The 54,486-nt window shown below is 72.6% G+C and carries 58 protein-coding genes and 1 pseudogene (1 of these 59 only partly in view); 23 read left to right on the top strand and 36 right to left on the bottom strand.

The features are described from left to right. Positions 1 to 154 precede the first annotated feature (154 nt). Both L2C96_RS27260 and L2C96_RS27265 read right to left on the bottom strand, forming a co-directional pair. A complete protein-coding gene (locus L2C96_RS27260) occupies positions 155 to 1,264 on the bottom strand; it encodes an NDMA-dependent alcohol dehydrogenase (RefSeq protein ID WP_027931485.1) in 1,110 nt (369 codons plus the stop codon). Positions 1,265 to 1,275: 11 nt separating this feature from the next. Further along, positions 1,276 to 2,775 carry an aldehyde dehydrogenase family protein gene (locus L2C96_RS27265; protein ID WP_237338275.1) on the bottom strand — a complete coding sequence of 500 codons (1,500 nt, stop codon included), beginning with the start codon at positions 2,773 to 2,775 and terminating at the stop codon, positions 1,276 to 1,278. Positions 2,776 to 2,889: 114 nt separating this feature from the next. Between L2C96_RS27265 and L2C96_RS27270 the strand changes: the two genes are divergently transcribed. Further along, entirely contained in the window at positions 2,890 to 3,234 is a 345-nt protein-coding gene (locus L2C96_RS27270; protein ID WP_237338351.1) for a DoxX family protein, read from the top strand. Positions 3,235 to 3,321: 87 nt separating this feature from the next. Here L2C96_RS27270 and L2C96_RS27275 read toward each other — a convergent pair whose 3' ends face one another. From L2C96_RS27275 to L2C96_RS27300, 6 genes are all read right to left on the bottom strand, one after another. Beyond that, the gene (locus L2C96_RS27275) at positions 3,322 to 4,923 is read right to left on the bottom strand and encodes a sigma-54-dependent Fis family transcriptional regulator (RefSeq protein ID WP_237338276.1); all 1,602 of its coding nucleotides are present in this window, start codon (positions 4,921 to 4,923) and stop codon (positions 3,322 to 3,324) included. Between the two features lie 640 nt (positions 4,924 to 5,563). Next, on the bottom strand, positions 5,564 to 8,389 hold the full coding sequence (locus tag L2C96_RS27280) for an FAD-binding and (Fe-S)-binding domain-containing protein (protein ID WP_237338277.1): 2,826 nt from the start codon (positions 8,387 to 8,389) through the stop codon (positions 5,564 to 5,566). Beyond that, a complete protein-coding gene (locus L2C96_RS27285; protein ID WP_020416706.1) occupies positions 8,386 to 8,754 on the bottom strand; it encodes an FmdB family zinc ribbon protein in 369 nt (122 codons plus the stop codon). Before L2C96_RS27285 ends, L2C96_RS27280 begins: the two co-directional genes overlap by 4 nt. Positions 8,755 to 8,758: 4 nt before the next feature. Beyond that, complete coding sequence (locus tag L2C96_RS27290) at positions 8,759 to 10,036, bottom strand: hydroxyacid-oxoacid transhydrogenase (RefSeq protein WP_237338278.1); 1,278 nt, start codon at positions 10,034 to 10,036, stop codon at positions 8,759 to 8,761. Between the two features lie 11 nt (positions 10,037 to 10,047). Further along, positions 10,048 to 10,854, bottom strand: a complete 807-nt coding sequence (locus L2C96_RS27295) for an N-acyl homoserine lactonase family protein (protein WP_237338279.1) — start codon at positions 10,852 to 10,854, stop codon at positions 10,048 to 10,050. A 61-nt stretch (positions 10,855 to 10,915) separates the two neighbouring features. Continuing rightward, positions 10,916 to 11,626, bottom strand: coding sequence for a GntR family transcriptional regulator (locus L2C96_RS27300; RefSeq protein WP_020416703.1), 711 nt, complete (start codon positions 11,624 to 11,626; stop codon positions 10,916 to 10,918). Positions 11,627 to 11,683: 57 nt separating this feature from the next. Here L2C96_RS27300 and L2C96_RS27305 point away from each other — a divergent pair, with 57 nt between their 5' ends. The 6 genes from L2C96_RS27305 (at position 11,684) to L2C96_RS27330 (ending at position 17,612) form a co-directional block, all read left to right on the top strand. Continuing rightward, positions 11,684 to 12,295, top strand: coding sequence for a TetR/AcrR family transcriptional regulator (locus tag L2C96_RS27305; RefSeq protein ID WP_235716063.1), 612 nt, complete (start codon positions 11,684 to 11,686; stop codon positions 12,293 to 12,295). 76 nt (positions 12,296 to 12,371) lie between these two features. Further along, positions 12,372 to 12,863 (top strand): anthrone oxygenase family protein, encoded by a 492-nt coding sequence (locus tag L2C96_RS27310; RefSeq protein WP_237338280.1) that lies wholly within the window; start codon positions 12,372 to 12,374, stop codon positions 12,861 to 12,863. 41 nt (positions 12,864 to 12,904) lie between these two features. Next, positions 12,905 to 13,408, top strand: coding sequence for a 2Fe-2S iron-sulfur cluster-binding protein (locus L2C96_RS27315; protein ID WP_020416700.1), 504 nt, complete (start codon positions 12,905 to 12,907; stop codon positions 13,406 to 13,408). Further along, positions 13,405 to 14,376 carry an FAD binding domain-containing protein gene (locus L2C96_RS27320; protein ID WP_237338281.1) on the top strand — a complete coding sequence of 324 codons (972 nt, stop codon included), beginning with the start codon at positions 13,405 to 13,407 and terminating at the stop codon, positions 14,374 to 14,376. Before L2C96_RS27315 ends, L2C96_RS27320 begins: the two co-directional genes overlap by 4 nt. Continuing rightward, the gene (locus tag L2C96_RS27325) at positions 14,373 to 16,445 is read left to right on the top strand and encodes a xanthine dehydrogenase family protein molybdopterin-binding subunit (RefSeq protein WP_237338282.1); all 2,073 of its coding nucleotides are present in this window, start codon (positions 14,373 to 14,375) and stop codon (positions 16,443 to 16,445) included. Before L2C96_RS27320 ends, L2C96_RS27325 begins: the two co-directional genes overlap by 4 nt. 30 nt (positions 16,446 to 16,475) lie before the next feature. Then, the gene (locus tag L2C96_RS27330; RefSeq protein ID WP_237338283.1) at positions 16,476 to 17,612 is read left to right on the top strand and encodes an epoxide hydrolase family protein; all 1,137 of its coding nucleotides are present in this window, start codon (positions 16,476 to 16,478) and stop codon (positions 17,610 to 17,612) included. 872 nt (positions 17,613 to 18,484) lie between these two features. Here L2C96_RS27330 and hisS read toward each other — a convergent pair. Further along, positions 18,485 to 19,771: a histidine--tRNA ligase gene (hisS, locus tag L2C96_RS27335; protein ID WP_020416696.1), complete on the bottom strand. Its 1,287-nt coding sequence runs from the start codon at positions 19,769 to 19,771 to the stop codon at positions 18,485 to 18,487. A gap of 318 nt (positions 19,772 to 20,089) precedes the next feature. On the opposite strand from hisS, the gene L2C96_RS27340 reads away from it, so the two are divergent. Next, positions 20,090 to 20,692: a hypothetical protein gene (locus L2C96_RS27340; RefSeq protein ID WP_237338284.1), complete on the top strand. Its 603-nt coding sequence runs from the start codon at positions 20,090 to 20,092 to the stop codon at positions 20,690 to 20,692. A gap of 94 nt (positions 20,693 to 20,786) precedes the next feature. Here the strand turns inward: L2C96_RS27340 and L2C96_RS27345 are convergent, their stop codons facing one another. Further along, positions 20,787 to 21,449, bottom strand: coding sequence for an HAD family hydrolase (locus L2C96_RS27345; protein WP_237338285.1), 663 nt, complete (start codon positions 21,447 to 21,449; stop codon positions 20,787 to 20,789). A gap of 38 nt (positions 21,450 to 21,487) precedes the next feature. After that, the gene (locus L2C96_RS27350) at positions 21,488 to 22,165 is read right to left on the bottom strand and encodes a hypothetical protein (protein WP_237338286.1); all 678 of its coding nucleotides are present in this window, start codon (positions 22,163 to 22,165) and stop codon (positions 21,488 to 21,490) included. 132 nt (positions 22,166 to 22,297) lie between these two features. Here L2C96_RS27350 and L2C96_RS27355 point away from each other — a divergent pair, with 132 nt between their 5' ends. After that, positions 22,298 to 23,371, top strand: coding sequence for a sensor histidine kinase (locus tag L2C96_RS27355; protein ID WP_020416691.1), 1,074 nt, complete (start codon positions 22,298 to 22,300; stop codon positions 23,369 to 23,371). Continuing rightward, on the top strand, positions 23,364 to 24,050 hold the full coding sequence (locus L2C96_RS27360; protein ID WP_039791221.1) for a response regulator: 687 nt from the start codon (positions 23,364 to 23,366) through the stop codon (positions 24,048 to 24,050). The genes L2C96_RS27355 and L2C96_RS27360 overlap by 8 nt, the downstream gene beginning before the upstream one ends. Here the strand turns inward: L2C96_RS27360 and L2C96_RS27365 are convergent. Genes L2C96_RS27365 through L2C96_RS27390 form a run of 6 tightly spaced genes read right to left on the bottom strand, consistent with a single transcriptional unit; the run spans position 24,013 to position 27,484 of the window. Next, complete coding sequence (locus L2C96_RS27365; protein ID WP_237338287.1) at positions 24,013 to 24,414, bottom strand: hypothetical protein; 402 nt, start codon at positions 24,412 to 24,414, stop codon at positions 24,013 to 24,015. The genes L2C96_RS27360 and L2C96_RS27365 overlap by 38 nt on opposite strands. Then, positions 24,414 to 25,100 (bottom strand): class I SAM-dependent methyltransferase, encoded by a 687-nt coding sequence (locus tag L2C96_RS27370; RefSeq protein WP_237338352.1) that lies wholly within the window; start codon positions 25,098 to 25,100, stop codon positions 24,414 to 24,416. The genes L2C96_RS27365 and L2C96_RS27370 overlap by 1 nt, the downstream gene beginning before the upstream one ends. Continuing rightward, positions 25,100 to 25,831, bottom strand: a complete 732-nt coding sequence (locus L2C96_RS27375) for a DUF2071 domain-containing protein (protein ID WP_237338288.1) — start codon at positions 25,829 to 25,831, stop codon at positions 25,100 to 25,102. Before L2C96_RS27375 ends, L2C96_RS27370 begins: the two co-directional genes overlap by 1 nt. Continuing rightward, on the bottom strand, positions 25,828 to 26,634 hold the full coding sequence (locus L2C96_RS27380) for a BtaA family protein (protein ID WP_237338289.1): 807 nt from the start codon (positions 26,632 to 26,634) through the stop codon (positions 25,828 to 25,830). The genes L2C96_RS27375 and L2C96_RS27380 overlap by 4 nt, the downstream gene beginning before the upstream one ends. Further along, positions 26,631 to 27,011, bottom strand: coding sequence for a DoxX-like family protein (locus tag L2C96_RS27385; RefSeq protein ID WP_237338290.1), 381 nt, complete (start codon positions 27,009 to 27,011; stop codon positions 26,631 to 26,633). The genes L2C96_RS27380 and L2C96_RS27385 overlap by 4 nt, the downstream gene beginning before the upstream one ends. Positions 27,012 to 27,037: 26 nt before the next feature. Further along, positions 27,038 to 27,484, bottom strand: coding sequence for an anthrone oxygenase family protein (locus tag L2C96_RS27390; protein ID WP_237338291.1), 447 nt, complete (start codon positions 27,482 to 27,484; stop codon positions 27,038 to 27,040). Between the two features lie 91 nt (positions 27,485 to 27,575). Here L2C96_RS27390 and L2C96_RS27395 point away from each other — a divergent pair, with 91 nt between their 5' ends. After that, entirely contained in the window at positions 27,576 to 28,154 is a 579-nt protein-coding gene (locus tag L2C96_RS27395) for a TetR/AcrR family transcriptional regulator (protein ID WP_020416683.1), read from the top strand. Between the two features lie 6 nt (positions 28,155 to 28,160). Here the strand turns inward: L2C96_RS27395 and L2C96_RS27400 are convergent, their stop codons facing one another. After that, positions 28,161 to 28,796 carry a GNAT family N-acetyltransferase gene (locus tag L2C96_RS27400; protein ID WP_237338292.1) on the bottom strand — a complete coding sequence of 212 codons (636 nt, stop codon included), beginning with the start codon at positions 28,794 to 28,796 and terminating at the stop codon, positions 28,161 to 28,163. A 43-nt stretch (positions 28,797 to 28,839) separates the two neighbouring features. On the opposite strand from L2C96_RS27400, the gene L2C96_RS27405 reads away from it, so the two are divergent. Beyond that, positions 28,840 to 29,388: a PH domain-containing protein gene (locus L2C96_RS27405; protein ID WP_237338293.1), complete on the top strand. Its 549-nt coding sequence runs from the start codon at positions 28,840 to 28,842 to the stop codon at positions 29,386 to 29,388. A gap of 1 nt (position 29,389) precedes the next feature. On the opposite strand, the gene L2C96_RS27410 is transcribed toward L2C96_RS27405, so the two are convergent. Then, positions 29,390 to 30,481: an alpha/beta hydrolase family protein gene (locus L2C96_RS27410; RefSeq protein WP_237338294.1), complete on the bottom strand. Its 1,092-nt coding sequence runs from the start codon at positions 30,479 to 30,481 to the stop codon at positions 29,390 to 29,392. A 64-nt stretch (positions 30,482 to 30,545) separates the two neighbouring features. Here L2C96_RS27410 and L2C96_RS45195 point away from each other — a divergent pair, with 64 nt between their 5' ends. Further along, positions 30,546 to 31,157: a pentapeptide repeat-containing protein gene (locus L2C96_RS45195; RefSeq protein WP_020416680.1), complete on the top strand. Its 612-nt coding sequence runs from the start codon at positions 30,546 to 30,548 to the stop codon at positions 31,155 to 31,157. Positions 31,158 to 31,166: 9 nt separating this feature from the next. Here the strand turns inward: L2C96_RS45195 and L2C96_RS27420 are convergent, their stop codons facing one another. Both L2C96_RS27420 and L2C96_RS27425 read right to left on the bottom strand, forming a co-directional pair. Continuing rightward, positions 31,167 to 31,787, bottom strand: coding sequence for an SDR family NAD(P)-dependent oxidoreductase (locus L2C96_RS27420; protein WP_237338295.1), 621 nt, complete (start codon positions 31,785 to 31,787; stop codon positions 31,167 to 31,169). Positions 31,788 to 31,887: 100 nt separating this feature from the next. Beyond that, positions 31,888 to 32,688 (bottom strand): annotated as a pseudogene (locus L2C96_RS27425) (glycoside hydrolase family 16 protein); the annotation flags it as partial. Between the two features lie 190 nt (positions 32,689 to 32,878). Between L2C96_RS27425 and L2C96_RS27430 the strand changes: the two are divergent. Beyond that, the gene (locus L2C96_RS27430) at positions 32,879 to 33,064 is read left to right on the top strand and encodes an antitoxin (RefSeq protein ID WP_237338297.1); all 186 of its coding nucleotides are present in this window, start codon (positions 32,879 to 32,881) and stop codon (positions 33,062 to 33,064) included. A gap of 92 nt (positions 33,065 to 33,156) precedes the next feature. Beyond that, positions 33,157 to 34,077: an MBL fold metallo-hydrolase gene (locus L2C96_RS27435; RefSeq protein ID WP_237338298.1), complete on the top strand. Its 921-nt coding sequence runs from the start codon at positions 33,157 to 33,159 to the stop codon at positions 34,075 to 34,077. 185 nt (positions 34,078 to 34,262) lie between these two features. On the opposite strand, the gene L2C96_RS27440 is transcribed toward L2C96_RS27435, so the two are convergent. After that, positions 34,263 to 34,685 carry a PPOX class F420-dependent oxidoreductase gene (locus L2C96_RS27440; RefSeq protein WP_237338299.1) on the bottom strand — a complete coding sequence of 141 codons (423 nt, stop codon included), beginning with the start codon at positions 34,683 to 34,685 and terminating at the stop codon, positions 34,263 to 34,265. Positions 34,686 to 34,770: 85 nt separating this feature from the next. Between L2C96_RS27440 and L2C96_RS27445 the strand changes: the two genes are divergently transcribed. Continuing rightward, positions 34,771 to 35,331: a hypothetical protein gene (locus tag L2C96_RS27445; RefSeq protein ID WP_237338300.1), complete on the top strand. Its 561-nt coding sequence runs from the start codon at positions 34,771 to 34,773 to the stop codon at positions 35,329 to 35,331. A gap of 74 nt (positions 35,332 to 35,405) precedes the next feature. On the opposite strand, the gene L2C96_RS27450 is transcribed toward L2C96_RS27445, so the two are convergent. From L2C96_RS27450 to L2C96_RS27480, 7 genes are all read right to left on the bottom strand, one after another. Then, positions 35,406 to 35,810, bottom strand: coding sequence for a hypothetical protein (locus tag L2C96_RS27450; protein WP_148085687.1), 405 nt, complete (start codon positions 35,808 to 35,810; stop codon positions 35,406 to 35,408). A 409-nt stretch (positions 35,811 to 36,219) separates the two neighbouring features. Beyond that, positions 36,220 to 36,813 carry a TetR/AcrR family transcriptional regulator gene (locus tag L2C96_RS27455; protein ID WP_017981298.1) on the bottom strand — a complete coding sequence of 198 codons (594 nt, stop codon included), beginning with the start codon at positions 36,811 to 36,813 and terminating at the stop codon, positions 36,220 to 36,222. Between the two features lie 76 nt (positions 36,814 to 36,889). Then, positions 36,890 to 38,194: an ABC transporter substrate-binding protein gene (locus L2C96_RS27460; RefSeq protein WP_237338301.1), complete on the bottom strand. Its 1,305-nt coding sequence runs from the start codon at positions 38,192 to 38,194 to the stop codon at positions 36,890 to 36,892. Between the two features lie 10 nt (positions 38,195 to 38,204). Then, the gene (locus tag L2C96_RS27465) at positions 38,205 to 39,257 is read right to left on the bottom strand and encodes a branched-chain amino acid ABC transporter permease (protein WP_237338302.1); all 1,053 of its coding nucleotides are present in this window, start codon (positions 39,255 to 39,257) and stop codon (positions 38,205 to 38,207) included. A gap of 2 nt (positions 39,258 to 39,259) precedes the next feature. Beyond that, on the bottom strand, positions 39,260 to 40,138 hold the full coding sequence (locus L2C96_RS27470) for a branched-chain amino acid ABC transporter permease (protein WP_237338303.1): 879 nt from the start codon (positions 40,136 to 40,138) through the stop codon (positions 39,260 to 39,262). Then, positions 40,138 to 40,845: an ABC transporter ATP-binding protein gene (locus tag L2C96_RS27475; RefSeq protein WP_237338304.1), complete on the bottom strand. Its 708-nt coding sequence runs from the start codon at positions 40,843 to 40,845 to the stop codon at positions 40,138 to 40,140. The genes L2C96_RS27470 and L2C96_RS27475 overlap by 1 nt, the downstream gene beginning before the upstream one ends. Further along, a complete protein-coding gene (locus tag L2C96_RS27480) occupies positions 40,838 to 41,617 on the bottom strand; it encodes an ABC transporter ATP-binding protein (RefSeq protein ID WP_027935657.1) in 780 nt (259 codons plus the stop codon). The genes L2C96_RS27475 and L2C96_RS27480 overlap by 8 nt, the downstream gene beginning before the upstream one ends. A gap of 220 nt (positions 41,618 to 41,837) precedes the next feature. Between L2C96_RS27480 and L2C96_RS27485 the strand changes: the two genes are divergently transcribed. Together L2C96_RS27485 and L2C96_RS27490 are read left to right on the top strand one after the other, a co-directional pair. Next, a complete protein-coding gene (locus L2C96_RS27485) occupies positions 41,838 to 43,883 on the top strand; it encodes a DUF6351 family protein (RefSeq protein WP_237338305.1) in 2,046 nt (681 codons plus the stop codon). Next, entirely contained in the window at positions 43,883 to 45,085 is a 1,203-nt protein-coding gene (locus L2C96_RS27490; protein WP_237338306.1) for an FAD-binding protein, read from the top strand. The genes L2C96_RS27485 and L2C96_RS27490 overlap by 1 nt, the downstream gene beginning before the upstream one ends. On the opposite strand, the gene L2C96_RS27495 is transcribed toward L2C96_RS27490, so the two are convergent. From L2C96_RS27495 to L2C96_RS27510, 4 genes are all read right to left on the bottom strand, one after another. Then, entirely contained in the window at positions 45,082 to 45,474 is a 393-nt protein-coding gene (locus tag L2C96_RS27495) for a hypothetical protein (protein WP_237338307.1), read from the bottom strand. The genes L2C96_RS27490 and L2C96_RS27495 overlap by 4 nt on opposite strands. A 431-nt stretch (positions 45,475 to 45,905) precedes the next feature. After that, complete coding sequence (locus L2C96_RS27500; RefSeq protein WP_237338308.1) at positions 45,906 to 46,226, bottom strand: roadblock/LC7 domain-containing protein; 321 nt, start codon at positions 46,224 to 46,226, stop codon at positions 45,906 to 45,908. Positions 46,227 to 46,247: 21 nt separating this feature from the next. Further along, positions 46,248 to 46,850 (bottom strand): hypothetical protein, encoded by a 603-nt coding sequence (locus tag L2C96_RS27505; RefSeq protein WP_063710135.1) that lies wholly within the window; start codon positions 46,848 to 46,850, stop codon positions 46,248 to 46,250. 10 nt (positions 46,851 to 46,860) lie between these two features. Continuing rightward, complete coding sequence (locus L2C96_RS27510; RefSeq protein ID WP_237338309.1) at positions 46,861 to 48,066, bottom strand: MFS transporter; 1,206 nt, start codon at positions 48,064 to 48,066, stop codon at positions 46,861 to 46,863. A gap of 80 nt (positions 48,067 to 48,146) precedes the next feature. On the opposite strand from L2C96_RS27510, the gene L2C96_RS44695 reads away from it, so the two are divergent. Beyond that, positions 48,147 to 49,142, top strand: a complete 996-nt coding sequence (locus tag L2C96_RS44695; protein WP_308191184.1) for a LysR family transcriptional regulator — start codon at positions 48,147 to 48,149, stop codon at positions 49,140 to 49,142. On the opposite strand, the gene L2C96_RS27520 is transcribed toward L2C96_RS44695, so the two are convergent. Beyond that, positions 49,067 to 49,474 carry an ATP-binding protein gene (locus tag L2C96_RS27520; RefSeq protein WP_237338310.1) on the bottom strand — a complete coding sequence of 136 codons (408 nt, stop codon included), beginning with the start codon at positions 49,472 to 49,474 and terminating at the stop codon, positions 49,067 to 49,069. The genes L2C96_RS44695 and L2C96_RS27520 overlap by 76 nt on opposite strands. 193 nt (positions 49,475 to 49,667) lie before the next feature. Between L2C96_RS27520 and L2C96_RS27525 the strand changes: the two genes are divergently transcribed. The 4 genes from L2C96_RS27525 to L2C96_RS27540 are packed head-to-tail and all read left to right on the top strand — an operon-like array spanning position 49,668 to position 53,329. After that, positions 49,668 to 50,678, top strand: a complete 1,011-nt coding sequence (locus L2C96_RS27525; RefSeq protein WP_237338311.1) for an iron-siderophore ABC transporter substrate-binding protein — start codon at positions 49,668 to 49,670, stop codon at positions 50,676 to 50,678. 4 nt (positions 50,679 to 50,682) lie between these two features. Continuing rightward, on the top strand, positions 50,683 to 51,714 hold the full coding sequence (locus L2C96_RS27530; protein ID WP_020416658.1) for a FecCD family ABC transporter permease: 1,032 nt from the start codon (positions 50,683 to 50,685) through the stop codon (positions 51,712 to 51,714). Beyond that, on the top strand, positions 51,711 to 52,733 hold the full coding sequence (locus L2C96_RS27535) for a FecCD family ABC transporter permease (RefSeq protein WP_237338312.1): 1,023 nt from the start codon (positions 51,711 to 51,713) through the stop codon (positions 52,731 to 52,733). Before L2C96_RS27530 ends, L2C96_RS27535 begins: the two co-directional genes overlap by 4 nt. After that, entirely contained in the window at positions 52,730 to 53,329 is a 600-nt protein-coding gene (locus L2C96_RS27540) for an MSMEG_1061 family FMN-dependent PPOX-type flavoprotein (protein WP_237338313.1), read from the top strand. The genes L2C96_RS27535 and L2C96_RS27540 overlap by 4 nt, the downstream gene beginning before the upstream one ends. On the opposite strand, the gene L2C96_RS27545 is transcribed toward L2C96_RS27540, so the two are convergent. Continuing rightward, a complete protein-coding gene (locus tag L2C96_RS27545; RefSeq protein WP_237338314.1) occupies positions 53,316 to 53,936 on the bottom strand; it encodes a hypothetical protein in 621 nt (206 codons plus the stop codon). The genes L2C96_RS27540 and L2C96_RS27545 overlap by 14 nt on opposite strands. 5 nt (positions 53,937 to 53,941) lie before the next feature. Next, a protein-coding gene (locus L2C96_RS27550) for a PAS domain-containing protein (protein WP_237338315.1) crosses the window boundary here: on the bottom strand, positions 53,942 to 54,486 show its 3' end. Its footprint extends 958 nt past the window's final position; the window shows 545 of its 1,503 coding nt (coding positions 959-1,503); the start codon falls outside the window, past its right edge; the stop codon is at positions 53,942 to 53,944.

The raw sequence follows: 54,486 nt of genomic DNA on the forward strand, positions 1-54,486 counted from the left end.
CCTGATTGTGTTTCAGTCGCCGAGCAGGCTTGTCAAGGCGGGAAAGCGTGCCTTGACAACCCTGGTCGGCGACTAAAGATCGGCTGTGGATCGGGGGCGGGGGAGGTCTGGTTGGGTTGGTCGCTTGCTTTTCGTTGCCGGGTGGCGGTTGGGGTTAGCCGTGGACGACTACGCCTCGGATGTTTTTGCCTGCCACCAGGTCCTCGTAGCCTTGGTTGACGTCTTCGAGGCGGTACCGGTTGGTGACCAGCTCGTCCAGCTTCAGCGTGCCCGCCTGGTAGAGGTCCAGCATCTTCAGGATGTCCCGCTGCGGGTTGCCACTGCCGAACAGGCTCCCCTTGATCGTCTTCTCCCACAGGGTGAGCACCGCGCCGGAGACGTGGATCGTCGCCTTCGCGGGGTCCGCCAAGCCGGTCACCACGACGACCCCGCCCTTGCCGACGACGTCGAACGCCGCCGACATCACCTCTTCGTCCACCACCCCGACCGTGACCAGCGCTTTGTCCGCGCCCTGTCCCCGGGTCAGCTCGGTGACCACCTCGTGCGCCTCCCCCGCCGTCGCGAAGGCGTGGGTGGCTCCCAGCTTCAGCGCGGTGTCCCGCTTGAACGCCAGCGGGTCGACCACCACGACGTTCTTCGCCCCGGCGTGCGCCGCGCCCTGCACCGAGTTGATGCCGATCCCGCCGATCCCGTAGATGACCACGGTCTCACCTGGCCGCACGTCCCCCGCGTACACGGCCGTGCCCCACCCGGTCGGGACACCGCAGCCGACGAGCACCGCGGTCTCCAGCGGCACGCTTTCGTCCACTTTGACCACCGAGTGCTGCGAGATCGTCGAATACTCGGCGAAAGTGCCGAGCATGCACATCTGCCCGTAGTCGACCCCGCCCTTGTGGAACCGGAAACTGCCGTCCGGGAAGCTGCCTTCCAGGATCGTCGCACCCATGTCGCACAAGCTCTGATGCCCCGTGGCGCAGTAACGGCACGTGCCGCAGTTCGGGATGAACGAGCACACGACGTGGTCACCGGGCTTGACCTTCGTGACCCCCGGCCCGACCTCCTCGATGATCCCGGCGCCCTCGTGCCCGCCCACGATCGGGAACCGCGGCGGCAAATCTCCATCGGACAGGTGCAGGTCGGAGTGGCACAAGCCGGCCGCGACGTAGCGGATCAGGACCTCGCCCTCCCGCGGGCCGTCCAGGTCCAGCTCGGTGATCTCGAACGGGGTCTTGAAATCGGTGAGTACAGCTGCCTTGACCTTCATGCGGATTCTCCTCAGAGCGCGACGTTGACGGCTTTGGTCTGGGTGTAGAGGTCGATGGCCTCGGCGCCGAGCTCGCGGCCCCAGCCGGACTGCTTGTACCCGCCGAACGGGATCGCGGTGTCGAAGCCGTTGTAGCAGTTGACCCACACCGAACCGGCCTTGATCTGCTTCGCCACCCGGTGGGCGCGCGAGATGTCCCGCGTCCAGATCCCCGCAGCCAGGCCGTATTCGGTGTTGTTCGCGGCCGCGGCGAGACCGTCCTCGGCCGAGAACGGGATCGCGGCCACGACCGGGCCGAAGATCTCCTCGCGCACCACGCTCATGTCGTCGCGCACGTCCACCAGCACGGTCGGCTCGACGTAGTAACCGGAGTCGCCGTGACGGCCGCCGCCGGTCAGGGCACGGGCGCCGTCCGCGATGCCCTGCCGCAGGTAGCTGGTGACGCGGTCGAGCTGCTCCTGCGACACGAGCGGGCCCAGCTGCGTCGTCGGGTCCAGGCCGGGGCCGATCTTGACCTGGCTCGCGAACTCCGCGACACCCTGGGTGAACTCGTCGAAGATGGACTCCTCGACGAACAACCGCGTGCCGGCCACACAGCACTGGCCGTGGTTGAACAGCCAGGCGTTGGCCGAACCGGGGATCGCGGCCTCCAGGTCGGCGTCGGCGAACACGATGTTGGGGCTCTTGCCGCCCAGCTCCAGCGACACCTTCTTCAGGTTGCCCTTGGCCGCGTCCACGATCTTCTTGCCCACCTCGGTGGAACCGGTGAACGCGACCTTGTCGACGTCGTCGTGCGCGGCCAGCGCGGCGCCCGCGTCACCGAACCCGGTGAGGATGTTGACCACGCCGTCCGGGAACCCGGCTTCGCAGAACAGCTCGCCGAGCAGCAACGCCGTCAGCGGAGTCTGCTCGGCAGGCTTCAGGATGACGGTGTTGCCGGCCGCGAGCGCGGGCGCCAGCTTGAACGCGGCCATCACCAGCGGGAAGTTCCACGGGATGATCTGCGCGCACACGCCGACCGGTTCCCGCAGCGTGTAGGCGTGCCACTGGCTGCCCGGGATCCACGGCACGGACGGGGTGATCGTGCGGCCCTCGATCTTGGTCGCCCACCCGGCGTAGTAGTGGAAGATGTCGGCCGCCCAGGCGACGTCGACGCCCTGCGCGACCGCCACGGACTTGCCGTTGTCCAGCGCCTCCAGCTGCGCGAACTGCTCGGCGCGCTCCAGCAGCAGGTCGCCGATCCGCCAGATCAGGCGCTGCCGCTCCGACGGCGTGGTGCGGGACCACGGACCGTCCTCGAACGCGCGCCGCGCCGCGGCCACCGCGCGGTCGACGTCCTCGGCGGCGCCGTGCGCCACCTCGGTGATCTTCTCCCCCGTGGCGGGGTCGAAGGTGGGGAACGTCCGGCCCGACACCGCGTTCACCCACTGCCCGCCGATCAGCAGCTGCTTGGTCCCGGACACGAACTCCCGAACCGCCGGCCGCACCGCCTGCTCCGCTACCGCAGTCACACCAACCTCCTCGTCGTGGACGTGGCGGTAATGGTGACCTGCGCAACAGCGGGCTAACCGTGTCAAGTTGACACAGTGACCTCACACCGCGCGGGGCTGCGTCGTCGGACCGGCATGGACATCGCGTTGTGGATCATCGCGGCCGCGCTGGCGGCCGTCTTCCTGGCCAGTGGGGCCGTGAAACTGGCTCAACCGGCCGAAAAACTGGCCGCCACCGGGCTCAGCGTGAGCCTCGGCAAGACCATCGGGGTGCTGGAGGTGCTCGCCGCGGCAGGGCTGATCCTGCCCGCCGCGCTGGACATCGCGCCGGTGCTGTCGCCGCTCGCGGCCACCGGGCTGGTGCTGCTGATGGCCGGGGCGGTCGTGCAGCACGTCCGCCGCCGCGAAACGAAAGTCGCGGCGGTGCCCGTGGTGCTGCTCGTGCTGGCCGCCGTCGTGGCCTGGGGGTGGTTCGCGTGACCGCGTTCGAGGATGCTCGCGTCCCCGCTCACGGCGGGCGGCCGCTGGCGCATCCCGCCCGCGACGAGACACCCCTGCCGGGCAAGGTCAGCTCAGCCCGAGGCTCCGCACCCGCCGGTGCAGCGTTGAGCGGCTGATGCCGAGCAGCTTCGCGGCGTGGGCCTTGTTGCCGCCGCAGTCCCGCAGCGCGGCGGCGATCGCGTCGTGTTCGAGCTGCTCGATCGGCGTGAGGTGGCGTGCCCGGGGACTGCCCTGGTAGGCCTCCGGCAGGTCACGCGGCAACACGTCACCACACGCGCGGCCGGCCGCGACGTGCCGCAGCAGCGCCTTCAGCTCGCGCAGGTTGCCCGGCCACGGCTGCGCGGCGAGGACCTCCAGCGTGCGGGGCACGAACCGGAGGGTCGAGCCGAGGTCGGCCAGCATCGCCGCGACCAGCGCGGGCAGTTCGTCCCGCCGGGAGCGGAGTGGGGGCAGCTCCCGGCGGGCGATGCAGCGGCTGGCGAGGTCGGCGGCGGGGCCGGTCAGCTCGGACGGCGGCAAGCTGGTGAACGCGAACCAGCCGCGGTCCATGGCGGCCCCGACCCGGGCGGCCGCGCCGGCGGGCAGCAGGGCGATGTTCTCGATCACCAGCAGCCCGGTGTGCGACGCGACGAGCTGGTCGAGGGTGGGGGCCCAGTGCTGGGCGTCCACCGCGTCGAGCACGGCCAGCGCGGACTCCCCCGCCAGCTCGCGGGCCACCGTCGAACGGCCGGTGCCGGGCTCGCCGCTGATGAGGACATGCGTGCGTTGTTCCCGGTAGGTGGTGAAGTCCCGCTGCACCGGCCGCGGGGTGGCGCGCCGCGGGATCGCCTGCACCGCAGGCGGTTCCAGCTCGAACAGCACGCCGGACGCGCCGGTGATGCGCTCGAAGGACACGTCCGCGACGCGACCGGAGGACAGCCGGACGCTGCGGGCCTGCCGGACGCCGAACGGGGCGTCCATGGCGAGCCCGCGGAGGATCGCGTGGTCGGGGGCGTCGAGCAGGTCGGTGGCGGCGGCGTTGGCGAGGACGACGTCGTCGCCCAGCACCAGGACCGGGCGCAGGCGGTTGAGGGCGGCTGCCTGGTAGGCGGCGAGCATGCGCTGCTCGGCCGCGCGGGAGCCCTCCAGCAGGCGCTGCTCGATGTCGGCGACCGTGCGGCGCAGGAACGGGCCGAGCAGCGGGCTGGCGTGGTCGGCCGGGCAGGTGATGTCGAGGACGCCCTCCAGGCGGCGGGTCACCGGGTGCGTGATCGGGTGGCCGTAGCAGGCGAAGGCCTTGAAGCTGTCGATGAAGTGCTCGTGCCCGTGCACGGCGAGGCCCTGGCGCAGCTCGAAGACCGTCGCGATCGAGTTGGTGCCGGTGTTCTCCTCGGTGAAGCGCCTGCCGGGGACGACGCCGAGCCGGTCGAGGGTCGATTCCAGCCGGCGCTCGCCGAACCGCCGGTCGACGATCCAGGCGTCGCGGTCGGCGAGGATGAGGCTGAACGCGGTGTCGGCGAGCTCGCGGGTGGCCTGGTCGAGGACGGGTTCGGCGGCGAGAACGAGCCTGCTGCGGCGATCGATGTCCGCGACGGTGAGCCGGTCGACCGCGGCGTCCGGCCGGAGCCCGGACAGCTCCGCCCGGCGCCACGACTTGGCGATCTCGGGCCGCAACGCTGCGCTGTCCATCCTCGCCTCCCTTGGCGCCGATGCCCGAGCCACGTTAGCAACGGTTAACGCCACGGGTCGAGCGCTTGCCCCCGTCCGGGGGTGCCGCCGCTCCCGCCGAGTGTGGACTCGCCGCGCTGGGATGGGGGACCCGCGCGCCGGAGCGTGGACTCGCCGCTCAGCCGTGGGTGTCCAGCCGACGGAGCGAGAGCCCCGCGCCCGCGCACCTTCCGAGGGCACCTCGCCTGGGAAGCGAAACCGAATGCCGCTCCCCCACGGAACGTGAAATTCACCGCGCCGGAGCGGGGACCCGCGCGCGGGAGCGTGGACTCGCCGCTCAGCCGGGGGTGTCCAGCCGACGGAGCGAGAGCCCCGCGCCCGCGCACCCTCCGAGGGCACCTCACCCGGGAAGCGAAACCGGATGCCGCTCCCCCACGGAACGTGAAATTCACCGCGCCGGAGCGGGGACCCTCGCGCGGGAGCGTGGGGCTTGCCGCTCAGGCGTCGGGGGTGTGTCCGGCCGACAGGGCGTGAGCCCGCGCCCACGCACCCTGCGAGGGCACCTCACCCCGGAAGCAAAACCGCGGATGCCGCTCCCCCGCCGAGTGTGGAACTCCCCGCGCCGAACGTGGAACTCGCGCGCCGGAGGGGAACTCGCCGCTCAGGCGCCAGGGGTGTCCAGCGCCCGCGCGAGTACCTGCGCCAGGTGCAGCGCCTGCCGTCCGGTGAGGTCGTCGATCTGGGTGCGGCAGCTGAAGCCGTCCGCGAGGACCATCGTGTCCGGGGGCGCGGCCTCCACCTCGGGCACCAGCACCCGGTTCGCCGCGGCGACCGACACCTCGTAGTGCCCCTTCTCGACCCCGAAGTTGCCCGCCAGCCCGCAACACCCCGAGTCCAGCGTCCGGTTCCGCACACCCACCCGGCGGAGCAACCGCTCGTCCGCCGCGTTGCCCATCACCGCATGCTGGTGGCAGTGTTGCTGCGTAATGGCCGACGCCTCGACCTCCGGGAACGACACGTCCGGCGCGTACTTCTCCAGGAACTCCGCCAGTGTGAACGCCTGCGACGGCAACCCGTGCAGCTCGGAGTCGTCCAGCAGCTCCCGCGAGTCGTGCCGGAACACCGCCAGGCAGCTCGGCTCCAGGCCCACGATCGGCGTCCCCGCCTCCAGTTCCGGCCGCAGCACCCGCAACGTCCGCCGCAGCACGCGGCGCGCCACCCCGAGCTGCCCGGTGGAGATCCAGGTCAGCCCGCAGCACACCGACGACGACGGCAGCACCACGTCGAACCCGGCGTGCTCCAGCACCCGCACCGCGTCGTGCCCGACCTCGGGCGACAGGAAGTTCGTGAACGTGTCCGGCCACAACACCACCCGCGGCCGCCCCCGCTCCTGTCCCCGGAACCCGCGCCGGAACGTCCGCGGCGCGAACCGCGGCAGCGACCGCTCCGGCGTGATCCCGCCCGCCTTCTTCACCAGCCCGGACAACCGACCGCCCAGCACGCGGTTCGCCAGCCGCGGCGCACCCGACGCGAGCCGCGCCAGCACCGGCAGGAACCCGAGCGTGTAGTGGCTCGCCGGGCGCAGCCGCCCCGCGTAGTGCTGGTGCAGGAACTCCGCCTTGTACGACGCCATGTCCACGTTGACCGGGCAGTCGGACAGACAACCCTTGCACGCCAGGCACAGGTCCAGCGCCTCCAGCACCTCGCCGGAGCGCCAGCCATCGGTGACCGTCTCGCCGCGCATCATCTCGAACAGCAGCCGCGACCGCCCGCGCGTCGAGTGCTCCTCGCGCCCGGTGACCATGTAGCTCGGGCACATCACGCCGGACGACTTGTCGACACACGCCCCGACGCCGACGCACCGGCGCGTCGCGGTCGCCAGGCTGCCGCCGTCGTGCGGGTACTTCAACGTCACCGGCAGCGACCGCACCGGCCCGTCGAACCGCAGGTCCGCGTCCAGCTTCCGGGGCCGCACCAGGTTGCCCGGGTTGAGCAGGTCCGCCGGGTCCCAGATCGCCTTGAACCGCTCGAACAGCGCCAGGATCTCCGGCGGGTACATCCGCGACAACAGCTCCGCCCGCGCCTGCCCGTCACCGTGCTCGCCGGACAGCGACCCGCCGTGCCGCACCACCAGGTCCGCCGCGTCCTCCATGAACGCCCGGAACTGCCGCCGGCCCTCGTCGCTGGTCAGGCCGAAGTTGATGCGCACGTGCACGCACCCCTCGCCGAAGTGTCCATACGGGACACCCTTCAGCCCGTACTTCCCCAGCAGAGCCCGGAAATCCCGTAGATAGGCCCCGAGATGAGCGGGCGGCACCGCGGAGTCCTCCCAGCCCGGCCAGGCCTCGGAACCGTCCGCCATGCGGGTCACGATCCCGGCCGCGGCCTCCCGCACCGACCACAGCACCCGCTGGTCCGCCGGCCGCGTCTCCACCACGGTCGCCGCACCGGTGTCCCGCTCCAGGGCGGCCGCGACTTCGGCAGCCCGCGCCGCCGCCTCCGCCGGGTCCGCTCCCCCGACCTCGACGAACAACCAGCCGCGCCCCGCCGGCAGCAGGTCGACGGCCGGGTGCGACCGCCGCATCAACAGCGAGTCGATGAGGTCGCGGCCCATGCCCTCGACGGTCAACGGCTTCAGCGGCAGCACCGACGGCACCGCGTCAGCAGCCGCGATGTCGTCGGCATAGCCCGCGACGACCAGCGCGCGGGCCGCGGGCGCGGGCACCAGCCGCACGGTGATCTCGGTCAGCAGCACGCACGTGCCCTCGGTGCCGACCATGGCGCGGACCAGGTTCGTCCCGTTCTCCGGCAACAGCTGGTCCAGCGCGTACCCCGACACGCGCCGCGGGATCGACGGGAACGACGTCCGCAGCAGCGCCAGGTTGTCCAGCGCGAGCTGCTTCGACTCGGCGACCCGCGGATCGTCCGGCAGCGACTCCCCGATCGCCAGCCGCGTCCCGTCCGCGGTCAGCACGTCCAGCGCGACCACGTTGTCCGCGGTCCGCCCCCACGCCACCGAGTGCGAGCCGCACGCGTCGTTGCCCACCATGCCGCCGATCGTGCAGCGGCTGTGGGTCGACGGGTCCGGCCCGAACGTCAGCCCGTGCGGGGCGGCGGCCGCGCGCAACGCGTCCAGCACCACGCCGGGCTGCACGCGCGCGGTCCGCGCCTCCGGATCGATGTCCAGCACCCGGTTCAGGTGCCTGCTGTAGTCGATCACGACACCCTCGCCGAGCGCCTGCCCGCCGATGCTCGTTCCTGCGCCACGGGCGGTGATGGGGATTCGGAACTCCCGGCACAGCCGGACCGTCGTCTCCAGGTCCTCCACAGTGGACGGGAACACGACGGCCAGCGGCACGTGCCGGTAGTTCGACGCGTCCATGCTGTAGGTCGCGCGCGCCGTCGTGCCGGACTCGACCTCACCGGTGAGCGCGCGGCCCAGCTCCGCGAGGAACCGGGCCACGCGCTCGTCCGCGACCACCGTCATGAACCCGATTCTCCCGGCACCGGATCGCCTGCCCGCAGGGGCGCCGCGGCGAAGCGCCCCTCGTGGGCGAGCACCGGACGGCGGTCGCCCGCCAGCTCCGGGTACTTCTGCTCCAGCTTCTCCCGCCGGGTCATCTGCTGGTGCCAGTGCCGCACCGTCTCCCGGTCGCCGTTGCCGGTGCCGCGCCAGCTCTTCGGCGCGTCGTCCCGGCTGGGCCCGGCCGAGGCGACGCCGCCGAGCCGCACCGCGGGCGGCAGGCGGCGTGGCGACGAACCGCACGCACAGCTCGGCGCGGGGCTGGCGGACGAGGGCACGAGCGCCTCGAACCGGTTCCCGCACTCGCACGCGTAGTCGTAGATGGGCATCCGATCACCAGTTCTCGATCGACTGGGCGAAGATCGCCTCCAGGTCCTCGCCGCGCACCGGCCGCGGCGAGGTCGCCAGCAACCGCTCCTGCTTGAGGGTGCCCTCGACCAGGTCGCCGATGTCGCTCTCGTCGTAGCCGACGCCGCCGATCCCGTTGGGCGTGCAGATGTCGCGCATCAGCGACGACAGCACGAACGGCAGCTGATCCACCGCGTCGCGCTGCTTCGGGGCGTGCGGGTCGAGGATCCGCGCGGCCCGCAGGTGCTTGTCCGGGCTCGTCGGGAAGGTGAACCGGAACGCCGCCGGCGCGGTCAGCGACACCGACTCGCCGTGCGGGACCATCGCCTCGTCCTGCGGGTAGTTCTTCGGCCGGTACTCCTTGACGCGCCCGGCGATCGGGTACGCGCAGGCGTGCGGGATGTGCACGCCCGCGTTGCCGAACCCCATCCCGGCGAACGTCGCCGCCAGCATCATGTCCGTCCGCGCCGCGAGGTCGCCGCCGTTCAGCACGGCCTTGCGGAACGAGCGGGCCAGCAGGGTCAGCGCCTGCTCGGTCCAGGCGTCCGAGATCGGGTTCGACCCGCAGTAGGCGACCCGGGTTTCCGCGCGGTGCCGCGGGAAGGAGTCGAACGGCTTGGCCGTGTAGGACTCCAGCGCGTGGCACAGCACGTCCATCCCGCTGGCCGCGGTCACCTCGGGCGGCATGCTCAGCGTCAGCAGCGGGTCGACCACCGCCATCGACGGCCGCAGCCGCGGGTGGCTGATGCCGGACTTCACCTTGAGGTCGAGGAAGTCCATGATGCACACCGGCGTCGTCTCCGACCCGGTGCCCGCGGTGGTCGGCACCGCGACCAGCGGCTTGAGCGGCCCGGCAGGCGCCTTGCCCTGCCCGATCGGCTTGTTGACGTAGTCGTAGAGGTCGGCCGGGTAGGTGGTCATCAGGTTGATGGCCTTGGCGGTGTCGATCGACGAGCCGCCGCCGACGGCGATGAACCCGTCCCACTCGGACTGCTTCGCGAAGTCCACCGCGGCCTGGATGCTGACGTCGGTCGGTTCGACGTGCACCTGGTCGTAGACCTCGACGGTCAGCCCGCCCGCCTTGGCGGCGTCGGCGACGCGCTGCGGCACGCCGGTGGCGGCGACCCCCGGGTCGGTGACGATGAGGACCCGTTCCGCGCCCATCTGCGCGAGGTCCCAGCCGATCTCGTCGACGGCGCCGGCGCCGAACTTCAGCGGCGTCGCGCCCCAGGTGAAGACGGTCTCGTTGAGGTATTCGGTCATGCCCGTGCCTTTCAGCCGAAGTACCCGTCGGGGGCGAACGGGAGTTTGGCGGCCTGCTCCGGGTCGTGCCCGAAGATCACCTCGGCGTTGGTCTCCTCGGCGATGCGGCGCAGCTTCTCCACCGATTCCAGCCAGCGCACGCTGTCCCAGACGATCGCGGCGCCGATGGCCGGCGGGCCCCAGCTCTCGCCGAGGTAGACCGCGTCGGAGGTGAAGATCTTGGTGCCCGCCTCCGGCAGGTCCACCCGCAGTGACATCGTCCCCCAGGTGTGGCCCGGTGTCTCGATGACGCTGACGCCCGGCGCGATTTCGGCGTCACCGGAGACGAGTTCGTAGTCGATGCCCTCGTAGTCGGCCTTGAGGTGCGCGCCCTTGAACGGCCCGTCGATGCCGAGCGCGCCCTCGTGCTCGTTGGCGTTGACGATGATGCGCGTCTTGCCGCCTGCGAACAGCTTCGCGTTCGCGGCGTGGTCGAAGTGCAGGTGGGACAGCACGAGCACGTCGATGTCGTCCGGGGTCAGCTCCAGCGCGGCCAGCGAGTCCTGCAGGTAGCTGGTGCCCTCCTGGACGGGGAAGAACTCCTGCAGCCCGGTGGGCGCCCAGCGGGTCTCCCAGTCCTGTGGAACGCCCGTGTCCCACAGGATTCGCCCGTCCGGGTGCTCGATGAGCACCGCGTGGGTCGGGCACGTCGTCCACACCGCTTCCTTGCGGGTGTTCGAGCGGTCGGTGATGGTCGCACCCGGCTTGAGCAGCAGCCAGGTCTGGTCGCATTCCATGGTTCCGGTCTTGAGCAGGTGAACCTTGCTCGGTGCCGTCATCTGCGCCTCCTTGCGCGTCAGGACAGAGCCGAGCACAGAGTGGCATGTAGCATGCTACTCGTCAACGACGTGGGTAGCCGGTCCACTCCAACGAGACCGGCGGGACCGGGTCGCCACTGGCCGCGGCTTCCTGGCCGATCAGCAGCCGGGCGGTGTTGAGCAGGTGCGCGCGCATGGACTCGGCGGCTTCGTCGGCCTTGCCCGCTTCGATGAGCGCGAAGATCTCCTCGTGCTCGGCGAGGATGTCGGACAGGCTGCGCGAGGTGTCGACGGTCGAGGCGCCGCGCAGCAGGACCATGTCGCGCAGCGAGTCGATGTAGCGGGCGAGCCGCACGTTGCCGGACGCCTCGTTGATGATCTCGTGGAAGCGCCGGTCGGCGGCCATGAACGTGGCCTCGTCGCGTTTCTCGGCGGCGGCGCGCATCGCCTTGAGCTGGGCGCCCAGCTCCTTGACCCACGCGGCGGTCCGCTGCGTGACGGCGCGGTGGGTGGCCGGGACCTCCAGCAGCAGCCGGATCGCGAAGACCTCCTCCAGGTCGTGCAGGGACGTCTGGAGGATCCGCACGCCGCGGTTGCGCTCGAACCGCACCATGCCGCGCTCGGCCAGCTGGATCAGCGCCTCCCGCACCGGCGTCCGGGACACGCCGAGCCGCTCCGCGAGGTCGTGCACCGAGTACAGGCTGCCCGCGACGAGCTCGCCGTTGACGATGGCGCTCTTGAGCTCGTCGAGGATCTTCCCGGCGAGGTTGGCGTCGTTCCCGATCTGCCGCATCCGCGCATTTTCCCACGGCCGCGGGGTCCCGGCGGTGCCGCTTGGCAGGATGTCGGCGTGGTGAACGACGCTCGGCGGCCGGGCCGCCCCAGGACGGGGGTGCGGGAGGCAGTGCTGGCCGCGGCCGAGGAGATCCTCGCCGAAGCCGGTGTCGCCCGCCTGTCGACGAAGGAGGTCGCGCGGCGCGCCGGCGTGGCCGAGTCGAGCATCTTCTACCACTTCCGAGACCGGCTCGGGCTGCTGCGCGCCGTGGTCCACCTGCACCTCCCGCGCTACAAGGAAGTGGCCGAGGAGCTCGGGCGGCGGGCCGGGCACGGCACCGTGCGGGACAACCTCGTCGAACTGCTCGGCAGCCTGGAGGCCTACTACACGCGCATCACGCCGGTCCTGGCCGCCGTCCAGGCCGACAGCGAACTCCGTGAGCTGTTCACCCAGCGCAGCGCGGAAGCGGACATCGGCCCGCAGCGGGGGCTCGCGCCCATCGCGGCCTACCTCGGCCGGGAACGGGACCTCGGCCGGGTGCGCGCCGGCCTCGACCTGGACGCGGCCGCCCTGGTCATCCTCGGCGTCGCCCACCAGCGGGCCGTGCTCCGCTCGCTGGGCACTCCCGCCGTCGCGGGCGCCGCGCAGGTGGTGGACACCCTCCTGCCCGGCCTGCTCCCGGACTGAACCCGCGCATCCGCTGGACCACCCGCGGCCGAGCACGCTACATTTACTGAGTCACGACTCAGTAATAGGAGGCCTCGTGGTCCGGTACGTCACCGCCTTCGCGTTGCTGGCCACCGGCCTGCTGGCCGGGGCCTTCGGCTACGGCGCCGTCAACCTGGTGTCCGCGTTCGGCGCGGTGCCGCTCGACGTGCGCCTGACCTTCCACACCGCGCTGATGCACATGAACGGCGTGGTCATGCAGACGACGATGGCCTTGGCGGTCCTGAGCTCGCTCGCGCTGGCCGTGTTGAGCCGCGGCACGGCGCGGTACCTGGCGGGCACGGCCGGTGCGCTGGCGCTGGCGTCGTTCCTGATCACGCGGTTCGGCAACGTGCCGATCAACGGGCGGATCAAGGTGTGGGCGGTGTCCGGAGCGCCGGCCGACCACGCGGCGGTCCTGCAGCGGTGGGAGGCGTTCAACGTCGCGCGCACGCTGACCGCGCTCGTCGCGTTCGCCCTGATCATCGCGGTCGGAGTGCTGGTGGCCCGGACCCGGCAGGCAGAGCGCGTGGTTGCCGTTCCGGCCTGATCGCCGGTTTCGCGGCTGTCCCGCCGGGTACGCCCCACGTCATGGACGCGGAGATCACCTTGCGTGTCGACGGCGCCACCCACCGGCTGACGCTCGACAGCCGCACCACCCTCCTGGACGCCCTGCGCGAACGCCTCGGCGTCACCAGCCCGAAGAAGGGCTGCGACCACGGCCAGTGCGGGGCCTGCACGGTCCTGGTCGGCGGCCGCCGGATCCTGTCCTGCCTGTCGCTGGCCGTCGCGCAGAACGGGGCCGAGGTCACCACCGCCGCGGGGCTCGCGCCGGACGGTGAGCTGCACCCGGTGCAGCGCGCGTTCCTGGAGCACGACGGGTTCCAGTGCGGCTACTGCACGCCGGGCCAGATCTGCTCCGCGGTCGGCGCGCTGGACGAGGTCAAGCAGGGCTGGCCGAGCCACGCGACCCCGGCGGTGAGCGACCGCCCCGCGCTGACCCGCGCCGAGATCGCTGAGCGGATGAGCGGCAACCTGTGCCGGTGCGCCGCCTACGACGGCATCGTCAGCGCGATCGAGGAGGCCGCCGGATGAAGCCGTTCACCTACGACTCCCCCGCCGACGCGGACATCGCCGTCCGCACCGTCGCCGCCGACCCGTCGGCGGTGTTCCTGGCCGGCGGCACGAACCTGGTCGACCACCTCAAACTCGGGGTCGCCCGCCCCGGCCGTCTCGTCGACGTCACGAACCTGACCTCCGCCGAGATCACCGAGCGCGACGGCCTCCTGTCGATCGGCGCCGGGGTGCGCAACAGCGACCTGGCCGCCGATCCGCGGATCCGGTCGCGCTACCCGGTGCTCGCCGAATCGCTGCTCGCCGGCGCGTCCGGGCAGCTGCGCAACATGGCCACCACCGGCGGGAACCCGTTGCAGCGCACGCGGTGCGTGTACTTCCAGGACGTCACGACCCCGTGCAACAAGCGCGAGCCCGGCTCCGGCTGCTCCGCGATCGGCGGCTACACCCGCTACCACGCGATCCTCGGCGCGTCCGAGCACTGCGTGGCGACGCACCCGTCCGACCTGGCGGTCGCGCTGGCCGCGCTGGACGCCGAGGTGTGCGTGCTCGGACCGGACGGCGAGCGCACGATCCCGTTCACCGAACTGCACCGCCTGCCCGGCGACACCCCGGAGCGGGACACCGTGCTGGCGCACGGCGACCTGATCACCTCGATCGACCTGCCGGCGCCGCCCGCCGGGAAGCAGCGCTACCGGAAGGTCCGCGACCGGGCCTCCTACGCGTTCGCGCTGGTGTCGGTGGCGGCGGTGCTGGCCGTCGAGGACGGCACGGTCGTCGACGCGCGCATCGCGTTCGGCGGGGTCGCGCACAAACCGTGGCGCGCCTGGCAGGCCGAGGACGTGCTGCGCGGCGCGCCGGCCACCGACGCGACGTTCCGCGCCGCGGCCGAGGAGGAGCTGGCGCAGGCGCAGCCGTTGCCCGGCAACGAGTTCAAGGTCCCGCTGCTGACCCGGACCCTGGTCTCCGTGCTCCGGGAGCTGTCATGACCGCGATCGGCGAACCGCTGGTGCGGCGGGACGGCGCACGCAAGGTCACCGGCACCGCCACCTACGCCTACGAGACGCAGGCCGGCACGCCGGTGTTCTGCCACCCCGTGCAGGCCACCGTGGCGCGGGGCCGGATCGCCGCGATCCACACCGCCGAGGCCGAGGTGCTCGACGGCGTGCTGGACGTGATCACCTACCGCAGCGCCGAGCGGCTGGCGTCCACAGAGGACGCCGAACTGGCCGTGCTGCAGGACCGCGAGGTCGCCTTCCGCGGACAGGTGATCGGGCTGGTGATCGCGGAGACTTCCGAGGCCGCGCGGCACGGCGCGGAGCTGGTGTTCGCGACCTACGACGAGCGCGAGCACGACACCGAGCTTGCCGCGGACCGCGACGACCTGTACAAACCGGAGAAGGTCAACCCGGCGTTCCCCACGGACACCGCGACCGGCGACGTCGACGCGGCGATGGCGTCCGCCGACGTGACGGTCGAGCGGACCTATCGCACCGCGATGTACCACAACAACCCGCTGGAGCCGCACGCGACGACGGCGTTGTGGGACAACGACTTGCTGACGCTGTGGGACTCGACGCAGGGCGTGCACCCGTCGCGCAAGGCCATCGCGAAGGTGTTCGGCCTGCCCGAGGAACGGGTGCGGGTGGTGTGCCCGTACGTCGGCGGCGGGTTCGGGTCGAAGGGCCTGCCGCACGCGAACGTGGTGCTGGCCGCGATGGCTGCGCGCGCCCACCCGGGACGGCCGGTGAAGCTCGCGCTGACGCGGCAGCAGATGTTCTCGCTCGCCGGGTACCGGACGCCGACGATCCAGCGGATGCGGCTCGGCGCGACCCGCGACGGCAGGCTGACCGCGATCGGGCTCGACGTGGTCGAGCAGACCTCGCGCATCAAGGAGTTCGCGGAGCAGACGGCGTTGCCGTCCCGCATGATGTACGCCGCGCCGAACCGGCGCACCACGCACCGGCTGGCCGCGCTGGACGTGCCGGTGCCGTCGTGGATGCGCGCGCCCGGCGAGTGCCCCGGCATGTTCGGGCCCGAGGTGGCGATGGACGAGCTGGCGCACGAGCTGGGCATCGACCCGGTCGAGCTGCGGATCCGCAACGAGCCGGAGGTGGATCCGGAGTCGGGCAACCCGTTCTCCAGCAGGCACCTGGTGGAGTGCCTGCGCGAGGGCGCCCGGCGGTTCGGCTGGGACTCGCGCGACCCGCGGCCCGGCGTGCGGCTGGAGGACGGCTGGCTGGTCGGCACCGGAGTGGCGTCCTCGGTGTACCCGTCGTCGACGCGGCCGGGGTCGACCGCGGTGGTGCGGTTCGAGGGCGGCCGGTACGTCGTGGAGATCGGCGCGGCGGACTTGGGGACCGGAGCGTGGACGGTGCTGCCGCAGATCGCCGCGGAGGCGCTGGAGGTGCCGGCCGAGGAGATCGACATGCGGCTCGGCGACACCGCGTACCCGAAGGCGGCGGTGGCCGGCGGTTCGGCGGGCACGGGGACCTGGGGTTCGGCGGTGTTCGAGGCCGCGCGCACGTTCCGCGACAAGTACGGCCGCGACCCGGCCGACGGCGCCGAGGCCGACGCGACGACCGGGGACAACCCGGCGCGCAAGGAGTACGCGATGTACGCGTTCGGCGCGCAGTTCGCCGAGGCGCGGGTGCACGCGGACACCGGGGAGATCCGGGTGCCGCGGCTGCTCGGGGTGTTCGCCGCCGGGCGGATCGTCAACCCGCGGACCGCGCGGTCGCAGTTCCTCGGCGGCATGACGATGGGGCTGTCGATGGCGCTGCACGAGGAGAGCGTGTGGGACCCGCGGTTCGGGCAGGTGGTCAACCACGACCTGGCCGAGTACCACATCACGGTGAACGCCGACGTCGACGACATCCAGGCGCACTGGCTCGACGAGCACGACCCGCACGTGAACCCGCTCGGGGTCAAGGGGATCGGTGAGATCGGGATCGTGGGCACGGCCGCGGCGGTGGCGAACGCGGTGTTCCACGCGACCGGGGCGCGGATCCGGGACCTGCCGATCACGCTCGACAAGGTGCTGCCCGCGTTGCCGTGAATTGTCGGTGGGTCTCGTTATGGTCGGCGCGTGGAGAATTTTCGGATCGCTGTCGACGACCGTGAACTGGCGGACCTGAGGGACCGCCTGGAGCGCACGCGCTGGCCGGACGCCGAGACGGTGGACGACTGGTCGCAGGGGGTGCCGCTGGAGTACCTGCGGTCGCTGTGCGCGTACTGGGCGGACGGGTACGACTGGCGCGCGTTCGAGAAGCGGGTCAACGCGCTGCCGCAGTACCGGACGACGATCGACGGGGTGGGCATCCACTTCGCGCACGTGCGCTCGCCGCACCCCGGCGCGTTGCCGCTGGTGCTGACCAACGGGTGGCCGGGGTCGATCGTGGAGTACCTGGACGTGATCGGGCCGCTGACCGACCCGGTCGCCCACGGCGGGTCGGCCGCGGACGCGTTTGACGTGGTGCTGCCGACGCTGCCCGGCTACGGCTTCAGCGACAAGCCCGCGTCGCCGGGCTGGGGCGTGCAGCGGATCGCGGACGCGTGGGCCTCGCTGATGGCCTCGCTGGGGTATACGCGCTACGGGGCGCACGGCAGCGACTGGGGCAACAGCATCACCACCGCGATGGGGCAGCAGCACCCGGACGTGCTGGCCGGGATCCACGTGCAGCCGCCGATCGCCGCACCCGACCCGGCGACGTTCTCCGACCTGTCGCCGCGGGAGCGGGAGGCGCTGGACGCGCTGGCCGAGGCGGAGTCGCGGGAGTCGGGCTACTCGGCGGAGCAGTCGACGAAGCCGCAGACCGTCGGGTACGGGTTGGTGGACTCGCCGGTGGCGTTGTGCGCGTGGATCGTGGAGAAGTACCACTCGTGGGTGGACACCGGAAGCATCCTGACGCGCGACCAGCTGCTCGACAACGTGAGCGTGTACTGGTTCACCCGCAGCGGCGCGTCGTCGGCGCGGTTGTACTGGGAGAGCTTCAAGCAGGTGTCCGAGTGGTTCAGCAAGTCCACTTCGGACACGGTCCCGGTGCCGACGGGGTGCTCGGTGTTCCCGCGCGAGGTGCCGCGCCCGTCGCGCCGCTGGGCCGCCCGCCGGTACACCGACATCCGCTACTGGAACGAACCCGAGCGCGGCGGCCACTTCGCGGCGCTCGAAGAGCCGGAGGTGTGGGTGGAGGAGATCCGCAACTTCTTCCGCCTGGTGCGCTGATCGGCAGAGACCGCCACCAGGCGCCAAGCGGCGCGGCGATGCGCTGACGAGCCGCGTGTCGCTTGGCGGCATGCCCTCAGCCCGGGAGGCCTGCACCCCCGCTGGCCACGTTCACGGCGGCCCCGCCCCCGGCGATTGGCACCCGCTCCCGCCGGCGCGCGCCGCCGCGCCGACAGCCACCGGCAACCCCCCACCGGCGCGCACCCGGCCCAGCCCACCACGGCACCACCCCGGCAACCGCCCGCACCGGCGCACCCGGCCCAGCCCACCACGGCACCACCCCACAACCGCCCTCGCCCGAGTGAAGCGCCACGCCCACCGGCCGCCCGCGAGCCCCACCCTCCCGGCACGGCAAAGGTCGCCACTCGGCCGAGCCCACGGCAGCACCGCCCCCGGCAAAACCCCCACAGGCGCACCCGGCCCTACCCACCGCGGCATCGCCCCGGCAACCGCCCCCACCGGCGCACCCGGCCCAACCCACCACGGCACCACCCGACAACCGCCCCCACCGGAGTCGAGCGCCACGCCCACCGCCGCCCGCGAGCCACCCTCCCGGCACGGCAAAGGTCGCCACTCGGCCGAGTCCACGGCAGCGCCACCCCCGGCAAACAGCAACCGCTCCCGCCGGCGCGCGCCGCCCAGCCACCGGCAAACCCCACCGGGCGCACACCCAGCCCTCGAGCCACGACAGAGTCACCCGTTGCCGTTGGCGGCGTCGCCACGTCGAGGGTTGGTCGCTGCTGGTGCGCGGGCGCGTCGGCGACCTGCGTGAACTCCGGGCGAGCCTGGACGAGCTGCCGGTCGGGGCGTCCCCGCGCTGAGGCGCCGAGAACGCCCCCGGCGAGACTGCGAGGGCGTACTCCGGCGAGTCGTTATCGCTGCAGGTGCGCGGGCACCTCGTCGACCGGGACGCGGGTCTGCTCGCCCGACGTCATGTCCCGCACCGTCACCTCGCCGGCCTCCTGCTCGGCCGGGCCGTAGATCAGCACCGTGCGGGCCCGCTGGTCGTTCGCCCACTTCAACTGGCGCGCCAGCTTGCCGGAGGTGCCCAGGTAGACGCCCGTGCGCAGGCCCTGCGCGCGCAGCCGGTTCGCCAGCCGCAGCACCTCGTCCTCGGCGCCGAGCACGGTGAGCGCCACGTCCAGGCCACCGGCCTCGGCGTCGGCCGCGGCCTGCCCGGCGAGGATCCGCTCCAGGCCGATCGACCCGCCGCACGCGGGCATGTCCGGGCCGCCGAGCTTCGCGACCAGCCCGTCGTAGCGGCCGCCGGACGAGATCGACCCCGGGTAGCCGGCGGCGGTGACCTCGAAGATCGGGCCGGTGTAGTAGTCCAGGCCGCGCACCATCCGCGGCGTGAACACGACCCGCCCGGACGGCAGCCCGGCGGTCAGCTCCACGAGCTTGTCGACCTCGGCGAGGCCGGCGCGGCCTCGCTCGGTGGTGTCGAGCTGCTTGCGGATGCGGTCGGTGTCGGTGGCGACGACGTCCCCGACCAGGCTCTCCGCGGTCTGGGTGTCCAGGCCGCGGTCGGCCAGCTCGGCGATCACCGCGTCCGGGGTGGCCTTGTCCAGCTTGTCGAGGCTGCCGAGCACCTTCGCGCCCGCCTCCTCGGGGATGCCGTAGGCCTCCAGCAGGCCGTGCAGCGCCTGGCGGCTGTTGACCAGGAAGCGGAAGTCCTCGACGCCCAGCGCGGTCAGCGCGTCGTTGATCGCCCACAGCGTCTCGGCGTCGGCGAGCGGCGACGACGAGCCGACGGTGTCGAGGTCGCACTGGACGAACTCGCGGAACCGGCCCTGCGCGGGGCGGTCGGCGCGCCACACCGGGCCGATGGCGTAGCGCTTGTAGGGCGAGGGCAGTTTGCTGCCGTAGGTGCCGATCACGCGGGCGAGCGGCACGGTGTGGTCGTAGCGCAGCGCCAGGTCGGCCTCGCCGCTGGCCTCGTGCACCCCGCGCTTGAGGATCTTGAAGATCAGGGCGGACGCGTCGTCGCCGAGCTTGCCCGCGAACACCTCGAGGCGTTCGAAGGCCGGGGTCTCCAGGGGGTCGAAGCCGTAGCGCTCGAAGACCGCGCTGACGGTGTCGAACGCGGCCTTCCGGCGACGCACGTCGTCGGCCAGGAAGTCGCGGGTACCTGAAGGTGGCTCGGCGGCCTTCGCCATGAATCGGTCCTTTGCTGGTCGGGTGCGCCTGCCATTGTCCCGCGCCGGTGCGGGCGGGTGTGCACTACCCCTGGACAGACGGAAGCCCCGGCCCGCCGAGGGGGAGGTGGGCCGAGGCTTCCTGCTCCATCCGACGGCACCCCTGCGCGTCCACCGGATTTGCGACTCCGGCGCCTGACTACCCCGGCCGCCGGGCGGTAAACCACGGATGCGGAAAAAAATCTCCGCGGGGTGCGGGCGCGGTCTGGGATGATCGGGTTCCATGACGCCGACCCTGGTGCTGTGCGCGGCAGCGTGCGGATGTCGAACGGTTCCCCGGTGCCATCGCGGAGCGAGGCGGTGACCGGCCGCCGGGTCGACGTGTCGCGGCTGCCCCGGGAGGTCGCGGAGCTCATCGACGCCCTGCCGCCCGGTGAGGACCTCGTGGTCACGCGGGACGGCGAGGTCATCGCGACGATCTCCAGCACGGGCGGCGCGCCCCGGGCGGCAGGGCCGGAGATCGCCGACGACGTCACGGTGGTCGCCACGGCGATGCGGTTGTCGGAATCGGCGCGGGGGAAGCTGTCGGCCGAGCTCGGCACCGACTACATCGTGATCGACATGCACGCGGCGCCGGCCACGGCGGACGTGCTGCTGGTGCCGCCGGTGAGCCCGCAGCTGATCGGCAACCTCCGCCGGTCGTTCCCGAAGGCGCGGGTGGTGGTGGCCGAGATCGACGACGCGGAGCTCGGCGTCAGCTACCACGGCCCGGTCCGGCGCTTGCTCGACGCCGGCGCCACGACCTACCTGCCCTCGACGACCATCCCGCACCTGGCGAAGCAGCTCGACCGGACGGTCACCCACGAACGGCAGCTCACGGGCGGCGCCCCGGCACGACGGGAGATCGACGCCTCCCCGCGGCCACCGCACGATGCGGAATGACCCGGCCAGGACAACTGGGCCACGACGGCTGAGGGCACGCGGGGTCGCGGTGCCTGGTCAGCGGCGCCGCACTCGGGCCAGCAGCAACCAAGCCTCAACGCGGCGACGCCCCGAACGGCAACTCACCCAGGCTCGCCCGGAGTTCACGCAGGTCGGTGAACGTCCGGGCGGCGCCGGCGTCGGTGAGCTCCGCCGCGGAGAACCCGCCGGTGAGCAGCCCGACGGACGGCAGGCCGATGCGCCGGGCGGCGACGCAGTCCCACACCGAGTCGCCGATCACCACGGCCTCCTCGCCCCGCACCTTCTCCAGCGCGACCTCCAGCAGGTCCGGCTCCGGTTTGGTGGCCTCGACGTCCTTCGAGCTGGTCCAGTCGGCCGCCAGCTCGCGGCCGTCGATCAGGTCGAGGTAGTGGTCGACGTGGTCGGGCTTGCCGGAGCTGGCCAGCACCACGCGGTAGCCGGCGTCGTCGGCGGCCTGGAGCAGCTCGTGGGCGCCGTCGAGCGCGCACACCTCCGGCAGCATCCCGTCGACCAGTTCCTTCCACTTGGCCCGGACGTCGTCGCCGCAGGCGTCCTCGACCTCCTGCCCGGCGACCTCGGGCACCAGCTGGTCGCCGCCCATGCCGATGGCGCGGTGCAGGCGCCACACGGGCACCGTCACGCCGTGGCCGCGGAAGGCGCGGAACCACGCGAGCGCGTGGTGGTAGTTGGTGTCCACCAGCGTGCCGTCCACATCGAGCACGAGAACCTTGGCCATGCCCGGCAGATTGCCCACCGCGCCCGGCCCGGAAACGCTCACCCGAGCGTGCTGACGTAGGCGAGCAGCCCCACCACCGGCACCGCGACGGCCACCAGCCGGAAGTCCGGCCGCGGCGCGACGCGGATCAGGCGCACCCCCTCGGGCACGAGCGCCACGGCCACGCCCGCCACCGCCACGAGGGACAGCACGGTCGTCCCCTTGAGCACGCCGAGCGGCAGGGCCGCCATCGCCGCCAGCCCCACCGCCTGGACCGCGTGCAGCACACGCGCCCGCCAGGCGGCGAACGCGAGCACCGGCCAGCCGAGCAGGATCGTGAACGACAGGTAGCTGAACAGGTGCGGATCGCCGTAGGCGTCGCCGACGAACGCGGTGGCGAACCCGGCCCCGCGGTGGCGGGCCAGCGCGAGGGCGGCCTGGTCGAACCCGGCGTGGAAGACCCGCGCGAACAGCCCGGTCACGACGAGAACCGCGCCCCAGAAACCCCACCGGAACCTGATCCGCGCGGCGAGCGCGAGCACCGCCGCGCACAACAGGAGCGTCCCGGCGAGCACGCAGGTGTAGGCGGCGCTCATCCGGCCGGGGTGGTCGGCGGCCGCGGTGAGCTGGTGCGGGAAGAAGAAGGGGACCGGGAGGCGCAACAACATCCCGGTGAGCAACAGCAGCGGTGCGGCGATCATCGCCAGGCCGGCGATCCAGCGCGGTTCACGAGTCATGCGGCCGAACCTGCCAGTGCCCGGACCGCGGCGGATCGGACCGCGGCGGACACTCCGGCCGCGGACATCAGACCCTGGTATGACCGCCGTGGACGGACGCGGCGGGCGCGGTACCCGGATATCGTGCGACGAATGGGCCCCTCGCCATGGCGTTCGCGCGCCGCCGCCGTGCTGCCGGCCGTGCTCCTGATCGCGGTGGACGTCGCCGTCGGCGGGAACCTCCTGCGCGACGACACCGGCTGGCGGCTGGGCGGCTCGGTGGCCGTGGCGGTCGTGATCGGGCTGGCCGTGCTGGTCCGGCGGCGGTGGCCGGTCCCGGTGCTGGTGTTCGTGCTGGCCGTGTCGGTGGCGGCCGCGTTCCTCGGCGTGCTCTGGGATCCCTTCGCGGGCGCCGCGCTGGTGCTGCACGTCGTCGCGCTCGGCCGGGACCCGCTGCTGCCCCTGCTGGGCGCGTGCGCCGTCGCCGCGGTCGCCGGCTTCGCCGCCTGGTGGTATGTCCTCGGGGTGCCGCTGCTGGTCGCGGCGTGGGCGGCCGGGCGGGCGGCGCACGCGCACCGGACCCAGGCCGAGCGGCTGGAACTGCAGCGGCAGCACCAGATCCGCACCGACGAGCGCCTGCGCATCGCCAGGGAGCTGCACGACGTCGTCACCCACGGCATGGGCCTGATCGCGGTGAAGGCGGGCGTGGCCAACCACGTGGCTGAGTCCCGGCCGGACGAAGCCCGCGAAGCGCTCCGGATCATCGAGGAGACCAGCCGCGAAGCGCTCGGTGAGATGCGGCGGTTGCTCAGCGCGCTGCGGGACGACACCGAGCCGCCGGGCGAGCTCGCCGATCTGCCGCGGCTGGCCGAACGGGCGGCGCCCGCGGGGGTCGCGGTGGAGCTGGACGTCGACGCGCCGGACCTGCCGCGGCCGGTGGAGCTGGCGGCGTTCCGGATCGTGCAGGAGGCGGTCACGAACGTGGTGAAGCACGCCGCACCCGCGCGGTGCCGGGTGGTCGTGCGGGCGCACGCCGGCGAGGTGCGGATCGAGGTCACCGACGACGGCGCCCGGCAACGCGGACCGGTGCGGCCGGGCCACGGCATCGTGGGCATGTCCGAGCGCGCCGCGCTGTACGGCGGCGAGGTGACCGCGGAACCGTTGCCGGGCGGCGGTTTCCGCGTCGCGGCGTGGCTGCGCGCGTCGGCGGAGGTGCCCGTTGCCTGAGCCGCTGCGGGTGGTGATCGCCGACGACCAGGCGCTGCTGCGCGGCAGTTTCCGGTTGCTGGTGGACAGCGAACCGGACATGGCGGTGGTCGGCGAGGCGGCGACCGGCGCGGAGGCGGTCGAGGTCGTGCAGGCGGCGCGGCCGGACGTGGTGCTGATGGACGTGCGGATGCCGGGCATGGACGGCATCGCGGCCACGCGGCTGCTCACCGAGCGGGTGCCGTCCGCGCGGGTCCTGATCCTCACGATGTTCGACCTGGACTCGCACGTCTTCGACGCGCTGCGCGCGGGCGCGGCCGGATTCCTGCTGAAGGACACCCGGCCCGCGGACCTGTGCGCCGCCATCCGCGTGGTCGCGTCCGGTGAAGCGCTGCTGGCGCCCGCCGTCACGCGACGGCTGATCGCCGAGTTCGCCCGGACCACCGCGCCCCGCCCGGCCCTGAGCCGCGACCTCGACGTCCTCACACCGCGGGAGACCGAGGTGCTGACGCTGATCGCGCACGGGTTGTCGAACACCGAACTCGCCGAGCGCCTGCACCTCTCCCTGGCGACGGTGAAGACCTACATCGGGCGGCTGCTGGCGAAACTGCACGCCAGGGACCGGGCGCAACTGGTGGTCATCGCCTACGAAACCGGGCTCGTCACCGCGTCAGGAGCGCGGTCAGCGGAACCGCGGTGAGCCACGCCCAGCCGCCGAGGCCGACCACGTGCGCGGCCCGCCAGGCGAGCGGCGCGGCCCGCACCACGCGGCCCACCAGCAGCAGCTCGCACAGCCACCGCGCGCCCCAGAACACCGTCTGCGCCGCCAGCACGGTCGTGGCCAGCGCGCCCGGCGCGAGCAGCTCGTCGACCGGCCACAGCAGCGCGCCGAGGACCACGCAGGTCAGCCCGATGAACCCGGTGTGCAAGCCGACGACGAGCCGGGACAGGGGGCTTACCGCGACGAGACCGGCGGGCCACCCGAGCAGCCGCGGCAGCACGAGGTGCGCGAGCCCCAGCACGATCGCGACCACACCGGCCACACGCATCTGCAGTTCCAGCATCACGCCGCCTCGAACGCCGTCGCGGTGACCAGGGGCGTCCGCCGCACCCACGCGACGCGCGCGAGTCCCGCCCTTGCAGCGACGCGCTCCCACTCCGCGCGCGGGTAGAAGTGCCACGCGCCCGGCCCGAAGGCCAGCACGTTCGGCAGGTCGCGGTGGTGTTCCACCAGCACCAGCCGGCCGCCCGGCCGCAGCACGCGGCGCGCCTCGCGGAACAACGCCTCCCGCCCGGCCGGGGTGCGCAGCTCGTGCGCGGCGAGCACCGCCAGCACGACGTCGACGCCGCCGGTCGCCAGCGGGAGCGCCTCCGCCCGCACCGGCAGCGCCCTCGCCGGGTAGCGCCGGCGAGCCCGCCGGATCGACGCCTCGACCGGGCCGCGCGGATCGAGCACGTCCAGCACCACGCCGGCGGACTCCGGCAGGAGGGCGGGCAGCGTGGGCGAGACCTCGTCGAACCCGGCGGTGACCAGCACGTGCCGGCGCACCCGCGCGGGCAGCACCGGCCGCAGCCACGTCCACCGGTAGAGGCCGGAGACGTCGTAGACCCACCAGGACGCCGCCAGGCTCGCGACCGTGAACCACGCCGCCCCGGCGCGCGCCGGTTTCGGCAGCGGCGCCGCGGCGACCACCGCGCCGGCGAGCACCTTCGGCCAGTTGAACGCCAGGACCTGCGCGACCCCGCGCATCACCGGAGCTCACCCCGGTGCCAGCCGTAGTCCACATCGGACACGTGAAAAGCGTTGGCCAGCACGGCTCCGCCGAAACGCCCCAGGAAGGCGACCTCGTGCCGCGGAATGCCGACGGGTTCGGGTCGCCAGCCGCTGCGGAACGCCTTGACCACCACGATGCCCTCCTTGTCCGGCGAGAACGTGTACGGCAGCGGCCCGGCGAACCGCCGCGCGTCGGCCGGGGTGGCGAACACCTTGTCCCACAACGGTTCCCGCTCGCCGAGATCGGCGGTGACGTCGAGATCGCCCTGCCCGTCCCGCGACCGCACGGTGAACCGCAGCGTGTCGTCCTGCCGGGAGACCCGGGCCGCGCTGCGGTGGTAGTGGTAGCCGGTGAGGACGTTCCCGCCGAGCGCGAGCAGGGCGCGGTCGGTGTCGCTGCGCAGGATCCGCAAGCCGCGCATGGTCTTCCCGCCCGGGGTGCGCAGCCGCGCGAGGATGCGGTAGCCGGTCATCACCGAGCGGAACCCGAGCGGCGCGGGCAGGACCGACGGCCGCAGGTGCCGCAGCGCGACCAGGGCGACCGCCACGAAGGCGTGTTCGGCGCCGTCCGGGCCGGTGTAGGTGTCCAGGGTCAGCGGTTCCGGCAGCAGCGGCGCGACCTGCGAGGGATCGACGGCGTACGTGAGGACGAGGGAGTGGTCGAACCTGGTCCGCATGGGCAGCGGGTGCCGGTTCAGCACGGTCATGGACACCTCCGTACTTCCACTACGCCCCAGAGCATCGAGCGGTCGGGCGGGCCGGGATCCTCGCCGGGACGTGGTTCGCGGAACGAGCGGGACACCACCACTCCCCCTGGCCGCAGGGCGTGCCGCACGGCTGCGGCGAGCCGGGCCGCGTACCGCGCGTCGGGGCCGTCGAGGACGTTCGACAGGGAGATGCCGTCGTAGCAGCCGCGGGGCGCCTGTTCGAGGTGCTCGGCGACGTCGGCGTGGACGAGCGTGGCGGCGGCGCGGGTGTCGCGGGCGAGTTCGTCGTGTCCGGCGAGCAGCCGCCACGCCCACGGGTTGTCCGCAGGGGCGTGTGCGAGGCCCCGGCGGACGCGGGCGAGCAGCACGCGGTCGAGGCGCGGCGGGATCGCGTGCCGGAAGGCGGGCAGCAGGAGACCCAGCGGCGCGAGCCCGGTCGCGAGCAGGCCCTGGAGGCGGCGGGATTCCAGGAGCGCGACGGGATCGCCGTCGCGGAGGACCTCGTCGACGTGGCGCCAGCGGGGGTCGAGCACGCGGAGGGCGGCGCGCCCGGCGGCGAGCAGGCGTTCGGCCCGGCCAGTGGCCGCGGGGGCGCCGGCGAGGCGGTCCCGGCAGTAGGCCAGTTGCGCGGGGTTGATGTCCACGGCGGTGACGTCGTACCCGGCGCGCGCGAGCGCGGACACAGTCTCCCCGGCGGCCGCGATCGCGAGGACGCGCCCGCGGGGCAGGGCGCGGAGTTCGACGTCCGGGTCCTCGTAGCCCCAGCCGAACAGCAGGCCCCGCCGGCCCGCCCAGGGGTTCACCGGTGCCGCCGGAGTGCGACGAGCCAGGCCAGGACGAGCAGGACGACGTTGTGCAGCACCAGGTTCAGCGGTTCGGCGATGTGCCCGCCGCCGAAGGCGAGGCCACCGGCGTTGAACCCGGCGAGCAACGCGGTCTGCACGGCCGCGGCGGTGCGTGGCGCCCAGCCGGTCAGCACCCACCCGCCGAGGGCGACCTCGGCGAGACCGATCAGCAGGAGGACGACCCCGGCGGCCCCGCCGAGCACCGGCACGGACTCGACGATCGCCCGCTCGTCCGGCCGGGCGCCCAGCACCTTGGCGACGAGCCCTTCGTAGATCCACACGGCGGCCACCGCCCCCGGCGGCACCCATCGGGCCGCCCACTCCCCCACGCGCACGGGTCGACTCTAGATCTCGCTCGGGCTCAGGCGAGCGCGGCGGCCAGCAGGGCGAAGGCGCCGATGATGACGGCGACGCGGATGTAGTGGAAGCGGTCCCAGCGCTGCGACTGCTGCTTCCAGTCCGCGGGCCGGTTCTCCGGGGTCCACGTCTTGCTCTGGTTGTTGATCGGGACGAGCAGCAGGACCGACATGATCACGCTGACGATCAGCAGCGCGCCGGCGGTGATGACGAGGCCGGTGCCGTCCTGACTCCACCCGGCGATCGCCCAGACCGCGACGAGCGCGAGCGAGGTGAGGTACCAGACCGGCATCACGGCGCCGAGCATCCGGCCGCCGTGGGCGCGGCCGAGCAGGGTGCTCTCGTCCGACAGGCGGGCGAGGATCGGGTTGATGACGAAGGCGACCGAAAACTCCACCCCCACCATCACGCCGACGACGACGGTGGTGAGCACCTCGAGTGCGTTGAGCATGACTACTCCTCCGAGAACCTAGCGTTGCTAGCTGATGTGGCAACGCTAGCGCAACCATTGCTCGCTTGTCTAGCAGTGCTAGGATCGACTTGTGTCGGTACAGGAACGCAAGGAGCGCGAGCGGGCGAACCGGGAACGCCTGATCTTGGCGACGGCCCGCGAACTCGCCGAGCAGCAGGGCTGGGACGCGGTCACGACCCGCAGGCTCGCCGAGCGCATCGAATACAGCCAGCCGGTTCTCTACAGCCACTTCCGCGGCAAACGCGAGATCATCGGAGCCGTCGCGCTGGAAGGCGCCACCGAGCTGGCCACGGCGTTGCGGGCCGCGGCCGCCGCGGCGGACGGGCCGCGGGCTCGGGTCACCGCGATCGCCCGCGCCTACCTCGACTTCGCGGCCCGCCACCCGGCGGTCTACGACGCGATGTTCCAGCTCGACGGTGGCCTGGCGTTCGCGCGGGACGACACGCCGGAACCGCTGAAGGACGGCTTCGCCGCGCTGCTGGAGAACCTCGGCGAGGTCGCCGGCGACGGCGTGCACCCGGGGCTGTTCACCGAGGTGTTCTGGGCGGCCCTGCACGGGCTGGCGACGCTGACCCGGGCGGGACGGCTGCCGCCGGCGGACGCCGAGCGGCGGACGGAACTGCTGGTGGACCGGCTCGCCGTGTTCTGACGCCGGTCAGATCCCGAAGAGCGGCAGGCAGGGCGGCAGGTTCTCGATCGTCACCGGGATGTCGTCGCGCCACGCGTCGCGGCCGAGGCGCAGCCGGTGCTCGACGGCGAGCGCGTCGCGAACCACGTGCCGCGCGACGCCGTCCGGGCGGTAACCGAGCTTGCGGGAGACCGCGAGGGAGGCGGCGTTGTCCTCGAACGCGCCGGACGCGGCCTCCTCCGCGCCGAGGCCCGCGAAGGCGAGGTGCAGCACCGCGCGGCGCATCTCCGTGCCGATGCCCTGGCCCTGGTACCGGCGGCCCACCCACGAGCCGGTGTGGACCTCGCGGGTGATGGCGAACCGCTTCGCGCTGACGCTCTGCTGGCCGACCACCTCGCCGTCCCGGAAGACGACGAGGTCGAGGCCCCAGTCGTCCGGGCTCCACCGGCCCAGCCGGAGCCAGTGGAACTGCACGAGCGACCGCGCCACGAGCGCCGGTTCCTGGTCGGTCCACGGAACGAGGAACGGCATGCTGCCCGGCTCGTGCACCCCCTCCGAGGCGAGCTCAGCCAGCGCGGCGAGCTCCTCCGGCGCAGGCAGGCGCAGTTCGAGCCGCGGGGTCCGCACCCGCAGCGCGAGCAGAGGGAAGTGATCGGCCAGCATCGGCCCATCCTGGCAGAGGTCAGGACTACCCGAGGTGAGACGAATGCGCGGCGAGACCATCACGGTGCTGCGGCGAGGCGGCGAGCAGTGGTACATCGGCGTCGCCGCACTCGCTGTCGCAGTCCTGTTCGTCTGGGTGGTGACCGACGGCGTCTTCCGCGGCGATCCCTTCGGCAACGTCGCCGAACTCATAATCGCCACCGGTTGGGGGTTCTGGGGGCCGATCAGGTACCTGCAGGTCAGGGTCGAGGTCAAGCAGAGCGGTCTTGTCGTCCACAACTTCTTCACCCGGTACTCGATCCCGTGGGCAGCGGTGACCAGGCTGGAAGCTCAACCAGCTCTGCGAATCGTGTTGTCCGACGGCAAAGTCGTGGCACCGGGGACCGGCGCGGAATCGCTCGCCTCCACCATCCGCCACAACCGCACGCAACGCGCGATGCAGGAACGCATCGAGGCGGCACGACAGCGCGCACTGGACCAAACCTCGGCCGAGGTGGTGACGAAGCGGGTCTGGGCAGGCAACCTCGCCATCCTGGCCGGGGCCTACGCGGGCATGTTCGCCGTCGCGGGGATCGCCTGGCTCGTCAAGTAGATCACTCCCCCACGAAGACCATCTCCGGGTAGCGCGGCGACGGGCCGTCCAGCAGGTGGTCGTTCCGGTCGCGCAGCCACCGGTCGAAGAACGACGCCACGTACGCGCGCTGCGTGCGCACCGCGGTCGCCGGGTCGAGGGTGCCCAGCGGGACGCCCAGCTGCGGCACCAACGCCGCGGCATCGGTGAACGTCGCGTGTTCCGAGCCGAGCAACCGCAGCTGCGCCGTCCAGCCGTGCGTCGCCGCGCGGAAGGCTTTCCAGCCGGGGCCCGTGTCGGTCTCGCCGTCCTTGCCGACCAGCAGGAACGGCCCCCTCAGCCCCTCCGCGGCCGGCGGCATCAGGCTCCCGTCGAACCACGTCAGGTTCCCGTCCAGGTTCACCCCGGCCACCACGCGCGGGTCGGCGGCCATCGTCAGCGCCGCGGCCGCCCCGCCCATCGAGTGCCCGATCATGCCGACCCGGCTCACGTCCAGCCGCCCGGCCAGCGCGTCCAGCACGAACCGCGTGTCCGCGACCCGCACGTCGAGCGCCTTGCGCAGGAACGCGTCCGGATCACCGGGGTCGACCATGGTCCGCACCGAGCCGTCCGGGAACTCCACCTCCGGCGACTCCCACGTGTGGTCGATGCTGATCACGACGTACCCGCGGCTCGCCAGGTCCTCGGCCGTCGCGGTGCCCCACGTGCGCGGCTCCCCCAGCCCCGGTGAGTACACGACCACCGGCCGCCGCCCGGGCAGCGGCACGGCGTCGCGCCGCGCGTTGGTCCGCACGCCCGCCCAGTCCGCCGACGGCACGCCCAGTCCCAGCAGACCGTTCGCGGTGACGGCGTCGAAGTGCGCGGCGGCGCCGGGCAGCATGTACGGCGCCGCGCGCCCCGGGCCGGGCAACGCCGGGTAGTGCAGGCTGACCATCAGCTCCCGCGGCCCGCCGCGCCACGGATCGGTCCGCGACGCGTCCACGAGGTGCAACTCGGTCTGCCCCACCCGGTACGGGCCGGTGGGCCGCGGCAGCACGAGGTCCGTCGCCGCGGACGCGGGCACCACCGACGCGAGCAGCACCGCCACGGCGAGCACGAAGGTTCTCCGGATCATGCCGATCATGCTGCTCGGCCGCGCGTGGCACGGCATCCGGGAAAAACCCGGGTAGGTTCACACGGTGGCGGAACGCAGGCACGGCACCCCGGCTCCCGCGACCGGCTCGACGGTCACCGGTCAGGACTGGGAAGGCGCGCACCTCAGCGGCGAACGGCACGAGCGCGTCGCGTTCGTCCGGGCCGACCTGAGCGAGGCGGTCACCGAGGGCGCGGTCTTCACGGAGTGCACCTTCCGGGACAGCCGGTTCAACGCCTCCCGGCACACCGGCGCCGCGTTCCTGAACTGCACGTTCACCGGCTGCTCGTTCTTCGACGCCACCTTCACCGACTGCAAGACCACCGGCTCGATGTTCGACCGCTGCACGTTCGACCTGCTGACCGCCGAGGGCGGCGACTGGTCGTTCACCGGCCTGCCCGGCGCCGACCTGCGGCGCGCGTCGTTCAGCGGTGTGCGCCTGCGCGAGGCCGACCTGACCGGCGCCCGGATCGGCGGCACGGTGCACCGGTGCGACCTGTCCGGCGCCTGGCTGCACGCCGCCGATCTGTCCGGTTGCGACCTGCGGGGCAGCGAGATCACCGGGCTGAACCCGCTGGAGACCAAGCTCGCCGGCGCGACGATCGACCCCGAGCAGGCCCTCGTGCTGGCCGGCGCGCTCGGCGTGCGGATCCGCTGACCTCCGCGCTCACCCACAGCCGTCGTGGACGACCTCGATCGACCACGGCCGCTCCTGCGTGTGCAGGTTCCAGTAGTGCTCGGCGATGTCGTCCGGGTCGAACGCGGTGCCGGGCGCGACCGGCCCGGCGACGGTCACCGACGCGACGTGCACCCCGGCCGGCCCGTACCGCGCGTCGAGCAGGGCGACGAGCGTGCGAACGCCGGCCTTGCCCAGGGACAGGCTCACGTACTCCGGCTTGGGTTCCGGCATCCCGCCGGTGACGAGGATCGTGCCGCTGCCTCGTTCGGCCATCGCCGGAGCGACGTGCGCCGCGGCGGTCAGCGCGCCGACGACGTTCACCGCCCACGCGTCCAGCTGCGCCCGCGCCGGGAGTTCGCCCGGCGCGTCCGGCTGGATTACCGCCGCGTTGTAGACGAGCACGTCCGGCGTGCCGAACTCGGCGGCCGCCGCGTCCAGTGCGGCCCGCAGCGCGTCCTCGTCCGCGCTGTCGGCGACGAAGCTCCGCGCCCCGGGCATGGTCCGTTCCGTGCGCGCCACGAGCGCGATCGGCAGGCCCTCGCGCGCGAACCGCCGCGCCACCGCCTGCCCGATGCCCGGGCCCGCCCCGATGATCACCACTCCACTCATGCGGGCGACGGTAGAAGCCTGACACGGTGACAAGGTCAAGCTGCGCCGGGAACGGCTCACGACCTGACGCGGTCGCGAGCCGGTCCGGGCCGTGCGGTCAGTTCGTCACGCGCACGTAGTCGACGACGAGCTGCTGCGGGAACTTGGTGCTGCCGTCCGGGTCGCCGGGCCAGTAGCCGCCCACGGCGAGGTTGAGGATCAGGAAGAACGGGTGGTCGAACACCCACCGGTCGCCGCCGAGGTCGGCGGGCGTCCTGGTCTGGTAGAGCACGCCGTCGACGTACCAGCGGATCTGGTTCGGCGCCCAGTCGACGGCGAAGGTGTGGAAGCCGTCGGAGAAGTTCGGGCCGGAGTAGGCGGCGCCGATGCCCTCCGCGCCCGAGTAGCCGGGGCCGTGGATGGTGCCGTGCACGGTGTTCGGCTCGAACCCGACGTTCTCCATGAAGTCGATCTCGCCGCAGTTCGGCCAGCCGTTGGTGCCGATGTCGTTGCCCAGCGCCCAGAACGCCGGCCACATGCCCTGCCCGCGCGGCAGCTTCATGCGGGCCTCGAAGTGCCCGTAGGTCTGGGTGAACCGGCCCGCGGTGTTCAGCCGCGCCGAGGTGTACTCGCACGGTCCGTACCAGCAGTTGTAGCCGCCGGGGTTCTCGCGGCGGGCGGTGATCACGAGGTTGCCCTGGCCGTCGAGCGCCGCGTTGGCGGCGCCGGCCGTGTAGTACTGCCGCTCGTGGTTGTTGACGTTGTCCCCGGTCTCCAGCTGCCACTTCGCCGGGTCGACCGCGCTGCCCGCGGGGCCGTTGAAGTCGTCGTTGAACGTCACCGTGGCCGCCTGCGCCTGCGGCGCGGTGAGGGTGGCGGCGGCGACCAGTGCGGGGAGGAGGAAACGGAACCAGCTCGACATCTTCATCGACATCACGCCTTCCGGCCGTTTGTTGTGGGGAAGAACAAAGTAGCGTGGACTAGACCATTCCGACAAGGCGTCCGGGTGGGAACTTTCCACCCGGATCCCCTCGCGTGAGTGACCCGCGTGCGGGGGATCCAGCGTTTCCGCAGTTCCGGGCCGGGTAGCCGGGGCGCCTAGGAGGTGAGCCATGAACATGTTCGACAAGGCCAAGGACGCTCTGGGCAAGAACCCGGACAAGACGGACCAAGGGATCGACAAGGCCGCCGAGGCCGCCAAGGGCCGGTTCGGCGAGCACGCCGACAAGATCGACCAGGCGTCGCAGAAGGCCAAGGACTTCGCGCGCGGGCAGCAGGAGCAGCCGCCGCCGCAGTGAGGAAGTCCACAGTGGAATGAGTCCTTCGGGGCGAGGTCTTCGTCCCGAAGGGCTCTTCCCCTCATCGCACGCCGAGGAGGATGCTGGGCCGCGTGTCCAGACCCGACCTGAACCCGGTGGCCCTGCGCCCCGGCGTCATCGCCTTCCACCAGCCGCCGGGCGGCTGGTTCGTCAGCAACGCGGGGCTCGTCGTGGGCCGTGACGCGGCCTTGCAGGTCGACACGTTCGCGACCGAGCCGCTGAACCGGCGGCTGGAGACCGCGATCGACGCCTACCTCGCGCCCGGCACGCCCCGCACGGTCGCGCTGACCCACGCGCACGGCGACCACGCCCACGGAGCCGGCCGCCTGGCCGCGGCAGGCGCGACGGTGCTGGCCACTCCGCCCGCCGCGGGCGAGGTGCTGTCCGGCCCGCACACCTACGACATGCTTTTCAGCTGCGACTGGGGCGCCATCGACCCGCCCGCGGACATCTCCCCCGTCACCGAGCCGCGGACCCTCGACCTCGGCGGCACGTCGGTGGCGGTCGTGCCGGTGCCCGGGCCCGCGCACACGCACGGCGATCTGGTGGTGTGGCACGAGGAGTCGGGCACGCTGTTCACCGGCGACCTGCTGTTCCTCGGGGTCACGCCGCTGGCGATCTCCGGGTCCATCGCCGGGTGGCTGGAAGCGCTGACCTGGCTGGAAACGTTCGGCGCGGCCACGTACGTGCCCGGGCACGGCCCGGTGACCGCGGCGGCCGAGAACCCGGTGGCGGACGTGCGCGAGTACTTCGAGTGGCTGCGGGAGGCCGTCGCCGCGTCGGCGGACTACGCGGCGATCGAGGAGGCCGCCAGGGCGCGCTGGCCGGAGTGGGGCGCCGGCGAGCGGCACGGCGTCAACGCGCGGATCGCGTACGCGCAGGCGCACGGGACCGAGCTGGACTTCCCGGCCGGGGTCAAGGACCTGCTCACCAGCGCCGCCGCCCACGGCGAGCGGATGACCGAGACGGGCCTGATCCGCCTCGACATCTGACCCGCGGGCCTCACGCCCGCGGGCGCGAGTTCCGCAGTCGCGGGCGCGAGGCCTGCGCTCGTGGGCGCGAGTTCCGCGCACACGCCCGCGAGTCCCGCGGGTGCGAGTCCGACGCTCGCGGCGCGAGCCTCACGGCCGCGAGTCGCGCCCTCGCGGGCGCGAGTTCCGCGTTCGAGCCGGTGCGGTCAGCGGATCTTCTCGCCGTAGACGCGCTCGACCTTCAGCGTCATGAGCACCCGGCGGTCGGACACCATGACCTCGCGGTACTCGGCCCAGTCCGGGTGCTCGCCCGCGGCCTTGCGGTAGTAGTCGACCAGCGCCTCGACCTCGGGGCCGTGCGGGTCGGCGCCGGGACCGGTGAGGGTGACCGGGCCCTCCGCGGTCGCCCACGCCCAGCCGTCGGAGCTGGTGACCTCCAGCGCGGCGCGCGGATCGCGGCGGAGGTTGCGGGTCTTCGCCCGGCCCTCCGTCATGGACACGTAGATCACCCCGGCGTCGCGGTCGTAGTACGGCGTGACGGGCGACAGCTGCGGCAGGCCGTTGGACTTGATCGTGGCCAGTACGGCGATCCTGGCGTCGGCGAGCAGGTCGTGCGGATCGAAGGTCATGCTCCGATCATGCACCCTCACACTGATGTGAGGGTCAATCGCGCGCCCGCTCCTGCTGGAGCCGCCTTCGGCTACGCTGCCGTCCGTGCCCGAACAGACGTGGTCCCCCGATCCCGAGACGCCCGTCGTCGAGTACCGGTCCGGCCGATGGGTGTTCATCGGGGGGCTGGCCATGTTCGTCGTCTTCGGGTTGGTCGCCCTCTTCCCGGACATCGGGCATGCCTCAGGTTCGTCGAAGTCGAAGAACCTCACTCCGACCGCCGCGTCGTTCCTCTTCGGCGCGCTCGCGCTGGGCGGCCTGATGATCATGATCGGCTCCGTCCCCCGCATGCACCGCTTCGTCGTCGATCAGCGTGGACTGTGGTGGGGAGCCGGTCGCAAATCCGACCTGATCGCGTGGGAGGAGTTGCGTGCCGTGCGCGGACGGGAACCGCGCCCGCCGGTCAAGGGCGACCCGAACTCGAAGCCCGTGCTGCCGGCCCTCGTGTTCACCCCCGCGGACGGCCGTTTCGCGACCCGCCACAGCGCGCTGGTGAAACCCCTGCCGGACGCCGGTCCGGACGTGCAACTGAGACTGCCGAACTTCGCCACGGTCCGGCAGCTGACCCAGGAGATCGCCAGAGTCCGGCCGGACCTGCTCCGCTGACGCCCTTGGCAGGTCTGGCCTGCGATCGGCGTCATGAGCACCCCGCGTGAGGGCCGACGCGCGCTGGCGGGGCGTCAGTGGTCGTTCACGAACGGCCAGGCGCCGCAGCCGTAGCTGCACGCCGTGACGGTGAACTTCTGCCCCTCGGGCAGGTTGTAGACACCGCCGAGCGAAGCGCTCTTCGAGACGCAGCTGCCGCTCCCGCCGGTCACCCGGAACGAGTACCGCGTCGTCTCCCCGGTGCCGGGGCCGACCCACACCGTCGGGGTTTTGCCGTCCGCCTTCGTGTCGCAGGCGGAGATCAGGTCGCCGTGTTCCTCCACGTACACCTTGAAATCGCCGGACGCGCCGGACCAGACGTGGTCCCAGCCGTCGCCGGGCGGCACCGGGGCCGCCGAAGCCGTGCCCTGGAAGGCCAGTACCGCAAGTACACCGGACGACAGAGCCACCGCGGCGCGAATTCCCCTGTGGGACTTCATCGGATTTCCTCTCCTGCCGGAAGCAATGGCGCAGCCTAGCGCGACGTTGATCGAGACGACAAGAGGATCGTTCAACAATTGCTGGCGGAATCTAGGGGCGAGCCGCAAAGGGGTCGGGACTGGGGCATCGGGACTGGGGCAGGTGTGGGCAAGCCTGGGCTATCCGCGGCAGGTGTGGGCAAGCCTGGGCTATCTGCGGCAGGGGCGGCGAGCCTGGGCTATCCGCGGCAGGGGCGGCGAGCCTGGGCTATCCGCGGCAGGTGTGGCGAGCCTGGGCTATCTGCGCTGCGAGCAAGTGCTCTGTGTTCGGCCTGCTGCCCTCGGCACCATCACCGGCCAGGGCAGGCTGCAGGTCAGCCCGGGGCAACCTGCGCACACTCGGCGACAGCCTGCTGCCTCGGCACCATCGCTACGAGGCCGGGTACAGGCGTCCCATCAGTTCGAGGACCTCGTCGATCATCCGGCGCGCCTTCGCCTTCGACGACGCGGCCGCCACCTCGCGCCCCGCCTCCGTGGCCATCGCCGTCAGGCACAGCACCAGCATGTCCGACAGCGGCCGCGTGTGGCCGTTCACCAGCGTCGAGTTCGCGTGCAGCCACTCGCGGAACCGCTGCCGCGTCAGCAGCCCGAACCCGGCGGGCCCGCTGCCGGACAGGAAGATCCGCGCCAGCTGCCGCTCCTCCCAGCACCCCTCGAGGTACGCGCGGGTGCCGGCGATGAACAGCCGCAGCGCGTCCTCCTCCCCCGCGGCCAGCGCGGTCCGGAACGCGCGCGCCGACCGGTGCTGCTGCCGCCGTGTGTACTCGTCGTACAGCGTGATCCACAGGTCCGACTTCGCGGTGAAGTGGTGGTAGAGGCTGCCGATGCTGGCACCCGCCCGGTCGGCGATGTCGACGAGCTTGGCGTCCTCGTAACCGGAGGCGACGAACACCTCGCGGGCTGCGTCGAGCAGGGCGGCGCGCGTGATCTGCGCCCGCGTGCTCCCGGTGGTGGCCTCGGTCATACCCCGATTGTGCCGGACCGCACGGCTCGCGCCGGTCCCGGCGTGACGTGAGCCCCGCCGGGACGCGGCGCCCACCTCACGCCGCCGGCACGCCGTTGGCCGGCGCCGCCGGTTGCGGCTGCGTGTACGGCACCACCGGTCCGTCACCGTCGTCGGTGGTCAGCGGCGTGCCGGACAGCACCTGCTGCCCGCCGCGGATGGTCGAGATCTGCCCGCCGGTGTAGCCGGCGTGCGAGTCCGGCCCGTACCGGAACGGCACCAGCCCGGGCCCGGTGAACCCGCCCTTGTTCAGCGCGTCGATCAGCCCCTGCCGCGTCAGGTCCTTGCCCGCGGCCTGCAGCACCTGCGCGAACGTGTACGCGTACGACATCGCGTAGATGACGTTGCCGTCGAACGGCAGGTTCGGGATGTAGGTGTCGTGCACCTTCTTGAACAGCTGGATCCACGAGTTCTGCGCGTTGCCGCTCGCCGGCAGGTAGGCGCTGCTTACCAGCCCCTCGACCAGGTCGCTGCCCTTGACCGACGCGCCGCTCTGCTTGGCGAAGTTCTCCAGCAGCCCGGCCACCGTCACCGGGTCCGCGCCCACGCTCGAGGCGACCAGTTGCGGGTTGTAGCCCAGCTTCAGCGCGGTCAGCTTGAACAACGCGGTGTAGGCCGGGATCGTCTCCAGCACCACCACCTCCGCACCGCTGCGCGCGATCGCCGACACCTGGGCCGCGACGTCGGTGTTGCCCGGCTGGTAGGGCTGCCGCGACACGACCAGGCTCTGGTCGATGAACTTGTCCAGCCCCTTCATGCCGTCGGCGCCGAAGTCGTCGTCCTGGTAGAAGTAGGCGACCTTCTTGCCGGCGAAGTTCTTCGCGACGTAGTCGCCGAGGATCTTGCCCTCGACGGTGTAGTCGGGCTGCCAGCCGTAGGTGTAGGGGTTCTTGTCCGGCTGGTCCCAGCAGGTGCAGCCGGACGCGACGAACAGGTCCGGCACGCGCGAGCTGTTAAGGAAGTCCACGACCTTGGTGTGCGTCGGCGTGCCGAGCGCGCCGACCATCGCGAACACCTTGTCCTCCAGCACCAGCTGCTTGGTCAGGGTGACCGTGTTCGCCGGGTTGTAGGCGTCGTCGACGTACTTCAGGTTGATCTTGCGGCCGTGGATGCCGCCGCCGGCGTTGATGTAGTCGAACATCGCCTTCGCCGCGGGCCCCTGCTCGCTGTAGCCGGGCGCCGCGTTGCCGGTCAGCGGCAGGGTGCTGCCGATCAGCACTTCGGTGTCGGTCACGCCGGGCGTGCTGCCGCTACCCGAACCTCCACCGCCGCACGCGGTCAACGTGAGCGCGAGCGTCGCGGCGATCGCGACCGCCGCGCGCGGGCGTCTGGACAGGACCATCTCGTCTCCTTCAGTTCTTCCGGTTACGGCGGAGCAGGCGGCCGATCCGGCGCACCCCGGACTGGATGCCGCCGGGGAAGGCCAGGATGACCAGGATCAGCACCAGTCCATAAAGGACCAGCGGGATGTTGGCGTAGACCGCGCGCGGCAGGTCGGCCTGCTGCGCGAGGTCGGTCGACCAGTTCGGCAGCAGCGTCACGATCACCGCGCCGTACACCGCGCCGGCGAGGCTGCCGAGCCCGCCCAGCACGGCGGCGGTGAGCAGGGACAGCGACAGGGCCAGCGTGAACGCCCCCGGCGCGGCCAGGTTGTTGACGATCGCGAACAGGCCGCCGGCCAGCCCGGCGCACCCGGCGCTGACGCAGAACGCGAGGATCTGGGTGCGGGCGACGTGCACGCCGGACAGGGCCGCGGCGTCCTCGTCCTCGCGCACCAGCCGCATGTCGCGGCCGAGGCGGCTGCGGCTGAGGTTGGCCAGCAGGAACAACACGACCACCAGGCAGATGCCGCAGATCCAGGACTGCCACCGCTCCAGCGGGAAGGCCTCCCCGAGCGACAGCGGCGGCACCGGCGGGCTGACGATCAGGCCGTTCGCGCCGCCCAGCAGGTCGCGCAGGCCGTGGTAGTCGGCCAGCGAGGGCAGCCCGACGGCCAGCGCGAGCGTCGCCCCCGCCAGGTACGGCCCGCGCAGCCGAGCCGCGGCCACGCCGACCAGCGTGCCGACCAGCGCGGTGCCCGCGGTCGCGACGATCAGCACCGGCGCGAGGCTCCACTCGGCGTTCTCCAGCAGCAGCGCGGCCGTGTAGGCGCCGACCGCGACGAACGCGCCGTGCCCGAGCGAAATCTGTCCACTGAGGCCGGACAGCACGGTGAGCCCGGCGACCGCGATGGCCGTGTAGGCGATCTGGGCCAGCTGCAGGTTCGCGAACGGGTCCAGCGCGATCGACAGCAGCCAGAACCCGAGCAGCCCCAGCACCGCCCAGCACGCGTGACGCAGCAAAGTGGACCGTCGCCACAGCGGCGCCGTGGACGCCTCCCGCTGGGGCGCCTGCGTTTCCGTCATCGTCATACCCGCCGCCTCGCTCCCGCGCCGAACAACCCGTGCGGCCGCACCATCAGCACCACGATGAGCACGACCAGCGCGCCCAGCGTCACGATGTCCGGGCCCAGGTAGCCCGAGACGAAGCTGAGCACCAGGCCCAGCGCGACCCCGCCGACGACCGCGCCCGGCGGACTGTCCAGTCCGCCGATCACGGCGGCGGTGAACCCGAACACCAGCACCGCGTCGAACGCCGTCGGGCTGACGAACGTGCTCGGCGCGATCAGCACCCCGGCGACCGCGCCGACCACCGCGGCCAGCGCCCAGCCGACCGTCAGCATCCGGCCGACCCGCACCCCCAGCAGGCGGGCCACCTCCGGCGCGAACGCCGTCGCGCGCATCCGCAGGCCTGCCGAGGTCCGGCGGAACACCACCGCCAGCACCACCATCACGGCGAGCACCACGCCGACGATCCACAAGTCGTTGGGCGAGAACAGGATCTGTCGCCCGCCGGCCTGGAACCCGGCGATGGAGAACGCGGGCGGGTAGGACTGCGGGGTGCCGCCGAACACCATCCCGGCGACGCCCTGCAGCCCGACCAGCAGGCCGAACGTGACCACCACCGCGTCCAGCGGCGGCCGCTGCGCGACCGGCCGGATCAGCACCCGCTCCACGACGGCGCCGAGCACCAGCCCGGCGGCGATCGCGACGGCCAGCGCCAGCCAGTAGGACCCGCCGTGGCTGACCACGGTGTAGCCGAGGAACGTGGTGATCATCATCATCCCGCCCTGCGCGAAGTTCACGATTCGCGTGGAGCGCCAGATCAGCACCAGGGCCAGCGCGACCGCGGCGTACACCGCGCCGCTGGTCAGCCCGGCGAGCGTCAAGTCGAGGAACCGTCCCATCACATCTCCAGGTAGGCCCGGCGGACCCGGTCGTCGGCGGCCAGCCGGGCGGCTTCGTCGTCGGCGACCTTGCGGCCGACGTTGAGCACGACGGCGCGGTCGGCCACCGACAGCGCCGTGCCCGCGTTCTGCTCGACCAGCAGCAGGGTCAGGCCGGTTTCGGCGCGCAGGCGACGCAGCGTCGCGACGATCTGCGCGGCGGTGCGCGGCGCGAGGCCCAGCGACGGCTCGTCCAGCAGCAGCAGGTCGGGACGGCTCATCAGGGCGCGCCCGATCGCGAGCATCTGCCGCTCACCGCCCGACAGGGTCTCCGCGCGCTGGTGCCGTCGCTGTTCGAGCGGCGGGAACAGCTCGAACATGCGCGCCAGGCCGGTGCGCAGCCACGCCCGGTCCCGCCGCCACAGCCCGCCGAGGCGCAGGTTCTCCTCGACCGTCAGCTCGACGATCACGCCGCGCCCCTCGGGCACGTGCGCCACGCCCAGCCGGACCAGGTCCTCCGGGCCGTGCCGGGTGATGTCCCGGCCGCCGAGGCGCACCGAACCGGACTTCGGCCGCAGCAGCCCGGACAACGAGCGCAGCAGCGTCGTCTTGCCCGCGCCGTTCGCGCCGAGCACCGCGGTGATCGAGCCGCGCTCGACCGTCAGATCGATGTCGTGCAGCGCGCGCACCGGCCCGTACTCGGCGACGAGGCCGCTGACCTCAAGCATCGGCCGCCACCGCCTCGCCGAGGTAGGCGCGCTGGACGGCCGGGTCCTCCCGCACCTGGGCGGGCGTGCCGGTGGCGATCACCTCGCCGAAGTCCAGGACGACGAGCCGGTCGCAGAGGTTCATCACGAACTCCATGTGGTGCTCGACGAGCATGACGGTGGTGCGCTGCCGCAGCCCGCGCACGATGTCGGCGAGCTCGGTGATCTCGGTGGCGGACAGGCCGGCCGCGGGCTCGTCGAGCAGCAGCAGGCGCGGTTCGCTGATCAGCGCGCGGGCCAGGGCGACCCGTTTGCGGATGCCGTAGGGCAGGCTCGCGCACGGCCGCTGCGCGGCGTCGGCGATGCCGAACTGCTCGAGCATGCCCATCGCCTGGTCCCGCAGCCGCAGCTCGTGCCGCTCGGCCCACGGCGAGGCCAGCAGCGCGCCGACCGGGCCGGTGCGCGAGCGGTGGGTCGCGCCGGCGGCGACGTTGTCCAGCGCGCTGAGGTTGGGGAACAACCCGAGGCCCTGCAGGGTGCGGGCGATCCCCAGCCGGGTGAGCCGGTGCGGGCGGGGCAGGAGGCGGCGGCCGTCGAACGACAGCGCGCCGGAGTCCGGGCGGACGAACCCGCAGATCGTGTTGAACAGGGTCGTCTTGCCCGCGCCGTTGGGGCCGATGACGCCGAGCACCTCCCCTTCGGCCACTTCGAGCGAGACCGCCTGGAGGACCCGCAATCCGCCGAAGGACACGTTCAGCTCGTCCACTCGTAGCAACGGGGCTTGCTGCGCCATTTCTCGCGACCACCGCCTCTTCGCAGGTGTGCAAAAACAGAATCAGGTTCGGTTTGGAGGGACCGTACACAGCCTGGGGCGTCTTGCACAGCCCCTTCGGACAATCTGGTCAAGCGTGATCGAACAGAACCCAGTTCTGGACTTTTGCGGTGACCGGACCGCGTGCTATACCCGACGCGGGCGCCACGACGAGGTGGCGCACGAGCCCGGGGGTGCTCCCTTGCTGCGTGCACTGGTGCTGACCGCCGCGTGTGCGGCGTCGCTGCTCACCGTTCCGGCGGCGGTCGCGGCGCCGCCGCGGCTGACCGTCGAATCCGTCTCCAACCCGCACCCCGACCTGGTCAGCGGCGGGCAGGTGCTGGTGCGGGTGCCGGCCGCGCGGGACGTGCGGGTGACGGCCAACGGCCGCGACGTCACCGGCGAGTTCAAGCAGACCGGCGACACCCTGCTCGGCCTGGTCGGCGGCCTGCGGGACGGGACGAACGAAATCGTCGCGAGCGCGCCGGGCCGGGGACGCGCGAGCCTGCGGGTGACCAACCACCCGATCACCGGGCCGGTGTTCTCCGGACGGCAGCAGGAGCCGTTCTACTGCGAGACGCAGGCCTACGGGCTGCCGGCCGCGACGCCGCCGCTGTGCAGCGCGCCCACCCAGGTGAGTTACCAGTACCGCACGACCGGCGGGCAGTTCCGGCCGCTGGCCGATCCTGCGTCCCGGCCCGCCGATCTCGCGTCGGTCAACGGGATGCCCTACATCGTGCGGGTGGAACGCGGCACGATCGACCGCGCGGTCTACGAGATCGCCGCGCTCACCGACGGGACCGCGCCGTCACCGTTCACTGTGGAGCGCGGCTGGAACGAGCGGCTCGTCTACACCTTCGGCGGTGGCTGCAACTCCGGGTTCCACCAGGGCGCGTCGACCGGCGGTGTGCTGAACGACCTGTTCCTGTCCCAGGGGTACGCGGTCGCTTCGTCGAGCCTAAACGTGCTGGACAACAACTGCAGCCCGATCATCTCCGCGGAGGCGGCGATGATGGTCAAGGAGCACTTCACCGAGACCTACGGGCCGGTGCGGCACACGATCGGCTGGGGCGGGTCCGGCGGCGCGATCCAGCAGTACGACATCGCCGAGAACTACCCGGGCATCCTGGACGGCATCATCCCCGGCATCTCCTACCCGGACCCGCTGAGCACCGCCGGGCCGGTCACGGACTGCCGCCTGCTCAACCGGTACTTCGCCGGGGCGGGCAGCTCGTTCACGCCGGAGCAGCGGCTCGCGGTGGCCGGGTTCCACACCTACAGCACGTGCGTGTCGTGGGAGCAGACGTTCGCCAACCGCGCGACGGCGACCGGCAGCTGCACCCCGCTGCTGCCGGTGTCCGAGCGGTGGGACCCGGTGTCCAATCCGGACGGTGTCATCTGCAACTCCAACGAGCAGCTGGTGAACCAGCTCGGGCGTGATCCGCGAACCGGGTTCGTGCGCAGCACGCTGGACAACACCGGGGTGCAGTACGGCCTGTCGGCCCTGCGGTCCGGGCAGATCTCGGCGGCGCAGTTCGTGGACCTGAACGCCGCCATCGGCGGGCTCGACTACACGGGCGCCCCGGTTCCGGCGCGGAGCGCGGCCGATCCGAAGGCGTTGTCGGCGGCCTACCGGTCCGGGTTGTTCAACTCGGCGTCGCTCGGGTTGCGCACGACACCGATCATCGACCAGCGCACGGACCTCGACCTGGCCGGGTTCGGCGCCGACATCCACACCACGGAGTGGTCGTTCGTGATGCGGGAGCGGTTGCGGCGCAGCGGGGCGGCGGACAACCAGGTGATCATCGCGAGCCGGCCGGCGGACGCCGCGGTGGCGGCGGCTTACGAGCTGGACGCGATGGACCGCTGGCTGACGGCGATCGGGAACGACCGGTCGGGGCGCGGCGCGCAGCAGAAGGTGGTCGCGAACCGGCCCGCCGACCTGGGGGACGGGTGCTACGTGTCGGCGACCGAGCGCGTGCGGGAGCGGCTGACCTACCCGTCGAGCGGGCGGTGCGGTGAGCTGTTCCCGGTCGCGGCGAACACGCGTCTGGTGGCCGGGTCCGGGCTCGCGATGGACGCGCTGAAGTGCCGGTTGAAGCCGGTGGACTTCCGCGACTACCTGCCGGTCACGTTCACCCGGGAGGAGCAGCGGCGGTTGCGGGCGGCGTTCCCGGACGGGGTGTGCGACTGGAGCAAGCCCGGTGTGGGCGCGCGGAAGCCCGCCGGGGTCTGGCAGCGGTACTGATGACCGCGTCCGTCGACTTCGGGCGCCTGGTCCGGCGGCGGCCGTCCGCGGTGCTGCGGCCACGCTCGGCCGGGGAAGTCGGCGAGAGCGTTCGCACCGCGGCCGCGGACGGGGTGCCGGTCGCGGCGCGGGGACGGGGCCATTCCGGGTACGGGCAGGCGCTGACCGATGGTGTCGTGGTCGACATGTCGTCGCTGGCCGCGGTGCACGAGGTCGCCGAGGACCGGATCGTGGTGGACGCGGGCGCCGGCTGGGACGCGGTGCTCGCGGCGGCGTGGGAGCGCGGCCGCACGCCGCCGGTGCTGACCGACTACCTGAGGTTGTCCGTGGGCGGCACGTTGTCGATGGGCGGGATCGGCGGGACGAGTTTCCGGCACGGGCTGCAGACCGACACGGTGATCGCGCTGGAGGTCGTCACCGGTGACGGGGTGGTGCGGACGTGTGGCCCCGGGGACGAGTTGTTCGCCGCGGTGCTGGGCGGGCTGGGCCAGTGCGGGATCATCACGCGCGCGACGTTGCGGCTGGTCGCCGCGTCGCCGCGGATCAGCCGGCACGAGGTGGACTACGACACGGTGGCGGCCGCGGCGGCGGACCAGCTTCGGTTCGTCGAGGAGGGGCGGTTCGACTTCGTGCAGGGCCAGGTCCGCTTCGGCGAGGCGGGCAGGCGGGTGTTCCTGGAAACGGCCGCGTACTCCGGCGGGGATTTGTCCTATGTGGAGTTCCAGCACCGGTTGGACGCCGCCGAGGAGCTGCTGACCGAGACCGGGGCGTGGTTTCACCCGCACCCGTGGTGGAACTGCTTCCTGCCCGCGTCCACCGCCGTGGGTTTCCTGACCGCGCTGGTGGAGCGGCTGACGCCCGCGGACCTCGGGCCGGCGGGGTGCGTGTTGTTCTACCCGGTGTTCACCGGTGAGGTGCACGCGCCGCTGGTCCGCCTGCCTGCCGAGCGGATCGCTTTTCTCGTGGCGATCCTGCGTTTTCCGCCGGATGACGCCGATTTGGTCGCCAGGCAGGTCGCCGAGAACCGCCGCCTCTACGAGGAGGCGCGCGACCTGGGCGGGTTCACCTACCCGGTCGGCGCGATCCCCTTCACGCAGGCGGATTGGCGCCACCACTTCGGTTCGCGGTGGCCCGCGCTGTGCGGGTGGAAGTCGCGTTACGACCCGGCCGGCGTGCTGACCCCGGGGCCGGGGATCTTCTAGCTCTCGGCGAGTTTTTCCGCCACCCGCGCGAGGCCGCCGCGGATCATGCGCCCGTAGCCGTCGTCCTGGAGGGTGTCGATGACCGCCTCCGCCGCGGCGAGGTGCTCGCGTGCCTTGGCGAAGTCGCCGAGGCGGCGGTAGACGTCCGCGAGGTTGAGGTGCAGGGAGGGGAAGAACCCGTGCACCTCGGCGGGATCCGCGGCCTGCGCGACTTCGAGCGCACGGAGGTCCCAGAGCAACTCGTCGCGCGGCTCGTCCTGCCGGTCGGCGAGGAAGTGTGCCGCGGCGCAGCGGTCGACCGCCGAGCCCTCCTCCCAGAGCCGCAACAGGATGCGCTTCGCCTCGGCGGGTTCCTTGGTCATCGCCAGGGCGAGTTCTTCTCTCGACATGTCTCAACGATGCACCTTCGAGCACCTGGAAGGTCAAGCCGCGGCGCGGGCGAGTTCTTCAACGAGGTCATCGAGGTCCGCCTCCGTGGTGACTATCAGAATGAACCGCCTCCATGAGGAGGTCGCCAGCCCACTGGTCACGCCCTGCCGGCCATACCCTCCATGAAGTCCGCACCTCAGCAGCAGCGGTCGGCTGCACCCCAGCATCGCCGCAACCCCCAAGTCATCCCGACACCACGACCCGCGAGGTCAGACCCCACCAGCCAACCTCCCGACATCCCACCAAGATCCGCCTCCCGAGCAGGTCGCCAGCCGGCCAGTCGAAGTCCGCGGACATTCCCTCCATGAAGTCCATACCCCAGCAGCAGCGATCAGCCGCACCCCAGCATCGCCGCAACCCCCAAGTCATCCCGACACCACGACCCGCGAGGTCAGACCTTGTCGGTCAACTCCCCGACAACCCCCTCGAGATCCGCCTCCGCGGTGGCCACCGCGAGCCGCTCGTGGTCGTTCCACGGGAGGACCACCAGGGCAATCCGGTCGCACCTCACGACGACCTGCCGGGACGCACCGCCGTCCAGGACGTTGCTCACCCGCAGCGCCAGGCTCTGCAGCACCGCGGCCATCGAGGCCAGGTACTCGGCGTCGGTGGGGTCCAGGCCGGCCGAGTGGTCCAGCACCAGACCGTCGGCGGAGAGCAGCACCGCGTGCCGCACCTGTGGGAGTTCGCGGACGAGACCTTCGATGATCACGTGCCGATCGTGCTGGCCCCCTCACGCAGGCCTTTCCCGCGGACGCACCATGGCGTGGTGTATCGCGGCAGCCGCAGCCTGCGGGTCGTCGGCGTAGAACTTGATCACCCGCGCCTCGCCGGGCCGGCCCAGCGGGCGGGTGAAGGGCACCGGCCGGCTCAGCTCCAGCACGACGTTCGTCTGCCAGGACAACGCCACCGTGAACGTCTCGCCGTCCAGGTCGAACCCCGGCCTGCCCGAGTGGTCCTCGGTCCTGGCGCGCACCGCCGCGATCGCGCTCACCGGGACCCGCACGTCGAGGAACGCGCCGTACCGCACGCGGACCTCGTCCGCCGACACCGAGTGCGGGTACACGGTGATCGAGCAGAGCAGGCCGACCACCAGCAACAGCGAGTACAGCTCGACCGCCGCCAGGACGAGGTGCACCACGATCCCGAACCCGACCAGCGCGAACAGCAGCCCCTCGACCACGGTCAGCACGACGAACACGACGAGCAACGGCCGCTGCGCCCGCGAATAACCGGCCGCGACGGCGCAAGGCGCAAGCGCTTTCCGCCGCCGCAAGGCGAGTCCGATGGACGCGAGCAAACGGCGCTCGTTGCGCAGGTAATGCCCTACCCCCATGATCCCGACGCTACTCGTCGGACTCCAAACCCCGCCGCGGCAACAGCAGTGGCGTGCCGAGCAGCAGCACGCCGGACACCGTGATCGCGGACAGCGGGCTCGTCAGCGTCCCCAGCACGCCCCACCCCGCCATCAGCCCGGCCTGCAGCAGCTTGCTGCTCACGCTCCACGTGCTGAGCACCCGCGCCGCGTGGTCCGCCGGCGTGCGGTGCAGCCGTTCCGTCGCGTGGATCGGGTTGAAGACGCCCATGCAGGTGATCAGCAGGCCCTCCACGACGATCACCGTGACGAGCCCCGGCACGCCAGGGCCCACGAACGCCAGCCCCAGCGGGAAGATCGACCGCAGCCAGCCGGAGGCGGTCAGCACCCGGTGCCGCCCGTAGCGCCGCGCCAACCGGGCCGACAGCCGGGCGCCCGCGAACCCGCCGAGCGCCGGGACGCCGAACGCCAGCCCGTACTCCCACGCGGAAAACCGGTACTCGCCGAGCAGGAGGACCGCCAGGAGCGGCGTGGTGGCCATGATCAGGCCGCTGACCAGAATCGAATTGAGGAACAGCCTCCGCAGCACGGGATCCCGCGCGATCACCCGCGCGCCGGCGAGCAGGTCGGCCAGACGGAACCGCGCGACCCTGGACGCCGCGACATCACCGCCGCGGATGCGCAGCACCGCGAGTGCCGACAGCAGGTAGCTCAGCGCGTCGGCCAGCACCGTCACCACCGGGCCGAGCAGGGCCACGAGCGCGCCTCCGACGGGCGGGCCCGCAGCGGTCGCCACCCAGCTCGTGCCCTCGAACCGCCCGTTCGCCGCGAGCAGTCGCGCCCGGGGCACGAGGTGCTTCAGGTACGCGCCGGACGCGGCGGTGAACGCGATGTTCGCGGTCCCGGCGACGACCGACACGACCAGCAACTGGCCGTAGGACAGCACATCGAAGGCGTACGCCGCGGGCACGCTGGCCATCCCGGCGAACCGGGCCAGGTCCATCGCGATCACCACCGGCCGCTTGGGCCGGTGCTCGACCCACCACCCGAGCGGCAGCGCGCAGACCGCCGCCGCGGCGAGCCCGGCCGCCTCCAGCAACGACACCGCGAACGCCGGCGCGTGCAGCACCCGCACCGCGATCAACGGGAACGCCCCGAAGGCGAGCCACGTGCCGTACGTGCTCACCGCGTAGGCCGACCACAGCCGGCGAAGATCGGCTTCCACGCCGCAGATCACAGCGGGCAGTGCGGAGGCGGATCAAACAACCGCCGCCCGGCGAGCCACAACCGGGAGTTGACCCTGCTTAGGCTGGCCCGGTGGACACCGAGGCAGTGCGATCGTTCGTCCGGGCGGCGGAGCTCGGGCAGTTGCAGCACGCGGCCGACGAGCTGGGCGTGACCCAGCAGGCGGTCTCGAAGCGGATCGCCGCCCTCGAGCGCGAGCTGGGCGTCCGCCTGTTCACCCGCACCGCCCGCGGAGTCGAGCTGACCGCGGACGGCCAGGCGTTCCTCCCGCACGCGCGAGGGGTCGTCGCGGGCGTGGACCGTGGCATCGCCGCCGTCCGGCCGGGCTCCCGTGCCCTGCGGATCGACGTCCTCGGCCTGCGCAGCGCACAGGCCGTCGTCCTGCACGACTACTGGCGATCACACCCCGGCACCGAACTGGACGTGGTGACGCTGCGGGTCGACGACCCCCGCGTGGCGGCGGCCGCCGTGCGGTCCGGCGAGGTGGACGCCTCGTTCCGCACCCTCCCCGATCCGGCCGCGCTGCCCGCCGACGTGCGCATGATCCACGTCTTCGACTCCGCGCTGGAACTCCTCGCCGGCCCCCGGCACCCGCTGGCCGACGCCCCGTCGGTGACGCCGGAGGAGCTGCGCGGGCTCCGGATCCGGGTGCCCGGCATCGCGCCGCGCAGCGAATGGGCGGAGTTCTACGACCAGCTGGTCACGGCGTTCGGCCTGCGCATCGACGCGGCGGGCCCGCACTTCGGTGACGAGGTGCTGCTCGAAGCGCTCGCCGAATCCGCCGAAGTGGCGACCCTGGTCGGCGCGCGCGACCGCTACACCTGGCCCGCCCGGTTCGGCCTGCGCCGCATCCCGGTCGTGAACCCGGTGCTCGCCTACCCGCTCTCCCTGCTGGTCCCGGCGCACCCGCACCCGGGTCTGCGGCCGGTCCTCGCCCACTTCGCGAACCTGGCGCCACTGCCCGAACCGGTGTGGCGCCCGTCCTGGATTCGTCAGGAAGTCCAGCTCAGGGTCTCGCAGTCGACGAGCGCCCAGACCGTCTTGCCGCCGTCCGCCCGCGGGCGGTAGCCCCACGACAGGGCCAGCTTGTCCACCAGCACGAGGCCTCGCCCGCGCACGGCCTTCGGGTCCCCGTCCCCCAGCACGGGCGGCGACGGGGAACCGTCGTCGACTTCCACCAGGATGCGGTTCGCGTCCCGGGACAGCCGGATCCGGCCGGTCCCGCCGCCGTGGTCGTACACGTTGGTGATCAATTCGGTCGCGATCAGCTGCACCGCGACCACCCGGTCGTCGCCCAAGTCGGAAAGCTCGGCCGCCACCCACTGGCGCACCCGCACCAGCGGCGGCACTGTATGCGGCAGGTCGAGCACCAATGCGCCCATCACCGACGCGTCATCCATCCCGCTCACCCACGCCCTGTCTGCTCAAAGCGTCACGAGCGATTGTCCCGCTCGCCGAACCGCGGCGTGTCCATGTCACACCCTCCCACCCGGAACCACCAGCCGTGGCCCGCGTTGTGATCACGGCCATCTGGACTGCGAACCGAGGCCTACCTAATTTAGGATCGGCTTACCTAATCCGAGAGGCTTCCCCATGCGTTTCCCCCGGCCGCGTGCGCGCGGTTCTCTCCTCGCTCTCCTCCTGGGCGCGGTCCTCGTGCTCGCGGGCTGCGGCTCGTCCGCGGAGCAGAGCGCGACCGAGCCGGCGACCCCGGCGAGCGGTCATTTCCCGGTCACCATCCCGACCGCGTTCGGCGACGTGACGATCGAGCAGCAGCCCAAGCGGGTCGTCGCGCTCGGGTGGGGTGACGCGGAGGTCGCGCTGACCCTCGGCGTGCAGCCGGTCGGCGCCGCGGACTGGCTGCCGATCGGCGGCGACGGCGTCGCGCCGTGGATGCCGCAGGACAAGCACTACACGACCGCGCCGACGATGCTCGGCACGCTGGAGGTCAGCGCCGAGCAGGTCGCCGCGCTCAACCCGGACCTGATCCTGGACACCCGCGCCAGCGGCGACAAGGCCCGCTACGACCAGCTGGCCGCCCTCGGCGTCCCCGTGCTGAGCATCCCGGCAGGCGGCGAGGCCTACGCGACCACCTGGCAGCAGCAGCTCGACATGATCGGCAAGGCGCTCGGCCGGACCGCCGAGGCCGCGCAGGTGCGCAACGACCTGGACGCCAAGTTCCAGCAGGCCGCGGACGCGCACCCGGAGTTCAAGGGCAAGACCGTCGCGGTCGGCGCGAAGATGGCCACCTCCTACGGCGCCTACGTCAACGGCGGCGCGCGCATCGAGTTCATGGAGCGCCTCGGCTTCACCCAGTCGCCCGCGGTGCAGGCCCTGGCCGGGAAGGACTTCTACATCACCGTCTCGCCGGAGCGGATGGACCTGTTCAACGCCGACCTGACCGTGATCTCGCCGATCGGCATCGACGCGAGCCAGATCGACAGCGACCCGCTGTTCCAGGCGGTGCCCTCGGTCAAGGCCGGGCACGTGGTCGTGCTGTCGGACAAGACGATCTCGCAGGCCTTCGCCAGCGCGACCCCGCTGGGCCTGAGCTACGCGATCGACAAGGTGGTACCGATGATCACCGAAGCGCTGGCACGCTGACCCGGTGCTCCGCGAAACCACGACCGCGCTCCCCCAGCGCCGCCGGGCCCCGCTCGGCCTCGGCCTGATCCTCGGGCTGGTGGCGCTGGGGCTGGCCGTGGTGGCCAGCATGGCGGTGGGGGCCAAGGGGCTCCCGCCGTCCGCTGTCGTCGACGCCCTGCTGCACCACGACCCCGCGAACCCGGATCACGTGATCGTGTGGGAGGTCCGGATCCCGCGCACCCTGATCGGGGTGCTCGCGGGCGCCGCGCTCGGCCTGGCCGGGGCAATCATCCAGGGCGTCACCCGCAACCCGCTCGCCGATCCCGGGATCCTCGGCGTCAACGCGGGCGCGTCGCTGTGCATCGTCGCCGCCATCAGCCTGGCCGGGATCCAGTCGATGACCGGCTACGTCTGGTTCGCGTTCCTCGGCGCGGGCCTCGCGGCAGTCCTGGTCTACGGGATCGGCTCGCTCGGCCGGGACCGCGCCACCCCGTTGAAGATCGCGCTCACCGGCGCCGCGTGCGAGGCCGCGTTCCGGTCGCTGACCACCGGCATCCTCGTCACCGACAACGCCACCTACGAGCAGTTCCGGTTCTGGCAGGTCGGCGCGCTGGCCGGCCGCGATTCGTCGGTCGTGACGCAGGCCCTGCCGTTCCTGGTCGTGGGTTTCGTGCTGGCGCTGGCCTCCGCGCGCGCCCTCAACGGGCTGGCGATGGGCGACGACGTGGCCCGCGGGCTCGGGGTGCACGTGAACGCCGGCCGGGCGTTGTGCGCGCTGGCCGTGGTGATCCTGTGCGGCACCGCGACCGCGATGGCAGGCCCGATCGCCTTCGTCGGCCTGATGGTGCCGCACGCCGCGCGGCTGATCACCGGCCCGGACCACCGGTGGCTGCTGCCGTACTCGATGGTGCTGGCGCCGCTGGTCCTGCTGGCCGCCGACGTCGTCGGGCGGGTGCTCGCGCAGCCCGGCGAGCTGCAGGTCGGCATCGTGACGGCGGCGATCGGCGCGCCGGTGTTCATCGCGCTGGTGCGGCGGAAGCGGGTGCGTGGATGACCAGCGTCGTCGAGGTCCACCGCCGCACGGCGCGGCGCACCGCGGCCGTCACCGCCGTGCTGGCCGTCGCGGTGCTCGCGGTCTTCCTGCTCGCACTGTCCATCGGGGACTTCCCGATCGCCCTGCCCGACGTGGTGCGCACGCTCTTCGGCGGCGGCACCGTGCGGGACGACTACATCGTGCTGCGGCTGCGCCTGCCGCGCGCGCTCGCCGGCCTGCTGGTCGGGTTCGCGTTCGGCCTGTCCGGCGCCCTGTTCCAGCGGCTGCTGCGCAACCCGCTCGCCAGCCCGGACGTCATCGGCGTGACCGCCGGCTCGTCGCTGGCCGCGGTGCTGTGCCTGATCACCCTCGGCGTGTCCGGGCTGGTTGTGCCGGCCGCCGCGCTCACCGGCGGTCTCGCCACGTCGGTCCTGATCTACGCGCTGGCCTGGCGGCGCGGGGTCACCGGGCACCGGCTCGTGCTGGTCGGCATCGGGGTCGCCGCGCTGGCCGCGAGCGCCATGTCCTACCTGCTGACCCGCGCGGACGTGCGGATCGCCGCGCAGGCCCTGGTGTGGATCACCGGCAGCTTCAACCGCGTCGCCTGGGGCGAGGTGCGGATGGCCGCGGTGTTCCTGGTCGTGCTCGTGCCGGCCGCGTTGCTGCTCGGCCGCACGCTGACGGTGCTGGAGCTCGGCGACGACGCCGCCAAGGGGCTCGGCCTGCGGGTGGAACGGGTGCGGCTCGCGTTGCTGGCGCTGGCGGCCGCGCTGTGCGGGGTGGCGACGTCGGTCGGTGGGCCGATCGCGTTCGTGGCGTTCCTGTCCGGGCCGATCGCGACGCGCGTCCTGCGCACCGGCCGTCCCGGGCTGGTCCCGTCCGCGCCCGTCGGCGCGCTGGTCACGATCCTCGCGGACTTCGCCGCGCAGCACCTGCTCAGCGGCGCCCACCAGCTGCCGGTGGGGGTCGTCACCGGCGCCGTCGGCGCGCCCTACCTGCTGTACCTGCTGGCCACCGCGAGCCGAGGAGCACGTTCATGACCGTCTGGCGCCCCGAGGACGCCGAAGTCGTCACCAGCGAGGCGGAACTGCGCGAGGTGGTCAGCCCGCCCGCGCCGGTGATCGCCGCGAAGGGCCTGGCCGGGATCGACGGGCTGAGCCGGAAGTTCATCGACGCCGCCACGCTGTACTTCGTCGCGACGACCGCGCCGGACGGCAGCCTCGACCTGTCCCCGCGCGGCGACCCGGCCGGCAGCGTCCTGGTCTTCGACGACAACCGCACGCTGGCCTTCGCCGACCGGCCCGGCAACCGGCGGCTGGACACGATGCGGAACCTGCTGCGGCACCCGCGCGTGGGGATGCTGTTCGTGGTGCCCGGCAAGGAGGACGTGCTGCGGGTCAACGGCCGCGCGACGATCGTGCGCTCGGCCCCGTTCTTCGGCGAGCTGGCCGAGGGCGGGGTGAAGCCGGCGCTGGCCGTGGTGGTCGAGGTCGAGGAGCTGTTCGTGCACTGCGCCAACGCCTTCCGCCGCTCCGGCGTGTGGGACCCGGCGACCTGGCCGGACCAGGCGGACCTGCCCACCGGCGGTCAGCTGCTGAAGAACCAGCTGGAGACGGCGAAGCTCACCGGCTGGTGAGTGGCGCGGAGTACCAGCGCCATTCGCTGAGGCGAGCTCGTCCCGGCAGCTCGCCCCGGCCGGTCGCCCACAGCAGCGTCGGCCACGGCTCGTCCGGGGCGACGTGCGGGAAGAGCCGTCGCAGCACGGGCTCGCACAGCTCCCCCGGCGGCTCCCAGGCCAGGCCGAGCCCGGTCGCCAGGTCGTGGGTGTGCACCAGGGTCTCCACGATCCCCATCGCCGCGAACCCGGCCGGGTCGGCCTCGCCCCAGACGTGCCAGGCCCGCACGTGCGCCGGGGTGGTGCGCACCATCGCGGTCAGCAGCGCCGCGCTCGCCTCCACGACGCGCAGCAGCCCGGCCGGGCCCGCGGAGCGGTCCGCGTGCACGGCGTTCGACGGGCCGCCCGGCCGCAGCCGCTGCCACAGGTAGGGCACCTCCCCGTGGCGGGGCGGGATGCGCGGCCCGAGCCGGACCGCGTAGCCGAAGAAGTCGTCGGAGAGGTGCTCGGCGGTTTCCCAGCAGCTCCAGTCGAGATCGCCCGCGGGAACGTCCCAGTCGGCGTCGATCGCGGTGCGCAGCGTGCCGAGCGCGAGCTGGACGGCGTCGTCGAGGTGGTCGGCGTTCATCTCACTCATGATCCCCCGAGCGGCATCCGCCAGGTGTAGCGCCGTTCCCCGTCTCCGGTGTCGAGGGTCAGGGACCCGCCGAGCTGGTCCGCGCGCCGGGCCAGCGCGGTCAGGCCCAGTTCGGCGATGCCGGCGGGCAGGACGAGCCCGCGGACCGTCAGCTCGCCGACCACGTGGGGCGGCTGGACGCCCACCGATACCGTCACCTGCGCAGTCCGGTCCCGCACCTCGCCGACCAGCACTTCGGACAGGACCGCGATCAGGTGCTGCTCGGCCCGTTCGCCGAGCACGCCGTTGAGGCGGGGGTCCAGCCGCGAGGTGGTGGCGAACCCCTGCGCCTCGGCGGCGTGGTCGATGAGGTCCTGCAGCCGCTCGCGGAAGGTCCGGCCGTCCGGGCGCACTCCCGCGGTGCGGAACACCGCGGAATGCAGCTCCTGTACCACACCGTCCAGCGCGACGACCACACCGCGCACGCGCCGCGCCGGCTCGTCCCGGATGATCAGCTCGGCCGCGGAGCTCAGCTCGAGCCCGAGCTGGAACAACCGGCTCA

The organism is Amycolatopsis tucumanensis (assembly GCF_021654135.1).
Lineage (GTDB): Bacteria > Actinomycetota > Actinomycetes > Mycobacteriales > Pseudonocardiaceae > Amycolatopsis_E > Amycolatopsis_E tucumanensis.

Coding starts and splice junctions, on each gene's coding strand:
- L2C96_RS27390 (WP_237338291.1), bottom strand. CDS start 27,484: ATGCTCAACGCACTCGAGGTGCTCACCACCGTCGTCGTCGGCGTGATG.
- L2C96_RS27355 (WP_020416691.1), top strand. CDS start 22,298: ATGGGCCCCTCGCCATGGCGTTCGCGCGCCGCCGCCGTGCTGCCGGCC.
- L2C96_RS27270 (WP_237338351.1), top strand. CDS start 2,890: ATGGACATCGCGTTGTGGATCATCGCGGCCGCGCTGGCGGCCGTCTTC.
- L2C96_RS27535 (WP_237338312.1), top strand. CDS start 51,711: ATGACCAGCGTCGTCGAGGTCCACCGCCGCACGGCGCGGCGCACCGCG.
- L2C96_RS27465 (WP_237338302.1), bottom strand. CDS start 39,257: ATGACGGAAACGCAGGCGCCCCAGCGGGAGGCGTCCACGGCGCCGCTG.
- L2C96_RS27470 (WP_237338303.1), bottom strand. CDS start 40,138: ATGGGACGGTTCCTCGACTTGACGCTCGCCGGGCTGACCAGCGGCGCG.
- L2C96_RS27315 (WP_020416700.1), top strand. CDS start 12,905: ATGGACGCGGAGATCACCTTGCGTGTCGACGGCGCCACCCACCGGCTG.
- L2C96_RS27410 (WP_237338294.1), bottom strand. CDS start 30,481: ATGATCCGGAGAACCTTCGTGCTCGCCGTGGCGGTGCTGCTCGCGTCG.
- L2C96_RS27325 (WP_237338282.1), top strand. CDS start 14,373: ATGACCGCGATCGGCGAACCGCTGGTGCGGCGGGACGGCGCACGCAAG.
- L2C96_RS27455 (WP_017981298.1), bottom strand. CDS start 36,813: ATGACCGAGGCCACCACCGGGAGCACGCGGGCGCAGATCACGCGCGCC.
- L2C96_RS27260 (WP_027931485.1), bottom strand. CDS start 1,264: ATGAAGGTCAAGGCAGCTGTACTCACCGATTTCAAGACCCCGTTCGAG.
- L2C96_RS27460 (WP_237338301.1), bottom strand. CDS start 38,194: ATGGTCCTGTCCAGACGCCCGCGCGCGGCGGTCGCGATCGCCGCGACG.
- L2C96_RS27350 (WP_237338286.1), bottom strand. CDS start 22,165: ATGACTCGTGAACCGCGCTGGATCGCCGGCCTGGCGATGATCGCCGCA.
- L2C96_RS27495 (WP_237338307.1), bottom strand. CDS start 45,474: ATGTCGAGAGAAGAACTCGCCCTGGCGATGACCAAGGAACCCGCCGAG.
- L2C96_RS27480 (WP_027935657.1), bottom strand. CDS start 41,617: ATGGCGCAGCAAGCCCCGTTGCTACGAGTGGACGAGCTGAACGTGTCC.
- L2C96_RS27275 (WP_237338276.1), bottom strand. CDS start 4,923: ATGGACAGCGCAGCGTTGCGGCCCGAGATCGCCAAGTCGTGGCGCCGG.
- L2C96_RS27345 (WP_237338285.1), bottom strand. CDS start 21,449: ATGGCCAAGGTTCTCGTGCTCGATGTGGACGGCACGCTGGTGGACACC.
- L2C96_RS27365 (WP_237338287.1), bottom strand. CDS start 24,414: ATGCTGGAACTGCAGATGCGTGTGGCCGGTGTGGTCGCGATCGTGCTG.
- L2C96_RS27285 (WP_020416706.1), bottom strand. CDS start 8,754: ATGCCCATCTACGACTACGCGTGCGAGTGCGGGAACCGGTTCGAGGCG.
- L2C96_RS27400 (WP_237338292.1), bottom strand. CDS start 28,796: ATGCTGGCCGATCACTTCCCTCTGCTCGCGCTGCGGGTGCGGACCCCG.
- L2C96_RS27540 (WP_237338313.1), top strand. CDS start 52,730: ATGACCGTCTGGCGCCCCGAGGACGCCGAAGTCGTCACCAGCGAGGCG.
- L2C96_RS27505 (WP_063710135.1), bottom strand. CDS start 46,850: ATGGGGGTAGGGCATTACCTGCGCAACGAGCGCCGTTTGCTCGCGTCC.
- L2C96_RS27280 (WP_237338277.1), bottom strand. CDS start 8,389: ATGACGGTGGTCGCGGACGAGCGCGTGGCCCGGTTCCTCGCGGAGCTG.
- L2C96_RS27520 (WP_237338310.1), bottom strand. CDS start 49,474: ATGGATGACGCGTCGGTGATGGGCGCATTGGTGCTCGACCTGCCGCAT.
- L2C96_RS27290 (WP_237338278.1), bottom strand. CDS start 10,036: ATGACCGAATACCTCAACGAGACCGTCTTCACCTGGGGCGCGACGCCG.
- L2C96_RS27405 (WP_237338293.1), top strand. CDS start 28,840: ATGCGCGGCGAGACCATCACGGTGCTGCGGCGAGGCGGCGAGCAGTGG.
- L2C96_RS27420 (WP_237338295.1), bottom strand. CDS start 31,787: ATGAGTGGAGTGGTGATCATCGGGGCGGGCCCGGGCATCGGGCAGGCG.
- L2C96_RS27525 (WP_237338311.1), top strand. CDS start 49,668: ATGCGTTTCCCCCGGCCGCGTGCGCGCGGTTCTCTCCTCGCTCTCCTC.
- L2C96_RS27370 (WP_237338352.1), bottom strand. CDS start 25,100: ATGCGCGGGGTCGCGCAGGTCCTGGCGTTCAACTGGCCGAAGGTGCTC.
- hisS (WP_020416696.1), bottom strand. CDS start 19,771: ATGGCGAAGGCCGCCGAGCCACCTTCAGGTACCCGCGACTTCCTGGCC.
- L2C96_RS27440 (WP_237338299.1), bottom strand. CDS start 34,685: ATGACCTTCGATCCGCACGACCTGCTCGCCGACGCCAGGATCGCCGTA.
- L2C96_RS27295 (WP_237338279.1), bottom strand. CDS start 10,854: ATGACGGCACCGAGCAAGGTTCACCTGCTCAAGACCGGAACCATGGAA.
- L2C96_RS27545 (WP_237338314.1), bottom strand. CDS start 53,936: ATGAACGCCGACCACCTCGACGACGCCGTCCAGCTCGCGCTCGGCACG.
- L2C96_RS27375 (WP_237338288.1), bottom strand. CDS start 25,831: ATGACCGTGCTGAACCGGCACCCGCTGCCCATGCGGACCAGGTTCGAC.
- L2C96_RS27300 (WP_020416703.1), bottom strand. CDS start 11,626: ATGCGGCAGATCGGGAACGACGCCAACCTCGCCGGGAAGATCCTCGAC.
- L2C96_RS27490 (WP_237338306.1), top strand. CDS start 43,883: ATGACCGCGTCCGTCGACTTCGGGCGCCTGGTCCGGCGGCGGCCGTCC.
- L2C96_RS27320 (WP_237338281.1), top strand. CDS start 13,405: ATGAAGCCGTTCACCTACGACTCCCCCGCCGACGCGGACATCGCCGTC.
- L2C96_RS27430 (WP_237338297.1), top strand. CDS start 32,879: ATGAACATGTTCGACAAGGCCAAGGACGCTCTGGGCAAGAACCCGGAC.
- L2C96_RS27475 (WP_237338304.1), bottom strand. CDS start 40,845: ATGCTTGAGGTCAGCGGCCTCGTCGCCGAGTACGGGCCGGTGCGCGCG.
- L2C96_RS27450 (WP_148085687.1), bottom strand. CDS start 35,810: ATGAAGTCCCACAGGGGAATTCGCGCCGCGGTGGCTCTGTCGTCCGGT.